The sequence below is a fragment of the Pseudomonas lundensis genome (genome assembly GCF_001042985.1).
Lineage (GTDB): Bacteria > Pseudomonadota > Gammaproteobacteria > Pseudomonadales > Pseudomonadaceae > Aquipseudomonas > Aquipseudomonas lundensis.
The window spans coordinates 343,604-393,880 of sequence record NZ_JYKY01000001.1; the positions used below are offsets into that span (position 1 = coordinate 343,604).

At 58.9% G+C, this 50,277-nt stretch carries 41 protein-coding genes (1 of these 41 running past the window's edge); 23 read left to right on the top strand and 18 right to left on the bottom strand.

Annotation, left to right across the window (positions count from 1 at the left end):
* The 4 genes from TU74_RS01555 to ltrA all read left to right on the top strand — a co-directional run.
* On the top strand, positions 1-170 hold the 3' portion of the coding sequence (locus TU74_RS01555; protein ID WP_048374698.1) for an FxsA family protein. The gene continues 304 nt to the left of window position 1, outside the view; 170 of the gene's 474 nt are visible here — the last part of the coding sequence; its start codon lies beyond the left edge, outside the window; it ends in the stop codon at positions 168-170.
* A 242-nt stretch (positions 171-412) separates the two neighbouring features.
* Positions 413-706 (top strand): co-chaperone GroES, encoded by a 294-nt coding sequence (locus TU74_RS01560; protein WP_016779794.1) that lies wholly within the window; start codon positions 413-415, stop codon positions 704-706.
* Between the two features lie 49 nt (positions 707-755).
* Entirely contained in the window at positions 756-2,399 is a 1,644-nt protein-coding gene (gene groL / locus TU74_RS01565; protein WP_047274181.1) for a chaperonin GroEL, read from the top strand.
* A 1,034-nt stretch (positions 2,400-3,433) separates the two neighbouring features.
* A complete protein-coding gene (ltrA, locus tag TU74_RS01570) occupies positions 3,434-5,125 on the top strand; it encodes a group II intron reverse transcriptase/maturase (RefSeq protein ID WP_082149792.1) in 1,692 nt (563 codons plus the stop codon).
* A 268-nt stretch (positions 5,126-5,393) separates the two neighbouring features.
* On the opposite strand, the gene TU74_RS01575 is transcribed toward ltrA, so the two are convergent.
* Positions 5,394-7,343, bottom strand: coding sequence for an LTA synthase family protein (locus tag TU74_RS01575; protein ID WP_048374700.1), 1,950 nt, complete (start codon positions 7,341-7,343; stop codon positions 5,394-5,396).
* 203 nt (positions 7,344-7,546) lie between these two features.
* Here TU74_RS01575 and colR point away from each other — a divergent pair, with 203 nt between their 5' ends.
* The 5 genes from colR to TU74_RS01600 all read left to right on the top strand — a co-directional run bounded on the left by colR (position 7,547) and on the right by TU74_RS01600 (position 11,324).
* The gene (gene colR, locus TU74_RS01580) at positions 7,547-8,230 is read left to right on the top strand and encodes a two-component system response regulator ColR (protein ID WP_047274185.1); all 684 of its coding nucleotides are present in this window, start codon (positions 7,547-7,549) and stop codon (positions 8,228-8,230) included.
* Entirely contained in the window at positions 8,220-9,497 is a 1,278-nt protein-coding gene (locus TU74_RS01585; RefSeq protein ID WP_047278621.1) for a sensor histidine kinase, read from the top strand. Before colR ends, TU74_RS01585 begins: the two co-directional genes overlap by 11 nt.
* A 202-nt stretch (positions 9,498-9,699) precedes the next feature.
* Positions 9,700-10,380 carry a class I SAM-dependent methyltransferase gene (locus tag TU74_RS01590; RefSeq protein ID WP_047278619.1) on the top strand — a complete coding sequence of 227 codons (681 nt, stop codon included), beginning with the start codon at positions 9,700-9,702 and terminating at the stop codon, positions 10,378-10,380.
* Positions 10,381-10,383: 3 nt separating this feature from the next.
* A complete protein-coding gene (locus TU74_RS01595) occupies positions 10,384-11,097 on the top strand; it encodes a lipopolysaccharide kinase InaA family protein (protein WP_048374702.1) in 714 nt (237 codons plus the stop codon).
* On the top strand, positions 11,097-11,324 hold the full coding sequence (locus tag TU74_RS01600) for a hypothetical protein (RefSeq protein ID WP_047278615.1): 228 nt from the start codon (positions 11,097-11,099) through the stop codon (positions 11,322-11,324). Before TU74_RS01595 ends, TU74_RS01600 begins: the two co-directional genes overlap by 1 nt.
* 85 nt (positions 11,325-11,409) lie before the next feature.
* On the opposite strand, the gene TU74_RS01605 is transcribed toward TU74_RS01600, so the two are convergent.
* The 7 genes from TU74_RS01605 to TU74_RS01635 form a co-directional block, all read right to left on the bottom strand.
* The gene (locus tag TU74_RS01605; RefSeq protein WP_048374705.1) at positions 11,410-12,507 is read right to left on the bottom strand and encodes a DUF1513 domain-containing protein; all 1,098 of its coding nucleotides are present in this window, start codon (positions 12,505-12,507) and stop codon (positions 11,410-11,412) included.
* Positions 12,508-12,521: 14 nt separating this feature from the next.
* Positions 12,522-13,586: an imelysin family protein gene (locus TU74_RS01610; RefSeq protein WP_047274198.1), complete on the bottom strand. Its 1,065-nt coding sequence runs from the start codon at positions 13,584-13,586 to the stop codon at positions 12,522-12,524.
* 26 nt (positions 13,587-13,612) lie between these two features.
* Entirely contained in the window at positions 13,613-15,034 is a 1,422-nt protein-coding gene (locus tag TU74_RS01615) for a di-heme oxidoreductase family protein (protein WP_048374708.1), read from the bottom strand.
* A 166-nt stretch (positions 15,035-15,200) separates the two neighbouring features.
* Positions 15,201-16,547 carry an imelysin family protein gene (locus TU74_RS01620; RefSeq protein ID WP_047274202.1) on the bottom strand — a complete coding sequence of 449 codons (1,347 nt, stop codon included), beginning with the start codon at positions 16,545-16,547 and terminating at the stop codon, positions 15,201-15,203.
* 161 nt (positions 16,548-16,708) lie between these two features.
* Positions 16,709-18,760: a putative bifunctional diguanylate cyclase/phosphodiesterase gene (locus TU74_RS01625; protein WP_048374710.1), complete on the bottom strand. Its 2,052-nt coding sequence runs from the start codon at positions 18,758-18,760 to the stop codon at positions 16,709-16,711.
* 264 nt (positions 18,761-19,024) lie between these two features.
* Entirely contained in the window at positions 19,025-19,621 is a 597-nt protein-coding gene (locus TU74_RS01630; protein WP_047274206.1) for a superoxide dismutase, read from the bottom strand.
* Between the two features lie 218 nt (positions 19,622-19,839).
* A complete protein-coding gene (locus TU74_RS01635) occupies positions 19,840-20,442 on the bottom strand; it encodes a LysE/ArgO family amino acid transporter (protein ID WP_047281151.1) in 603 nt (200 codons plus the stop codon).
* Positions 20,443-20,552: 110 nt separating this feature from the next.
* Between TU74_RS01635 and TU74_RS01640 the strand changes: the two genes are divergently transcribed.
* From TU74_RS01640 to TU74_RS01650, 3 genes are all read left to right on the top strand, one after another.
* On the top strand, positions 20,553-21,446 hold the full coding sequence (locus TU74_RS01640) for a LysR family transcriptional regulator ArgP (protein WP_047274210.1): 894 nt from the start codon (positions 20,553-20,555) through the stop codon (positions 21,444-21,446).
* Between the two features lie 51 nt (positions 21,447-21,497).
* The gene (locus TU74_RS01645) at positions 21,498-22,496 is read left to right on the top strand and encodes an NAD-dependent epimerase/dehydratase family protein (RefSeq protein WP_048374712.1); all 999 of its coding nucleotides are present in this window, start codon (positions 21,498-21,500) and stop codon (positions 22,494-22,496) included.
* A 110-nt stretch (positions 22,497-22,606) separates the two neighbouring features.
* Positions 22,607-23,458, top strand: a complete 852-nt coding sequence (locus TU74_RS01650) for a hypothetical protein (RefSeq protein WP_048374715.1) — start codon at positions 22,607-22,609, stop codon at positions 23,456-23,458.
* Positions 23,459-23,475: 17 nt separating this feature from the next.
* Here TU74_RS01650 and TU74_RS01655 read toward each other — a convergent pair whose 3' ends face one another.
* From TU74_RS01655 to TU74_RS01660, 3 genes are all read right to left on the bottom strand, one after another.
* Complete coding sequence (locus TU74_RS01655) at positions 23,476-24,993, bottom strand: MDR family MFS transporter (RefSeq protein WP_048374717.1); 1,518 nt, start codon at positions 24,991-24,993, stop codon at positions 23,476-23,478.
* A gap of 135 nt (positions 24,994-25,128) precedes the next feature.
* Positions 25,129-25,305, bottom strand: a complete 177-nt coding sequence (locus TU74_RS24060; protein WP_156425770.1) for a hypothetical protein — start codon at positions 25,303-25,305, stop codon at positions 25,129-25,131.
* A 118-nt stretch (positions 25,306-25,423) separates the two neighbouring features.
* Positions 25,424-26,329, bottom strand: coding sequence for a LysR family transcriptional regulator (locus TU74_RS01660; RefSeq protein ID WP_048374719.1), 906 nt, complete (start codon positions 26,327-26,329; stop codon positions 25,424-25,426).
* Positions 26,330-26,443: 114 nt separating this feature from the next.
* Between TU74_RS01660 and TU74_RS01665 the strand changes: the two genes are divergently transcribed.
* Complete coding sequence (locus TU74_RS01665; protein WP_048374721.1) at positions 26,444-27,328, top strand: MBL fold metallo-hydrolase; 885 nt, start codon at positions 26,444-26,446, stop codon at positions 27,326-27,328.
* A 43-nt stretch (positions 27,329-27,371) separates the two neighbouring features.
* A complete protein-coding gene (locus TU74_RS01670; protein ID WP_048374722.1) occupies positions 27,372-27,986 on the top strand; it encodes an NAD(P)-dependent oxidoreductase in 615 nt (204 codons plus the stop codon).
* 41 nt (positions 27,987-28,027) lie between these two features.
* Here the strand turns inward: TU74_RS01670 and TU74_RS01675 are convergent, their stop codons facing one another.
* Positions 28,028-28,957, bottom strand: coding sequence for an AraC family transcriptional regulator (locus TU74_RS01675; protein WP_047292595.1), 930 nt, complete (start codon positions 28,955-28,957; stop codon positions 28,028-28,030).
* A gap of 320 nt (positions 28,958-29,277) precedes the next feature.
* On the opposite strand from TU74_RS01675, the gene TU74_RS01680 reads away from it, so the two are divergent.
* Entirely contained in the window at positions 29,278-29,607 is a 330-nt protein-coding gene (locus tag TU74_RS01680; protein WP_047292598.1) for a putative quinol monooxygenase, read from the top strand.
* A 41-nt stretch (positions 29,608-29,648) separates the two neighbouring features.
* Positions 29,649-29,882: a hypothetical protein gene (locus TU74_RS01685; protein WP_047274225.1), complete on the top strand. Its 234-nt coding sequence runs from the start codon at positions 29,649-29,651 to the stop codon at positions 29,880-29,882.
* Here TU74_RS01685 and TU74_RS01690 read toward each other — a convergent pair whose 3' ends face one another.
* The 5 genes from TU74_RS01690 to TU74_RS01710 form a co-directional block, all read right to left on the bottom strand.
* On the bottom strand, positions 29,883-30,503 hold the full coding sequence (locus tag TU74_RS01690; protein WP_047274227.1) for a flavin reductase family protein: 621 nt from the start codon (positions 30,501-30,503) through the stop codon (positions 29,883-29,885).
* A gap of 230 nt (positions 30,504-30,733) precedes the next feature.
* On the bottom strand, positions 30,734-31,030 hold the full coding sequence (locus TU74_RS01695) for a hypothetical protein (RefSeq protein WP_047282324.1): 297 nt from the start codon (positions 31,028-31,030) through the stop codon (positions 30,734-30,736).
* A gap of 440 nt (positions 31,031-31,470) precedes the next feature.
* Positions 31,471-32,793 carry an MFS transporter gene (locus tag TU74_RS01700; RefSeq protein ID WP_047274233.1) on the bottom strand — a complete coding sequence of 441 codons (1,323 nt, stop codon included), beginning with the start codon at positions 32,791-32,793 and terminating at the stop codon, positions 31,471-31,473.
* Positions 32,794-33,010: 217 nt separating this feature from the next.
* Positions 33,011-34,345, bottom strand: coding sequence for a sigma-54-dependent transcriptional regulator (locus TU74_RS01705; RefSeq protein ID WP_048374726.1), 1,335 nt, complete (start codon positions 34,343-34,345; stop codon positions 33,011-33,013).
* Positions 34,346-34,348: 3 nt separating this feature from the next.
* On the bottom strand, positions 34,349-36,103 hold the full coding sequence (locus tag TU74_RS01710; RefSeq protein ID WP_047292631.1) for an ATP-binding protein: 1,755 nt from the start codon (positions 36,101-36,103) through the stop codon (positions 34,349-34,351).
* Between the two features lie 248 nt (positions 36,104-36,351).
* Here TU74_RS01710 and TU74_RS01715 point away from each other — a divergent pair, with 248 nt between their 5' ends.
* Entirely contained in the window at positions 36,352-42,891 is a 6,540-nt protein-coding gene (locus TU74_RS01715; protein WP_048374727.1) for an NEL-type E3 ubiquitin ligase domain-containing protein, read from the top strand.
* A gap of 76 nt (positions 42,892-42,967) precedes the next feature.
* Here TU74_RS01715 and TU74_RS01720 read toward each other — a convergent pair whose 3' ends face one another.
* Positions 42,968-43,693 (bottom strand): 4'-phosphopantetheinyl transferase family protein, encoded by a 726-nt coding sequence (locus TU74_RS01720; RefSeq protein WP_047292633.1) that lies wholly within the window; start codon positions 43,691-43,693, stop codon positions 42,968-42,970.
* Between the two features lie 144 nt (positions 43,694-43,837).
* On the opposite strand from TU74_RS01720, the gene TU74_RS01725 reads away from it, so the two are divergent.
* The 6 genes from TU74_RS01725 to TU74_RS01745 form a co-directional block, all read left to right on the top strand.
* Positions 43,838-44,515, top strand: coding sequence for a response regulator (locus TU74_RS01725; protein ID WP_047274242.1), 678 nt, complete (start codon positions 43,838-43,840; stop codon positions 44,513-44,515).
* Positions 44,512-45,858, top strand: a complete 1,347-nt coding sequence (locus TU74_RS01730; protein WP_047292608.1) for an ATP-binding protein — start codon at positions 44,512-44,514, stop codon at positions 45,856-45,858. Before TU74_RS01725 ends, TU74_RS01730 begins: the two co-directional genes overlap by 4 nt.
* A gap of 285 nt (positions 45,859-46,143) precedes the next feature.
* Entirely contained in the window at positions 46,144-47,478 is a 1,335-nt protein-coding gene (locus TU74_RS01735) for a dicarboxylate/amino acid:cation symporter (protein WP_048374730.1), read from the top strand.
* A gap of 768 nt (positions 47,479-48,246) precedes the next feature.
* Positions 48,247-48,765 (top strand): Hcp family type VI secretion system effector, encoded by a 519-nt coding sequence (locus TU74_RS01740; RefSeq protein ID WP_048364825.1) that lies wholly within the window; start codon positions 48,247-48,249, stop codon positions 48,763-48,765.
* Positions 48,766-48,891: 126 nt separating this feature from the next.
* Positions 48,892-49,044 carry a hypothetical protein gene (locus tag TU74_RS24065; protein WP_157315129.1) on the top strand — a complete coding sequence of 51 codons (153 nt, stop codon included), beginning with the start codon at positions 48,892-48,894 and terminating at the stop codon, positions 49,042-49,044.
* Positions 49,041-50,277 (top strand): DUF6531 domain-containing protein (locus TU74_RS01745; RefSeq protein WP_048374732.1); only part of this gene is annotated, 1,237 nt, incomplete at its 3' end. The genes TU74_RS24065 and TU74_RS01745, both read left to right, overlap by 4 nt.

Sequence of the window (50,277 nt, forward strand, 5' to 3'; positions counted from 1 at the left end):
CGGTTCGCAGTCTGCTGGTCAATCGCTTGCGCAAACGCGCTGAAGAGCAAGCCATGCGCCAGCGTGCCTTTGCGGATGAATTCGATGCCACGGCGCGTCCCGGTACACACCAGCCCTTGGGGCGTGAACCCAATGTGATCGAAGGTGAGTTTGAGCACCGCGACAAGTAAAACGCTTCAGCTTTTACAGCACGGCACTTCGGTGCCGTGTTCGTTTTTAGCCGCGAGAGCGCGCAAAAAAAATCATGGGTCGACCCTTGTAATCACCACGGTCGCCCTCATGTAACGGACACCGCAGGGTTTTGCTGGCAACAGCAAGCACTTATCCGCGAAACACCCCCGGCAATTCCGGACTTGTAAACCCAGCCGGTATGACACCGGCCGATGAACACCACAATTAGGAGAGATCGACAATGAAGCTTCGTCCTCTGCATGACCGCGTCGTAATCCGTCGCAGCGAAGAAGAAAAGAAAACCGCTGGCGGTATCGTTCTGCCTGGTTCGGCTGCCGAAAAAGCCAACAGCGGTGAAGTGATCGCCGTGGGCACGGGTCGCGTTCTGGACAACGGTGAAGTGCGTGCGCTGGCCGTGAAAGTGGGTGACAAAGTCGTGTTCGGCCCTTACTCCGGCAGCAACACCGTGAAGGTAGACGGCGAAGACCTGTTGGTAATGGCTGAGAACGAGATTCTCGCTGTTATCGAAGGCTGATTTCCCGCTCATTTTCCCGTTACTACACAGTATTTAAGGAAGAACGATCATGGCTGCTAAAGAAGTTAAATTTGGCGATTCCGCCCGTAAGAAAATGCTCGCCGGTGTCAACGTCCTGGCTGACGCAGTAAAAGCGACCTTGGGCCCTAAAGGCCGTAACGTGATCATCGAGAAGAGCTTCGGCGCTCCGACCATCACCAAGGACGGCGTGTCCGTTGCTAAAGAAATCGAGCTCAAAGACCGCTTCGAAAACATGGGCGCGCAACTGGTTAAAGACGTTGCTTCCCGTGCCAACGACGACGCTGGTGACGGTACTACCACTGCAACCGTTCTGGCTCAATCGATCGTCAACGAAGGCCTGAAAGCCGTCGCTGCCGGCATGAACCCGATGGACCTCAAGCGCGGTATCGACAAAGCGACCATCGCTATTGTCAAAGAACTGCGTGAACTGGCCAAGCCTTGCGCTGACAGCAAAGCGATTGCTCAGGTAGGTACTATCTCTGCCAACTCCGACAACTCCATCGGCGACATCATTGCCGAAGCCATGGAAAAAGTCGGCAAAGAAGGCGTGATCACCGTTGAAGAAGGCTCGGGCCTGGAAAACGAACTGTCTGTGGTTGAAGGCATGCAGTTTGACCGCGGTTACCTGTCTCCTTACTTCGTGAACAAGCCAGACACCATGGTGGCTGAGCTTGACGGTCCGCTGATCCTGTTGGTTGACAAAAAGATCTCCAACATCCGCGAAATGCTGCCAGTTCTGGAAGCCGTTGCAAAAGCCGGCCGTCCACTGCTGATCGTGGCCGAAGACGTTGAAGGCGAAGCCCTGGCGACGCTGGTTGTGAACAACATGCGCGGTATCGTGAAAGTCGCTGCCGTAAAAGCACCTGGCTTCGGCGACCGTCGCAAAGCCATGCTGCAGGACATCGCCGTTCTGACGGGCGGTACCGTTATCTCCGAAGAGATCGGCCTGAGCCTGGAAAGCACCACCCTGGAGCACCTGGGTAACGCCAAGCGCGTGATCCTGTCCAAAGAAAACACCACCATCATCGATGGTGCTGGCAACGATGCGGACATCCAGGCACGTGTGACCCAGATCCGTGCACAAGTGGCTGATACCACTTCTGACTACGACCGTGAAAAACTGCAAGAGCGTCTGGCCAAGCTGTCCGGCGGTGTTGCTGTGATCAAGGTAGGTGCCGGTTCTGAAGTTGAAATGAAAGAGAAGAAAGCCCGCGTTGAAGACGCCCTGCACGCTACCCGTGCAGCCGTTGAAGAAGGCGTGGTACCTGGCGGTGGCGTGGCACTGGTTCGCGCTCTGCAGGCCATCTCTGAGCTGAAAGGCGACAACGCTGATCAAAACGTCGGTATCGCGCTGCTGCGTCGTGCAGTAGAAGCGCCTCTGCGTCAGATCGTTGCCAACTCCGGTGACGAGCCAAGCGTAGTGGTCGACAAAGTGAAGCAGGGTTCGGGTAACTACGGTTACAACGCGGCCACTGGCGAATACGGCGACATGATCGAAATGGGTATCCTTGACCCGGCTAAAGTGACCCGTTCGGCTCTGCAAGCGGCTTCGTCGATTGCCAGCCTGATGATCACCACTGAAGCGATGATCGCCGAGATCCAGGAAGACAAACCAGCTGGCGGCGGCATGCCAGACATGGGCGGCATGGGTGGTATGGGCGGCATGATGTAGTGCGACGAGAGTCGCTATAGGTAGAAGCACCTAGCGGGCTACATCTTAGGTGATCACCGGTTGAACCGGTGATCACTTTCCCGCAGAAACAGCTTAAAAAACCCGAAGTCCGGGCGTCAAAACCCGGATTTCCGGCACTCACAAGGTGCTTAGAATTCGGCGTAATGTCGCCTATATATCGTGATTTTCTCTCTGGAAATCATCAGAACGATATGCGTACTGAGCTTGCAGATTTTGAATCACTGCGAGGGAGGTATGGGAAATCGTGTCCAAAGAGCTGGCCTGCTCCTATCTATAGGGCGCAAGCCATAGCTGTCATTGTCTCACCCGGAAACCGCAAGGTAGAGGGGCGCGAGACCTTTTGTTCAGCCAAAAGTAGCCTAGGGATAGTGCGTCGCTGGTAACGGCGGGGTGCGAAGCTTCCTGACAATGTAGTCCCATGATTCTGTGGTGTGTGGTCGCCGCGAGGCACCATGCAGACCCTGCGAGCAACACGCGGGTGAGACGCTAGGCTGGTTGGTATGGCCAACGTAAGTGAACTGCTGATAAACACCGTCAACCGCATGGAGCCAAAGTTGCTGATAGGCTTTGACCAAAATGGTGCATGACTGGTTGTCCCTTTTACATCTGGGGGCACGCTGACATTGAGTCATCGGTGAATAGGCAGGGCCTAACCCATCCTTGTGACGGTTATGGAACTCGGTAAGCCCGTATTTTCGCCATTGGCCTGTATGGCAAGGCAGGTCGACCGTGAGGAAGACTGTTGAAAATGCGGGTAGAGGATGTCGGATAAAGCGAATGCCTCCCTGTAATGGGGTTGGATAAGGGCTCTGCCCTGACTGGAAACGGTGCTGACTTCCGACTGGTCTTTGATCGCGAGAAGGCCTGTAAAGCCATCAAGAACAGACGTTTGTCGGTTTGACCGGCTGCGTCTAACTCATAGAAATCCCTTGCGGGGCAGTGTACTCACTCCCCCACAAAGGCGACGTGCGTCTACTGCCCTCTGGGGAAATCTTCTCTGGAGGAAAAGCAAGATGAGTGCGTCTGAAATAGAAGTACCTGCGTCCTCCCATCTGGCCATCAGTTGGCATTCGATAGACTGGGAAACAGGTCATCGACAGGTGCGAGGGCTACAGGTACGGATCGCGAAGGCAGCCAAGAATCAGCAATGGCGGCAGGTGAAAACCTTGCAGCGTATGCTGGTTCGCTCGTTTGCCGCCAAGGTATTGGCGGTTAAACGGGTCACTGAAAACCGGGGTCGCAGGACTCCCGGCGTCGATGGGGAAACCTGGAGCACGCCTGAAAGCAAATGGAAGGCAGTTTTTCGGTTAGAGCGCAGGGGCTACAAGCCCCGGCCACTGCGGCGGATTTACATTCCCAAAGCAAATGGCCAGCGTAGACCGCTGGGGATTCCGACGATGCTGGATCGAGCGATGCAGGCGTTATACCTGCTGGCACTTGAACCGGTGTCTGAGACCACAGCCGACCGAAATTCCTATGGCTTTCGCCCTCACCGTTCCACGGCAGATGCAATCGAGCAATTGTTCGTCAATCTCGGTCGCAAGCATTCTGCGCAGTGGGTCATGGAGGGCGATATAAAGGGATGTTTCGACAACATCAGTCACGACTGGCTGATCACTAACGTCCCGATGGACAAAGTGGTTCTAAGGAAATGGCTGAAAGCGGGATATTTGGAATCCGGTCGATTGAATCCGACAGGGGCGGGAACTCCGCAAGGAGGGATCATCTCGCCCGTATTGGCCAACCTGGCCCTTGATGGACTGGAAAAGGAGTTCGAATCTCGGTTCGGGCAGCGTAATACCAAAGCCAGCTACAAGACCAAGGTCAACTATGTGCGATACGCAGATGATTTCGTCATCACCGGCATCTCGAAAGAGCTGCTGGAAAACGAGGTGAAGCCACTCGTCGAAGCCTTCATGGCCGAGCGGGGGTTGAGCCTTGCGGTGGAGAAAACGTTGTTCACGCATGTATCGGATGGGTTCGATTTCCTCGGTCAGAATATTCGCAAGTACGGTGACAAGCTGCTGATAAAGCCAGCCCACAAGAACGTGAAAGCATTTCTGGCCAAGGTTAAGGCGTTGGTTGAAGCGAACAAAGCGGCACCGGCCAGCCTGTTGATCAAGCAGCTCAATCCAGTTATTCGGGGTTGGGCCAATTATCATCGGCCGATTGTCGCCAAGCAGACCTTCAACTACGTGGATTACAGGATCTGGAAATTGCTATGGCGATGGTGCAGGCGGCGACATCTGAATCGCTGCAAACGTTGGATCAAGGAAAAATACTTCAAGCGCGTGGGAACACGTAGTTGGGTATTCTCCGGGCTACACCCCAGCGGCAAACTGCTCCACTTGTTGTACGCCAGCGATACGCCGATCAAGCGGCACACCAAGATCAAGGCGGAGGCTAACCCATACGCCCCAGAGGACGAGATGTACTTCGAGCAACGGCTGGAATATGCGTGGCGAAGCTCGGACGAGGGGAAGCGGAAGACGCTGACGCTGTGGCTTGGCCAGAGCAAGCGCTGCCCGATGTGCAAGCAGTTGATTACGTTCGAAAGCGGGTGGAACATTCACCATGTTATCGAGCGGCACAAGGGCGGATGCGACGAGCTGGGCAATCTGGTGTTGTTGCATCCCAACTGTCATCGACAGTTACACAGTGCGGCACCGGCTCTTTCAACTGAGAAAGGGCTTACAAAGGCTTGAGCTGTATGCGGGGAAACTCGCACGTACAGTTCTTAGGGGAGGGACGGTCAGTAATGGCCGTTTCTTACCCGACAGCCAGCCTTACCCCGATACGCAAAAGCCCCGCCTGAGTAATCAGGCGGGGCTTTTTATTGTCTGCGGTTTTAGGGAGGCTCCGTGTTCAGGTCGTTAGCGGCGCAACATGCTCTTGAAGTGGGGAACACCTGCCGCCGTGGCCTGGCGATCTCACGGCTGCGTGCCGTATAAGGCACGCAGCTGCGCTTTCGCTTTAGCGTTTTGTGACCTGTTCGGGCACAGCCTGCTCGGGTTTCCAACTCAATAACTGCTGTTTGTAGCCATAACTGGCGGTCTGGTAATAGGTGATTGCCCGCTCAATCAGCGCATCGGTGGCCGGTACGCGGGATTCAACACTGGCGGTCAGTGCCTGGTCGTGGCGACGCAAGCCTTGGCGCGGGCTCAAAATCGCCAGGTCGTTGCCGTCGAAAAGCCCCAGGTGCTGGTAGTTGCCCACCACCACCCGTGGCGGCAGCGGGTTATCTTGCAGCAGGTTGCGGCCGAAAAACGTGGACTGATAATCCATGTTCAACAGGCCGAGCAGGGTCGGCGCCAAGTCGATCTGGCTGGCCAGTTGTGCGCTTTCCCGGGCCTGGATCAGCTTGGGTGCATAGATGAACAACGGGATCTGGTAATTGGCGATCGGCAGGTCTTCTTTGCCGGCGCTTCCCGCCGTGTGGTCGGCCACGAAGATGAAGATCGTGTTGTCGAACCACGGTTTCTTGCGGGCATCGTTCAGGAACTGGCCGATGGCGTAGTCAGTGTATTTCACTGCGCCGTCACGGCCATTCCCCGACTTGATATCGATCCGGTTGTCCGGGTACGTATAAGGACGGTGGTTTGAGGTGGTCATCAATTGCAACAGAAACGGCCTGTTCTGCGCATAGTCAGCATCGGCCAGTTTCAGGGTTTCGCGGTACAGGTCTTCATCGGCCATGCCCCACGCGTTTTTGAAGTGAATGTCAGCTTCGTTCACGCTGCTTTGGTCCACCACGCGGTAGCCGTTACCGCTGAAAAACGCATTCATGTTGTCGAAGTAACCACGCCCGCCGTACACAAACACACTGTCGTAGCCGACGGCGTTGAGTTGCTGGCCCAGGCTGGCAAAACCGCTTTCCCGGCCAATACGTTTGACGATGGAGCGTCCCGGTGTCGGTGGAATGGCCAGCGTAATGGCTTCCAGGCCGCGATCGGTGCGGGTGCCAGTGGCATAAAAGTTATTGAAATACAGACTTTCTTGGCGCAACCGGTCAAGGTTTGGCGTGAGCTGGCGGTCATCGCCGTTGCTGCCCAGGTACTTGGCGCTCAAGCTTTCGATGGTCACCAGCACAATATTGGGCTGGATGGGCGACCCGGGGTTGTCGATCGTGCGGCGGATATCCAGCGGGTCTTTGCCCACAAACGTCGCGTTGGGCTCTGTCAGCTCGGCGCGCAATTGTTTGGCCACCACCTCAGCGGGGAGGCTGGCGTAGAACTGCGGGTAATCCAGCTCGTTGTTGCGAAAGGCCGCGAAAAATTGATAAGGCCCGTTGCTTGCCAGTTCGTGCTGGTAGGCATTGCCGCCTTGGCCACGGGGGTTATCTTGATCGAGCAGTTGCGCGCTCAGGCCAGCAAGCAGCGCCAGACCGGCGAAGCTGGCCACGCGGGTGCGCACCGTGGGCAGTGGCGCATTCATGGCGGCATTGAAGGGTTTGCGCAGAGCAAAGCACAAGGCAATGGCCGTCGCTGCAATGGCGCTGAGCAAAGCACCTATTGGATAGGACTCCAGCACGTTATTGAGCACTTCATCTGAATACACCAGGTAGTCGACAGCGATGAAATTGAAGCGCACGCCGAACTCGTCCCAGAACAACCACTCCGCCACGGCCGTGAAGAGCATGGCAAATAAGCTGACACCCAGTAACCCTTGCAGAAACCAGCCATGCCCCCGTCGACGCCACAGCGCAGGCGGGCACAACAACAGATAAAGGCCCAGAGGCAACGCGGCGTAAGTCAAAAACCCAAGGTCGTAGACCAGGCCAACGCCCACTACCGGCAGCCATTGGTGTCCCGCTTCCCCCCAATGGGTGACCAGCAACAGGCCTCGGGTCATGAGAAAGGTTGCCAGCCAACAGCCTGTCAACAGAAGGAGATAGCGCATTGGCGCGGTGTGCAGCAGACGCATGGTTGTTTTTCCGTAAACCCGTGGGGTGCGCAAGTCTGCTGAGGGAGCTGTCGGCCACTTGTGAATCGCAGGTGAAAAAAATGTTAAGCCTTGATGACACTCAACTAAATAGCCGGAACGCCTTGTGGCGCTGGCCCTGCGGCGTGGTTCGCACTAAGCTGCGCGGGCCAAGACGGCCGTAACTGCGTACGGAGAAAGTGCCCATGCGAATTCTATTGGTTGAAGACAACCGCGATATCCTCGCCAATCTGGCTGATTACCTGGGGCTTAAAGGCTATACCGTGGATTGCGCGCAAGACGGTTTGTCAGGCTTGCATCTGGCAGCCACCGAGCATTACGACCTGATCGTGCTCGACATCATGTTGCCCGGCATTGATGGCTACACCTTGTGCAAACGCCTGCGTGAAGATGCGCGTCGCGATACGCCGGTCATCATGCTCACCGCGCGGGATCAATTGGACGACCGTTTGCAGGGGTTCAAATCAGGGGCCGATGACTACCTGCTCAAGCCGTTCGCCTTGTCGGAACTCGCGGCCCGCATCGAAGCCGTGCTGCGCCGTGCCCAGGGCGGCGGGCGTCGCGAGTTGCAAGTGGCGGATCTGAAATACGACCTCGACACCCTTGAGGTCACGCGCCAGGGCCGCCTGCTCAAGCTCAACCCGGTGGGCCTCAAGCTGCTGGCGGTGCTGATGCAAAAAAGCCCTCACGTGTTGCGCCGTGAAGTGCTGGAAGAAGCCTTGTGGGGCGATGACTGCCCCGACAGCGACAGCCTGCGCAGCCACGTTCATCAATTGCGTCAAGTGATCGACAAACCGTTCGACAAGCCGCTGCTGCAAACCGTGCATGGCGTGGGCTATCGCCTCGCCGAGGCACGCGATGGAGTTTAAGCAAAGCCTCGCCCAGCGGATCATCATTGCGTTTGCGCTGATGAGCGCGCTGGTCGCGGGGACGTTCGCCATGGGCATCGTGGCCACCGTGCACCTGGTGGAAGAGAAGCTCATTTCGGCGGGCCTGGGCGGCGACTTGCAGCGTCTGCTGCTGATGGACAATGTGGCGGACTGGAACCACCGTCCCGAGCCGGATCAGCTGTTTTATTACAGTGGCGGGCGCGGCGATTTCGCCTTGCCCAAGGATTTGCGACATCTGGAGCCGGGCTTCCACGAAGTATTTCGCGATCAGCTGTCGTATCACGCCATGGTGGAAGTGGTGGACGGGCGTCGCTACGTATTGCTGCAAGACCAGAGTGATTTCGAAGAGCGCGAACGGGTGCTGTTTGCCGTAGTGCTGGTGGGCTTTGTACTGGCGCTGGCGCTGGCTGTGTTTCTGGGGTGGGTGCTGGCACGCCGGGTGATGGCTCCCGTGGTCAGGCTGGCGCGGCAAGTTCGTCACCGCGACCAGCTCCTTGGGCTGGCGCCGCCGCTGGCGCCCGATTATGCCGCTGACGAAGTGGGTGAACTGGCCGTGGCTTTTGACGCCACCCTGGGCCGGTTGCGGGCTACCCTCACGCGTGAACGCCTGTTTACCAGTGACGTCAGCCATGAATTGCGTACGCCCTTGATGGTACTGGCCAGTTCCTGCGAGCTGTTGCTCGAAAGCCCGGCCCTGGATCAGCGCAGTCGTTCGCAGGTTGAGCGGATTTCCCGCGCGTGTGAAGAAATGCGTGAACTGGTGCAGACCTTCCTGATGCTGGCGCGTGCGCAGCATGAGGACGCCAGCATGTCGCCCAAGGTCAACCTCTCGACAGTGGCTGAAGGCCTCATCAGCTTATGGCGCGGGCCTATCGAAGCCAAAGGGCTGGAACTGATCTATCAGCCGGGCGACCCTCTGGATACGCTCTACAACGCGACTTTTCTGCATGCAGTGATGGGCAACTTGCTGCGTAATGCCTTGCATTACACCGACACCGGTTTCATCCGACTGACCCTCGAACCGACCGGTTTTGTGGTGGAAGACAGCGGCGTAGGGATCCCGGAAGAGAAACGTCAGGCGATGTTCCAGCCCTTCGTGCGCGGCAGCGAAAAACGCGGAGAAGGGCTTGGGCTGGGGTTGTCGCTGGTGCAGCGAATCTGTGACAGCCAGGGCTGGCGCGTGACGCTCACCACCATGGAGCCCAATGGCTGCCGATTCCGCGTTGAACTCAACCCTTCGGATTGAGTTTTTTTTGCGACGGCTTGCGCCCTGCAGGCTGTCGCAAAACTAGAGCTTTTAGTCGATAAGTGGCCCTGCGCCACTATTTCTAGCCTGTAAAACCTTGCAACTCTTGCGGGGTTTACAACACGTTTTTTTCACTCGTTGATGACCTGAAGCTCACAGCCGCCTGATTAAGGTGATGGCTACACGCTTCAGGAGAGCCATCATGAGCCCCGCCATCAAACTCAAATTTTCTGAAAAGTACGATCAGCAACACGCCTCGAATTATCTGCTGAAGCACCAGAACGGTTTGGCACGGCGCTTGTCCCATGCCCGGGACGAACAATTGGCCCGCCATGCCCTGGCGTTGGCCGGTGATCCTGGAGTGGTGCTGGATTTGCCCTGCGGCGCGGGGCGTTTTTGGCCGTTGCTGGCGCAAAGACATAATCGTGAAATCATTGGCGCGGACAATTCAGCGTCTATGCTGGATGTGGCTTCAAAGGCGCAACCCGACGAAGTGGTCAAACGGGTACGCCGTTTGCAGACATCTGCTTTCGATATCGACCTGCCCGATAACGCGGTTGACAGTATTTTTTGCATGCGCCTGCTCCACCATATCGGTGATGCCCGTCATCGGATGGCTCTATTGCGTGAGTTTCATCGTGTCAGCCGCGACAGTGTGATTATTTCTCTGTGGGTCGATGGCAATTTCAAGGCGTGGAAACGCAAGCGCCTTGAACGTCGACGCGGTGCCTCACCTGTGCAGGAGGGTTACCAAAATAGATTTGTGTTACCTGTTGTTACAGTTGAGGACGAGTTCAGGAAGGCTGGTTTCACCATTCAGAAGCATCTGGATTTTATTCCGCTGTACGCGATGTGGCGGGTTTACGTATTACGCAAGAGATAGCTCATGACCGTTTTTTTTGTACAGCAACCCCCGATGTCCACTGAAGATTGCTTTGAACATTACTGGCGCCAGGAAGGTGAATGGGTTGAAGAACCCAACCGGCGGCGGGGCGGGGAGAGTGGCGTACAAAGGATTCATGAAGATGGCAAGTTGCTCTATGCCAAGCGTCAAGTGGGTCATATTTACCGCAGCTGGCGCTACCCACAGGGGCGCCCGACGGTGCTGCGCGAACGAGATGCCCTGCTCGGGTTGAGCGAACTGAAGGTGAACGTGCCGGAGTTGGTGTTTTGCGGCGCCAAACAGGCGCAAGACAAACAATGGCGTGCCTTGTTGGTCACATCGGCGCTGAACGGTTATATCGAAATTCAAGACTGGTACGCCGCCGGCGGTCGCGAGCAGTACGGCGAAGCGGTGCACGACCGGGTGCTTCAAGCCGTGGCACAGAACCTGGCGCGCATGCACTTGGGGCGCTGGCAGCACGGATGCCTTTATATCAAACACGTTTTTGTGCGGGTCACGGGCACAGAACAGGCCGTACAGGTCGATGCCGCGCTGCTGGATCTGGAGAAATGCAGGCAACGTCTGACGCCGTATAAAGCGGCTTCGCACGATCTGAAACAGTTACGACGCCATTCGTCGTGGAGCGATACCGACTGGCGCAAACTCATCTACTTTTACGAAACGGTGTTTGGCAGCGCCATCAAAGGTTTACGGTGATGAAGCGAGAAATTGCACGAGGTTTGTTTTTGCTGGCTGCACTGGCCATTGCGTCAGTGGCGCTGGCCGCCTGGGAGCAACCCAAGCCACAGGTATTGAGCGCCACCCTCAGTGGCAATCACTGCCCGTTGCCGAGGGTGGCCAAGGTTGAGAGCGTGGCCAAGCCCGATCACGACTTGCTGCTGTTCATGTTCGGTATGTCCCAGGGGTTACGTCCACAGAGTTGAAAACATGTCAGAGGCGTTCTATAGCAGTCGCCGGACCGACCCCCGGCGACGCGCTCCCACGGCAATTGCTAATCCGGCGTCTGCTTTACATCACGTGTAAATGGTTGTCCCAAAGCCCGGCTGGCAGATCCAGAGGTTGGGCAGTCAATTGCGGTTGTCGGCAATCATAGAACCGGCACCGGCCTTGCCCCGAGGTCACCACAAAACCGTCCTTCACCGCCGCTACACCCGCGCAATCCGCTAATGGCGCATCCAGGCGCACCGCGCCGCTGTCCAGATCCCAGACAAAAAACCGATTGCCCCTCGGCGCCGTCAATGCCACCAGCCGCAGATCACTGTGCACCGCGACGCTGGCCGTGTAATGGCCCATGGCGCGCAGCTGTTGTTCAGCCACAGGGAAAGGCTCGAAAGGCTGGCCCGGCCGTTTGATCGCCAATAACTCCGACAACTCGTGGGCATCGCCCATGAACTGCTGGCAGGCCACCACGGTGCCATCGCTGGCAATGCCCAAGTGCCGCACACTGTTCATCTGCTGGCTCAAGGTCTCTTTGCTCAGCAGGGTGCCGTCGCGTTGCATCAGTACCAGGCTGGGCTCCATGGCGTTGAGGTTCATCTCGACGCGGCTTTCGGCTTCGGTGCGAATGCCGCCGTTGGCCACCACCAGGGTTTCACCGTCCGGCATCCACGACACTTGGTGCGGGCCGACGCCATGGGTCGGGATCTCTCCACTGTGAATCAGGCGATCGCCTTCAAAGCGGTAAACCCCTAACAATCCGCGGCCCGGATCGGTCGTGTCGTTTTCAGTGGCGTAGAGCCATTCGCCGTCCTTGTGAATCACGGCATGGCCATAAAAGTGACGATTGGGCAGCGACGTGAGGGTTTGCAGCAACGCCCCGTCCGTGAGGCTGATGAGGTAGCTTTCGGTGCCTGGACGTCGGGCCACGAACAGCGCAATGGGCTGCGTCGGGTGGTTGATGATGTCGTGGCAGCGTTGCTTGACCTGGGTACTGAACACCTGGGTGCCGTCGAGCGTGTAGCCGACGGCGAAGTGATTGCCGTCGACGTCGTCACGGGCACTGAGCAACAGCGGGCTTTGGCCCTTCTGTTTGAACAGCGACCAGCCGCCCAGCGTGACGGCGCTGAGCAGTAAACCGCCAAGTTTCAAAGCTTGCCTGCGGATCATCGAACCTTCCTTCATTAATCGCCGTCGTTGGCGTTAAAGCCCAACTGGATGCCCAACGCTTTGGCCAGCTCGCCTTCGTGCAGGCGGTGAACCACGTTCAGGCTGTCGTAGATCGCATCCAGTTGAGCGCGGCCGGCGTCGTCAGCCAGCAGCTCATTGAGCGACCGGGTGTTGTCATTGAACAGTTTGAGCGAAGCGTCGTATGCCGCATCGATCTTGTCAGCCAGCGGTTTTTGATCGGCAGGCAGCAGGCCGCGCAGGCCCTTGTTGTCGACACCGACCCACACCGTCCGGGCAGCGGCGAGGCTGGCGGCCAGGCTTTTGAGCGACGACTCGCTGCGCCATGCGTCAGCCTGGAAGGGCTGCGGGATGCCTTTGCTCTGGCGGCCCATCGGCGTGCCGAGTTTTTTCTTCAGGGTGTCCAGTGCAGTGACCTGAACCCGCAGCAAGTCAGCGATGGCTTCGTGGGAGTCGGCATAGCGCTGGTTCGGGAACTTGGTCATTTGCGCCAGCATGCCGTCGGTGCTGTTCCAGCTCGCCAGAATGTCTTCGGCCAGTTGCTTCTGACGTTCGCCAATGGCGCTCAGCAGCGGGCAGTAACGGGCTTTGGTGGCCTCGTCAGCGAGGTCGATTTTGCTGTCGAACAGGATGTACTCATAAGCAGACAACCCCTGGACCACGACGCTCGATTTGGCCAGTGCGGCGGCATCAATTTGCGGTTGGGCGATGACCAGTTGCTCGACCTGACGGCCGACCAGATTTTTTTTGTCCGGCCAGAACTGGACTTGCCACGAACGGTTGCCTTCAGCCAGTGGCCCGATCAGCAAGGGTTGCAGTTCGGCCCAGGCTTTCTGTGCGTGCAGGTAATCGGCCCGCGCGGTGTCGAGCGTTTCCTTGCCCTGGCAATAGGCCAATGCACTGACGGCCAGTTGACGGTCGGCGTCTACCCAGCGGCTGTAGGTGGGCAGGATTACCTGTTTGGCGATCGCAGCCGAGGTAACCGCTTGCGGGTCCTGGGGGGCGCACGCGCCCAGGGCTAGCGCGGCAAGGCTGGTGAACAACAACTTGGGTCGAAACATGTCGGGGTCCCCGATCGTGTAGGCGTTTAAAGAGAATTCAGGAACGCCAGCAACGCAGCGCGCTGCTCGGCATTGAACTGTAAAACGTGCTGGCGCGCCGGCTCGGCTTCGCCGCCATGCCACAGCACGGCTTCGAGCAGATTGCGGGCGCGACCGTCATGCAAAAACTGGGTATGGCCGCTAACGTTTTGGGTCAAGCCGATCCCCCACAGCGGCGGCGTACGCCACTCGCGACCACTGGCGGCAAACTCGGTCCGGTGGTCGGCCAGGCCCTCGCCCATGTCGTGGAGCAGCAAGTCGCTGTAGGGGTGAATCACCTGATTGGCCAGTTCGGGCTCGGCGGCGTCGGGTGCGGTGGTGAAGGTGGGCGTATGGCACGCCACGCACTCGGCCTTGTAGAACAGGTTTTTCCCGGCCAGTACCTCGGGCGCCCCGACATCACGGCGTGCCGGCACGGCGAGGTTGCGGGTATAGAACTCCACGAGGCGCAAAATGTTGTCGCTGACTTCGGGTTCGCCGTCCGCGCCGTTGCCATTGGGCGCTTCAAGGCATGCCGTTTGGGCTTGGGTGCAATCATCGAAGGGTCTCAAAGACGTGGTGAGCCCCATATCACCAGAAAAGGCGTGAACATTTTGTTGATTGAGGTTCGGTTGACCGGCTTTCCAGCCAAATCGGCCCAACACCGTTTTTTGTTTCGCGTCATCCCAGACCCAATTGGGGCGCCCGGACACCCCGCCTGCGTTGTCGTCTTTGGCGTTGGCCAGGATCGCGGCTTCGGGGATGGCTTCGAGCAGCCCGAGGCCGATCATGGGCGGGGCAATGCGTGCCGAAAAACGGGTGTCCGGGTGCATCGGGCCATAGCCCAACTGGGTGATCTGCAAGGCTGGTTTGCGCAGCTCGACTTCGGTGCCGTCCTTGAACCGGACGGAAACCGGCTTGTAGTCGACGCGCACTTTGCCTTCCGGGACGACGCCGGGCACCGACATGTCCTGCAACTGGCCGCCATAGGTAGGCTCGGGAACAATACCGGCTTGCTCGATCAGGGTGGCAAACGTCGGGTCATCCGGGATCGACAGGCGTACCAGCATCGACACCGAGTTTTTCGCAGTGGGAGCGGGCGGATGGCCGCGACCGTCCTTGATATGGCAGTTCTGGCAGGCATTGGTATTGAACAGCGGGCCCAGGCCGTCGCGCGCGGTGGTGGTCGAGGGCGCGATCACCCATGGGCTGCGGAAGAAGCTGTTACCGACACTGAAATCCAGACGCCGGCTGGGTGCCAGATTGGCAGACGGTAAAGAAAAGGCGTTCTGGTCGGTTTTGCGCACCGTGGTGGCTCCCCCGGAGCGGGCTTCGCCAGGCTCGGGTTTGGTAAAGCGCGGGGCATCGTCACAACCGCCCAGGCCCAAGGCCACGAGCAGCAGCGACAGGCGAAGAAGCAACGAAGGCATCAGCGTCCAGTTCTACGAGCAAAATCGAGGGCACAAAGTCTAGCAGGGAAGGAGAATTGAAATAAGAGGAATTAGCGTTTGGTTTGACTTACGGCAGTCAAGGCGTCTCATCACGTGAAAAGGCGACCCGCAGGTCGCCTTTTGTCATGCGCACAGACGCAACGAATCAGAAATCGTGATCGGCGTTGTCCGGGTTCAGGTCGCTGATGCCCAGCTTGCCGGCGGCCTGTTCGATGGCGCCGGTCTGCTTGACCAGTGCGGCGATGGCATCACGCACCACCTGATTGCCCGATTCGTTACCTGCGGCGATCAGTTGGTCGTAGTGCTCGCCCTTGGCAGCGCGATCCACCATGACCTGAATCTTGGCTTCGGTGTCGGCCAGGTCGGATTTCAGCGTCGCGTCAGCCGCCGGGTCAACCACCACCACCAGCGAGGACAGGCTAGGGCCGGTCATCTTGGTGCCGTCGGCACGCAGGTACTCACCCAGGTAGACGTTACGGATGCCTTTGGCGTCGTAGAAGTGCGAGTAGTGGGTGTTGTCGCTGAAGCAGTCTTGCTCGTCTTCAGGGGAGTTGGCTTCCAGCGACACTTTCATGCGCTCGCCCGCCAGTTCGCCCAACGACAGGCTGCCCATGCCGAACAGCATTTTGCGCAGACCGTTTTGTACCGGCTCGGCTTCCAGCGAGGCGCGGTAGTTGTCCGGCACGTTGGGCGCCCAGTTGCCGACCATTTCGTCCAGGTCGTTGACCAGCAGTTGGGTCACGGCTTTGAGGTACGCGCGACGACGGTCGTTGTGGCCGCCGGTGGCGCCTTGGCCTTCCAGGTAGTCAGAGGCCGGACGGTTGCCCGCGCCAGGGCCGGTGCCGTTCAGGTCCTGACCCCACAGCAGGAATTCAATGGCGTGGTAGCCGGTGGCCACGTTGGCTTCCGAGCCGCCCAGTTCATTCAGGCTGGCCAGGACTTCAGGGGTGATTTCGGTGACGTCGACTTTGTCTTCGCCCACCTGGATCTGGGTATTGGCGATGATGTTGGCGTTGGCGCCCGGGTTGCCCAGTGCGTGAGCGTAGCTGGCGTCAACGTAGTCGATCAAGCCTTCGTCCAGTGGCCAGGCGTTCACCTGACCTTCCCAGTCGTCAATGATGGTGTTACCGAAGCGGAATACTTCGCTCTGCAGGTACGGCACACGCGCTTCAACCCACGCGGCCTTGGCGGCTTTCAGGGTGTCGTCATTGGGGTTGGCGAGGAAGGCATCGATGGCGGTTTGCAGTTTTTTCGCGGTGCTTTGCGCGTCGCTGTACACGGCGTGAACCATGTCGGCGTAATGGGCTACCACGGCTTTGGCGGCGGCTTCGTCGATTTTCACCGCGCTGATGTCAGCCGCCGGCGTTGCCTGAGTCGTTGCGGCGGCAGGGGCTGGAGCTGCTGTGTTTTTTTCTTGGTCTTTGTCGCCACAACCGGCGAGTGAAATAGCAATGGCCAGCAAACTGGCGGAGGCCAGAGGCAAACGAATCATGGCGAACATCCTGCTTCGAGAGGTGGGACACGTGTGCGAGTGCACAAAACGATGGCGACATGATGCGAAAGATTTGCATTTTGTGTAAAGGGTTAGCGTTGTAAATATTTCCTATTTACGTCTCTTTCACCCGGATACACCGCAAACCTTGAAACACGGATTTACATAATGGCGACATTGTTGCGCTGGCCCTGCTTCAGAAAAACGCTCAACTCGCGCGCTGGCAACGGTTTGCTGTACAGGTAACCCTGGCCTTCGTGGCAGCCTTCGTTGATGACATACGTTTCCTGCTCAAGGGTTTCGACACCTTCGGCAATCACCTGCATGCCCAGGCTTCTGCCGAGCTGAATGATGGCCCGCACGATGGTGGCATCGTCGTCGTCGTCGATCAGGTCTTGCACAAAGCTCTTGTCGATCTTGATCTTGTCCAGCGGCAGGCTCTTGAGGTAGCTGAGCGATGAATACCCGGTACCGAAGTCATCAATGGCGATCAGGGCACCGGAGCGGCGCAGGCTGAGCAGGTGTTGCGCGGCCGTGCTGATGTCTTCCATCAGGCCGGTTTCAGTGACTTCCAGTTCAAGGCTGCGGGGTGGCAAACGGTAGATTTGCAACAGGTTGTTGACCATTCGCGGCAAGTCCGCGTGGTGCAATTGCACGGTCGACAGATTGACCGCCATGCGCAGTTCGGTGAAACCCTGATCGTGCCATTCGCGCAATTGGCGGCAGGACTGATCCAGTACCCATTCCCCGATAGCAATAATGCTGCCGTTTTGCTCGGCCAGCGGGATAAACAAATCAGGCGGCACCATGCCGTGAACGGGGTGCTGCCAACGCAAGAGCGCCTCGACACCCACCACCTCATGGTCGCTGTAGCGGATCTGCGGCTGGTACACCATGTACAACTGATTGCTCAGCAGGGCGTCGCGCAAGTCTTTTTCCAGCTCACGCCGACGGCGCATCTCGGTGTCGACACTGGCGATGTAGAACTGATAACGGCTGCGCGAGCGTGACTTGGCCAAGGTCATGGTCTGTTCGGCTTTTTGCAGCAGTTTTTCGCTGGTGTCACCGTCTTCCGGGAACAGGGTAATGCCGACGGTGGCCCTCAGCCGGATGGATTGTTCGGCCAGCAGGAACGGGGTTTCCAGGTCGTCGAGAATGCACTGCGCCAACTCCGCGACCTGATAAGGCTGATCGATATCGGCCTGCACCAGCGCAAACTGATCACCCCCCAGGCGGGCAAGTGCCCCCAGCCGACCGCTGTGCGAGCGCAGGCGGTCAGCCAGGGCCATCAGCAGTTGGTCGCCGGTTTGATAACCGTGCTGTTCGTTGATGCTTTTGAAATCGTCCAGCCCCACGCACAACACCCCCACCCGGCGCTGCAAGCGACCGGCATCGAACAGGATCTTGGCGAGCTGGGTTTGCAATTGCTGGCGATTGGGCAGCCCGGTCAGAAAGTCGTACTGGGCCATGCGCAGCAAGGTGTTTTCAGCCTCATGGCGCAGGTGGGTATTGCGCTCGATGGAGGTCAGTAACTGGTTGGCCGTGTTGATCCAGATGCCCAGCTCGTTTTTCTCGTGGCCCTTGAGTAAAGGCAGCAAATGCTGGCTGGGGCGGTCCGGGTTGATGGTGCTCAGGTGCTCGATCATGCGTGACAGGGGCTTGGTCAGCAGCCAGTGGTAGATCAGGTACAGCACCAGCCCCATCAACAAGGCGCGCAAGACGCCTGAGATGAAAATAATCCCCGAATTGATCAAAAAACCGTCGCCATAGTTGGCGGTATCAAGGGTGATGGTCAGGTCGCCGTAGTACTCGCTATAAGGCCCGCGGCCCACCAGCGGGGTGACGAATGTCCGTTCCTTGTCCAGAAATACATCCGTCAGCCAGCGATTGGTGGCTTCTCGCAATGGCCTGGATTTTTCAGCCAGCGTGGTTTCTTTGGGATGGCCGATGGAGGCCTGACGCACCGCATCGTCCTGAAACAGGCCCTCGATGACCTGCATCGCCATCTCTCGGTCCAGGCTGTAGACGGCCTGAGTGGAGGGGTCGCGGAACATGTCGAGAATACGCTCGGCGTCGCTGTTGATCGACTGCCGGGTCTTGTAGGCGTCGAACACAATCTGCGCGCAGCTCAACACCACCCCGACGATCAGTGCCGACAGCAGCACGATCCGGAGCAACTTGACTGACAAGCTGTTTTTGAGTTCCAGCTTCAAAGAGCGCTTCCTTGTTTCTGGCGGATGATATCAAGTAGCCATGACTGTGGGTAATCCCTCGCGGACACTCTTCGCCTTTAAAACTTTAATACGGTAACGCTGTGCACACTGTGTCGGTCTGGCCTGTGCTGAACTTGAGCACCAAGCGAAGAAAATTTCTGTGGTGTGAGTCTAGCTCGCGTGAGCTTCGGGGCCAGCGACGTCGCAACTTTCGCGTGGCCAAAAAAAACCCGGCAATGCCGGGTTTTTTGTCTGGCGCCGTACTTAAGCGGTGAAGGTTTTGCCTTCGAACTGCTCAGCCACGAATGTCCAGTTAACGAGGTTCCAGAACGCTTCAACATACTTTGGACGTACGTTGCGGTAGTCGATGTAGTAAGCGTGTTCCCAAACGTCGCAGGTCAGCAGCGGGGTGTCGCCGCTGGTCAGCGGGTTGCCGGCGCCGATGGTGCTGGCCAGGGCCAGGGAACCGTCTGCTTTTTTCACCAGCCAGCCCCAGCCGGAACCGAAGGTGCCGATGGAGGTTTTGCTGAATTCTTCTTTGAACTTGTCGAACGAGCCGAACGAAGCGTTGATCGCGTCAGCCAGTGCGCCGGTTGGCTGGCCGCCACCGTTTGGCGTCATGCAGTTCCAGTAGAACGTGTGGTTCCACACTTGAGCTGCGTTGTTGAAGATGCCGCCCGAAGAGGTCTTGACGATCTCTTCCAGGGTTTTACCTTCGAATTCTGTACCTGGTACCAGGTTGTTCAGGTTCACGACGTAGGTGTTGTGGTGCTTGTCGTGGTGATATTCCAGGGTTTCTTTGGAGATGTGCGGCTGCAGGGCATCGTGTGCGTACGGCAGTGGCGGCAATTCGAAAGCCATGGTGATTCTCCTAATCAGGTCAGTTGCGATGAGCGCAAGGCCGATCACGGGCGGCCAAACACGCGCCGATGAGTTTTTTACTCTTTGCGGCGCAGGGGCAAGATCATAGCACCGGGGTGGCGGCTTAACCACGCAACAACTGTGTGGAATAGAGGTTCCAGCGCGATTGATGGAAAAAGTCGATGCGTTTCGTCTGGCAAGTATTTCCCGGTATTTAATCACCCGGCGACGATCAATTGCACCGCCACGGTGTACATCATCACCGCCACCAGCAAATCGAGCAGGCGCCAGGTGCCGGGACGTGCGAGCCACGGCGCCAGCCATGCAGCGCCGAGGGCCAGGGTGAAGAACCACAGCAGCGAAGCACTGGCGGCCCCGATCACATAAGCGCCCGGCACACTTTGTTGCGCGCCCAGCGAACCGATCAGCAGCACGGTATCGAGGTAGACGTGGGGGTTGAGCAGCGTAACCGCCAGTGCGCTGAGCATCACGGCTTTTAGCGAACGGGCGGTCTGGCCTGCCGATTGTTCAAGGCTTGAGTTGGCGAACGCACGGCGCAAGGCCTGCGTGCCGTACCACAGCAAAAACACCGCGCCCCCCCAGCGGGCAACGCTGAGCAGCACCGGGTTCTGCGCCAGGATCGTGGCCAGCCCAAACACCCCGGCCGCTACCAGCAGGGCATCACAGACCACACAAAAGGCGGCCACCGGTAAGTGATGTTCACGGCGCAGGCTTTGCGCCAGCACGAATGCATTTTGGGTGCCGATGGCCATAATCAGGCCGAACGCGACCAACAGACCGTTCAGGTAGCTTTGCCACATAAGAAGTACTCGTTGAACTACAGCGGGAGGAGAGGTGTGCTGCTGGCTATTCTCGGGGTATTAGCGGTATAAGAAAAACCAATATTGCTGATCGCTCATTAGGAAAACTGATGTTCGACTATAAATTACTCTCCGCCCTGGCGGCCGTGGTGGAACAAGCGGGATTTGAGCGTGCGGCGCAGGTGCTCGGGCTGTCACAATCGGCGATTTCGCAACGCATCAAATTGCTGGAGGCGCGCATCGGCCAGCCTGTGCTGGTGCGTGCCACGCCGCCCAGCCCGACCGAGATCGGTCGCCGCCTGCTGAACCATGTTCAACAGGTGCGTTTGCTGGAGCGCGATCTGCAAAGCGCAGTGCCTGCACTGGACGACGAGGGGCTGCCGGAACGTCTGCGCATCGCCTTGAATGCCGACAGCCTGGCGACCTGGTGGGCACCGGCCGTGGGGGATTTTTGCGCGGAGCACCATCTGCTGCTGGACTTGGTGGTAGAGGATCAGACCGTGGGCCTCAAACGCATGCGCGCCGGTGAAGTGGCCGCCTGTTTATGTGCCAGCGAACGGCCGGTGGCGGGGGCGCGCAGCGTGTTGCTGGGCGCCATGCGCTACCGGGCGCTGGCCAGCCCGGCATTCATTGCCCGGCACTTTGCCAGCGGTGTGAGCGCGGCGTTATTGCCCAAGGCCCCGGCGCTGGTGTTTGGCCCGGACGATTTCCTGCAGCATCGCTACCTGGCTTCGCTGGGAGTAGACGGTGTTTTTGAACACCACTTGTGCCCGTCTTCCGAAGGTTTTATCCGCCTGACCGAAGCAGGGCTGGGTTGGGGACTGGTGCCTGAATTGCAGGTACGCGAGCAACTTGAAAACGCAACACTGGTGGAGCTTGTGCCAGATAAACCCATCGACGTGCCACTGTACTGGCATCATTGGCGTAACGGTGGACAACTGCTGGGGCAACTGACCGAGCATTTATCGCGGTCAGCGTCACGCTGGTTAGTGCCTTTGGCCTGACATCAGACGTTTAAACAGCAGGCAGCACGCATAGAGTATTTGGAGCGATTGATGAAGATTCTGGTCACCGGCGCAAGCGGTTTCATTGGCGGACGCTTTGCGCGTTTTGCCCTGGAGCAGGGCTTTGACGTACGGGTCAGCGGGCGTCGTGCCGACGGTGTTGAACACCTTGTACGACGCGGGGCTGAGTTTATCCCGGGTGATTTGACCGATGGCTTGCTGGTGCGTGACCTGTGCGTCGATATCGACGCCGTGGTGCATTGCGCGGGCGCTGTCAGTGCCTGGGCGCGCGCGCAAGAGTTACAGCGCGACAATGTGCTGGTCACGGAAAACGTGGTCGAAGCCTGTTTGAAACAGCGGGTGCGCCGCTTGGTGCTCCTGTCCTCGGGGTCGCTGTATTTTGACGGCCGTTCACACGTGGGCCTGACAGAAGAACAGGTGCCCAAGCGCTTTAGCCACACGTATGCCGCGACCAAACACCTGGCCGAGCAAAAAGTCTTTGGTGCGCAGGAGTTCGGACTGGAAGTGATTGCCCTGCGCGCGCGCATGGTCACCGGCGCTGGCGACATGAGCCTGTTCCCGCGTCTGCTGCAACAACAGCGTAAAGGGCGTCTGGCGATCATAGGCAACGGCCTGAACAAAGTTGACTTCACCAGCGTGCAAAACCTCAACGAAGCGTTGCTCAGTGGTTTGTTGGCCACCGGCTCGGCCTTGGGCAAGGCCTACAACATCAGTAACGGCACGCCGATACCCTTCTGGGACGTGGTCAATTACGTGATGCGGCAAATGAACGTGGCTCAGGTCACGCGTTATCGGGGCTACGCCTCGGCCTACAGCATGAGTGCGCTCAGTGAAGTGGCCTGTACACTGTGGCCCGGTCAGCCCGAGCCAACTCGCACGCGCCTGCGCACCCAGGAAATGAGCAAAGACTTCACCCTCGACATCAGCCGCGCCCGGCATTATCTGGACTACGACCCCAAAGTCTCGCTATGGGCGGCGCTCGATGAATTCTGCGGCTGGTGGAAAGCCCAGGAGTCGCCTTACCGTTAACCCCCGTAATACCGATGAGCCTGACGAAGGTTCAAGGACGATCAGGGTGCGAGTCCGAGGTTTATACTCGCGCCATACAGCTTTCACTCAGGTTTTAAATAAGGTTTGCCATGCGTAACGATGCCCGCGACGACTTCGATGATGTCCCGACCCTACGAGCCACGGTCGATGACCATGATGAACAGCCCCTGGGCGCAGCAGCCCGCGAGCGCACCACGGTGTATTCGCGCGCCACGCCTGTGATCAAGGTCAAAGCACCCACCACCGGCCCGTTATGGGCCTTGCTCGGCGCCGTGCTGTTGGCGTTTGCCGGGTTGGCGTGGTGGAGCTTCCAGCAGCTGTCGATGATGGAACAGCAACTGGTGGCGACCCAGGAAAGTTTTGCCCGCATCAGCGAAGAAGCGGCAGGCCGGTTGCAGGCTATTTCCGGCAAGGTGGTGGCCAGCGAGTCCACGATCAACAGCGGCAGCGAAGCCTTGAAGTTGCAGATCAAGCAACTGGAAGAAAAACTCCTTGAACAACACCAGCAACAGCAAGGCGCGGTGGCCGGTCAGCAAGGTGAGCTGGACAAGCGCTTCGAGCAGATAAACGCGGCCCTGGTGGCCCAGGTCTCGGCGCAGCAGGCGAGCAACACCCAGTTAAGTACTGAGGTGAAAGCGTTGGGTACGGAACTGGCGACCCTCAAAGCCAGCGTGGCCGAGCAGGGCAAACTGGACGCGCAGCTCAAAAGCGTGAGCGCCGACGTGGCCACGCTGAAAAAGCAGGGCAATCCGGCCGCCGCCCTCCAGCGTCTGGAGCAGGATTTACTGGTGCTTAAAAGTGAACTGGAAACCCGCCCCGCAGCCGCCCCGGCCCAAGGCAGCACCGTGGAGTTTGACCTGTTCCGCGGGCAGGTGACGCGCAACATCAACACGTTGCAAAGTCAGATCCAGAACCTGCAAAAGCAGATCAGCGCCAAATAACCCAAAGTCTGGCGGTGCTACGTGGCCTTGTCTTCACGCCCGCGCAGCACCTGATTGGGCATTGCCAGCGCCGCGCCGAGCCCCAGCAACGAAAACGCGGCGCTGATGCTCAGCAGGTGGCGGAAGGTGATTTGCAGCTCGGCCCGCAGGTTATCCAGTGCCGGGCCTTGCACCGCGTTCAGGCCATCGAGCAGCACATTCCCCGTACTGCCTTCACCCAGCAACGGGCGGCCCATGACCGGGGTGCTCAGCGAGTCGTGCAGTAACGCCAACAGCAGCGCCGACATCAAGGCCACGCCCACGGCGCCCCCCAGCGAACGAAACAGGTTGGTGGTGCTGGTGGCCACGCCGATATCGCGTTGCGCCACCGAATTTTGCGCGCCCACCAATGACGTGGGAAATTGCATGCCCGAAGCGATTCCGCTCAACAGCATGAACACCCCGCTCAAGAGTTCCGCGCCCGGCGGGCTGTAGGCCATGCCCAAAATGGCGAACGGCATCAGCGCGGCGCCGCCCAGAATCATCGGCTTGTAATACCCGGTCACCGACGTCATGCGCCCGGCCACATACGCGCCGATGGGCAAGCCCATTGCCAGCGGCAACAAGTGCAGGGCCGCGCTGTCTGCCCCGGCACCGGTGATGCTTTGGTAACGCAATGGCATCAACACCACCAGCGAGATGGCCTGAAAGCTGGTGAAAAATACCGTGCACCAGCACAACACGGCATTGCGATTGGCAAACAAGTGCATCGGCAGCAGTGGCTCGCGCGCCCGATGCTCGTGCCACACAAACAGCAGCAGGGCGAACACTGCCGCGCCCAGCAGCATCAGCACCTGATCGCTGCGCCAGCTGTGGCCCTGACCGATAAAGGTGATGCCCAGCAGCAGCGAGGTCAGGCCGACGATCATCAAGACCGTGCCCAGGTAATCAATGATCGGCGTGCACTGCGCAATCGGCAGGCCCACCAGCGTGCGACTGGCAATCCACCATGACACCAGCCCCAGCGGCAGGTTGATCCAAAACACCCAGCGCCACGACAGGTATTGCGTCATGAAACCGCCCAACACGGGCCCGGCGACACTGGCCAACGCGTACATGCCGCTGAAGTAGCCCTGATAACGGCCGCGTTCGCGTGGTGGCACGATGTCGCCGATGATCGCCTGACTCACCGAGATCATGCCGCCAGCGCCAATGCCCTGAATGATCCGCGCCAGCACCAGTTGCTCCATGTTTTGCGCCACCCCGCAAAACAACGACGCCAGGGTGAACAGGCCCATGCCAAACAGCATCAAGCGGCGCCTGCCGTACAAATCACCGAGCTTGCCGTAAATCGGCACGGCCACGGTCATGGCCACCATGTAGCCGGAAATCACCCACGCCAGTTGGCTGACATCCTTGAACTGTGCCGAAATGGCAGGCATGGACACGGCAACGATGGTTTGATCCAGCGCACCCAGGAAAATGGCCAGCATCAAGGCCACGAGGATACTGCGAATGGCGGGTTTGGACGGGGCGGATTGATTCAGGCTGGTCATCAGTACACCTGTAGGCGCAAAGGCACAGGCGCGGTGGCCTGTGGCGGAATGCCGCCCAGTGTACTGGATAGCTCGCTAACGAACAGGCGCAAAAAAAGGCGCAGTCGTCACTCCATCAACGGCTGCACCAATTGTTTATCTCAACGCGCTGAATGCGGCATTCAACGAATTGCAATGCTCGCCCTGGCAACTGGCGGTAAATCGAGGGGAGAGGCGCGTTTGCTCGGCGCGGTAACACGCGCTGGCAAACAGTACAGCGGCAGCAAACACAACAAACGCGGTCATGCATCTGGTTTTTGTTTTCGTGGTCATGGCAGTCATCTCCTGATACCTAGACGTCACACTTTTGAGGCTAGTTCAGACCCTCGGACTTGCCACGCCAGTTGTACGACTGCTCCTGTAAGCCTTCATCCCTCAAATGGACTAGGCCTTACAAACCTTTGTCCCACGCAGGCTCCGGGGTGAAGCGTTGCGCCAGAAAGTCCAGCATGCTGCGCAACGCGGCGGGCATGTGTTTGCGCGAGGCGTAGACCGCATAAATATTCATGACCCGGGGTTCGGCGTCGGGCAACAAACGCACCAGGTCCCCGCGCTGCACATGCACCCCGGCCTGGTAGCTGGGCAGGAGAGAAACCCCCGCGCCAGACAGCGTGGCGCTGAGCAGCGTGCTGGCTTCGTTGGCGCTGATATTGCCCTGCACCGGCACCGACAGTTCTTCGCCCTCACAGGTGAAATGCCACAGGCTTTTGCCGAAATAGGAGTGGGTCAGGCAGTTGTGCTGGCTCAAGTCATCCACTTGTTGAGGGGCCGGGTGCTCGCGCAGATACGCGGGCGAGGCACACAGCACCGAGCGACAAACGGTCAGTTGGCGTGCAATCAGGCTGGGGTCAAGCTCCCGGCTGGTGCGAATAGCAAGGTCAATGCGTTCATCCACCAAATTCACCGTGCGGTCGAGCATTTGCAGGTCAATGGTCACGCCGGGGTTGAGGCGCACATAGTCGGTCACGGCTGCTGCCAGTTGCGATTGCCCGAATGACGTACTGACGCTGATGCGCAGCAGGCCCCGTGGCGTATCCCCGGCCGAGCCCACGGCGGCCTGCATGTCCTCGGACAGCTCCAGCATCTGCCGACAACGCGGCAGCGTTTCATTGCCGGCGGCAGTCAGGCTCAGTTTGCGCGTGGTGCGATGCAGCAGCCGCGCGCCCACCCACGCTTCAAGCTCGGCCAGGTAGCGCGACACCACCGGCCGCGACAGGTCCAGATGATCGGCCGCCGCTGACTGGCTGCCGAGATCGACGACGGTGACGAATACCCGCATTGCATTAAGACGGTCCATGATCTGCCCGATTTCTGAAACAAACTATGTCGCAGCATCGCATTTTTTAACGCTGATCGGGCTACTAAGCTGTGTTCATCGCCACTCACGGCCTTTTGATTCAGGACACCGCCCATGACCGTATTTTCAACCTTGCGTCGTTTGTTCCTCGGTGCCGTTGCGCTGGGCTTTGCCGCACAGGCTGGCGCCGCGCCCGCGCCCCTCACGCTGGACGTGTACAACCCCGGCGCTGCGGCGATTTTCCCGGTGTCGTCGGTGCTGGTGAGCGGTGACAAGGACGCCATTCTGATCGATGCCCAATTTGGCAAAGCTCAGGCCCAACACGTCGTGGACAAGATCCGCGCCAGCGGTAAGCACCTGACCACCATCTACATCAGCCACGGCGACCCGGATTACTACTTCGGCCTGCAAACCCTGACCGACGCGTTCCCCGACGCCCAGGTGCTGGCCTCCGCGCCGACGGTTGAGCACATCACTAAGACCAAGGACGCCAAGCTGGCATTCTGGGGCCCGCAAATGGGCGTGGATGTTCCGAGCACACTGATTGTGCCGGACGTGCTCAAAGGCAACAGCTTGCAACTCGAAGGCCGCGATCTGGAAGTGATCGGGCTCAACGGCAAACAGCCGGACCGCAGTTTTGTGTGGATTCCTTCGCTCAAAGCCGTGGTGGGCGGGGTGGTCGTGGCCGATAACATTCACGTGTGGATGGCCGACACGCAAACGCCTCAGTCACACAAGCAATGGTTGTCTACGCTCAAGCGCATCGACAGCCTGCAACCCGAAGTGGTGGTGCCCGGGCATTACGTGGGTGAGAACGACCGCTCAGTCAGCGCGGTGCACTTTACCCGCGATTACATCAAGGCGTTCGATGAAGAAACCCTCAAGGCCAAGGATTCGTCCGAGCTGATTGCCGCGATGAAAAAACGCTACCCGGATCTGGGCGAAGCCTCTTCGCTGGAACTGAGCGCCAAAGTGGCCAAAGGCGAAATGAAGTGGTGATTCAAGCGTTTAGTGAAAACTGTCCATTCAACAGGAGACCCTCATGAGCACGATTGCAATTATCGGTGCCACCGGACGTGCAGGCAGCCAACTGCTGGAAGAAGCCCTGCGCCGCGGTCATAGCGTGATCGCCATTGCGCGTCACGCCTCAAAAATCGGCCACCGTGAGCACGTGGTCACCAAGGACGTGGACGTCCACGATGCCCAGGCACTGCAAGAGGCCGTGGCAGGCAGCGACGTGGTGTTGAGTGCCGCGCATTTCTCGACGTTGCCCGTGGAAGCCATTATCGAACCGGTGAAAAAAGCAGGAGTGAAACGCTTGCTGTTTGTCGGCGGCGCCGGTTCGTTGTTGCTGCCCGATGGCACCAAAGTCATCGACAGCGAGGGTTTCCCGGAGGAGTACAAGCCAGAAGCTACAGCGGGAGGGCGGTACCTGGAGACATTGCGCAAAGAACAGGACCTGGACTGGACCTTCCTGTCGCCATCGGCCGAATTTGTCGAAGGCGAGCGCACCGGTAAGTTCCGTCTGGGCAAGGACCACCTGCTGTTTGGCGCCGACGGCAAAAGCTGGATCACCTTCGCTGACTTCGCCATCGCTCTGCTGGATGAAGTCGAGCACCCGGCGCATTCACGCCAGCGCTTTACCGTCGGCTACTGATCCTGAACCCTGACCAGGCCCCGGCGCAGCAGTCGCCGGGCCTATAAACCCATCCGCAGGCGCGCCAGGTCCCGCACCGGAGGCGCGCCAAACTGGCGGCTGTACTCACGGCTGAACTGCGACGGGCTTTCGTACCCCACCCGATACCCTGCCGCCGACGCATCTAGCCCTTCGCTGAGCATCAGGCGCCGCGCCTCGTTGAGGCGCAGTTGTTTCTGGTATTGCAGCGGGCTCATGGCGGTCATGGCCTTGAAACGATGGTGCAGGGTCGACACGCTCAGGTTGGCTTCGCGGGCCAAGTCATCAATGCGCAACGGTTGTTGGAAATGGCCGTTGAGCCACGAGATCGCACGACTCACACGGTGGGTTTGACTGTTCTCGGTCGCGATTTCATACAGCCGGTAGCCCAAGGGGCTGCGCAGCAAGCGGTACAAAATCTCGCGTCGAATCAGTGGGGCGAGCATGGCGATGTCCCGTGGCGTGTCCAACAGGCGGGTCAGGCGCAGAAGGGCATCGAGCATGACCTGATCGATGGGTTCGACATACACCCCGCGCCCCGCAGGCCGCGACGGTACGCCAATCGGCCCGGCCTCGCTGATCAGGGTGGTGATGTCCATCGGATCAATATCCAGGCGCAACGCCAGTACCGGGTGTTGCGGGGAGATTTCCACCACCCGGCCACTGATCGGCATCGACACCGACACCACCAGATAATTAAGCGGATCGTAGGCGAAGTACTCATCGGCCAGGCGCACTTCCTTACGGCCCTGGGCGAGGATGCACAGCGCCGGTTGCGGCAAGCTGGGGGAAAAGTCGCTGGATTGGCTGTAACGCGACATGAACAGCGCGTCGACCCCGGTGGCGCAGGTGCCGTCTTCGTGGGTGTGGCGATAAATGAGGTCGGCCAGTTCGATGCGTTTTTCTTCCAGCGCGGCATCAAGCTCGGTCATGGGCGGTTGTAGCGTTGACATGGGAGGCGCGTCCTCATGGGTGCGACGAAGTCTTCATAGCTTAGGTTTGTGCAAGCCCGAGGGGTAGCCGATTTCTGCCGCAGCCTTGCCTGATCCTGTCAGGGTGCCTGCGTGAAACGTTCAACTTCGCGTCTTACCGGCGCCTGCTTGCTTGAAATCGCGCTTTTGGGGACCGTGGGGCGGCTGGTGGCGTGGTGGGTTGTTGCGAGACGGTATGCAGGATTGTGCAAGGGAAGGGCAGGAATCGACTAACGGCTGTGCGCGGCTGCGCCTTACGCTTTGAACCTCCCCTCACGCCCCCAAGATTTGTGGAGGTCTTCATGCCCCAGTCCACTGTTGCCATTCATACGACCCGGGTGCTTGCCCGCGCCGGCTGTTCGGGCCAGGTCGAGGCCTGCCTGAGCCCACTGATTGAACCGACGTTACAGATGCAAGGCTGCCTGCACTTCGTGTTGCAGCAATCGCGCAATGAGCCACTGCTGTGGCATGTCGTGGGGTATTGGCAGGATCAGGCGTCGATGCTGGCGTACTTTGAGTCCCCGCTGATGCAGGTCTACAGCGTGCTCATGCACAGCCACGTGGTCGATCATCTGGATTTTCAGAGCGACTGCGACGCGGCCGTTAGCGGCTTGCAGAAACGCGCCGGGTAAGCGGGTAGAATGCCGCCTTTTCACAGGCCGGAATCAGAACCATGGCGCGCAAAGAATTCGAGAAGTTTGAAGCGGTATCGGCAGTCGTCCCTGTAAAACCTGGGACTTACCACGCAGCGATTGCCGTCAAAGCGTTGTATGAAGGCGGAGCACCGCGTTTTCACACGATCTTGCCGGAGCAGACCTTTGCCACAGCGACAGCGGCCGATGCTGCTGCCGAGCAACAACTGGCCGCCCTGCAAGGCGTCAATGCAGACGCCGAGCTGGTCTGGTAATCAGGTTGGGCGGTGCATTTTGAACAGGGCTTCGGGCCCTAACTGGAAGTAATCCGCCGGGCCGCCACCGCGCAAAATCGGTTCGGCGGCCGCCGTGTCGTACACCCCGTCTTTAAGCAGGTGTTTGGCGATATGCACCGCCACCACCTCGCCGAGAATCAGCCAGCTCGGCACTAACTGCTGGTCGGCGCGTTGCAGTTGCACGATCTGCGTCACTTTGCATTCAAACGACACTGGCGTCTGCGCCACGCGCGGCACACTCACCACCCTCGAAGGTGCGGTGGTCAGGCCTGCCAATTCAAACTCATTGACCTCGGGGCCGACCATGGCACAGCTCTGATTCATGGCTTCAGCCAGCGGGCGCGTGGCCAGGTTCCAGACGAATTCGCCGGTTTGCTCAATGTTGTTGAGGCTGTCTTTGCGCCCCACGCTGCAAAACCCAATGATCGGCGGAATGTAATTGAACGCATTGAAAAAGCTGTAAGGCGCCAGGTTGAGGCGGCCTTGGGCATCCTGCGATGAAATCCAGCCGATCGGACGCGGCCCGACAATGGCATTGAACGGATCGTGGGGCAGGCCATGGCCTTGGGAAGGTTCGTAGAAATGGATATCGTCAGGCATCACAAGCATCCGCAAACGGCTGATTTAGAAGGGCCCTATAGTGCAAGGCATTGCCCTGAAAGACAAAGTTTGTCTCCTGGTTCTGCAATCCCTGTCGCAGCCTGAGCCTGCGTTCGCCCAGCCCTGAAACGTTGTTGCACGTCAATACACTCACCCGCCCATCGCTCACAGCCTTGCCGCCGAACGCAGCCTTGCGAGGCTCGTCAGCGGCGGGAGTGGGCTGCGGTCAATTAGCTGAAGCGTGCGCCTTGTGTGCGGTCGTAGCCATTTTCGGCAAATGTGGCGGAGTGAGTGCGGTCGTAGCCATCTTCGGCGAATGTGGCGGAATGCGTATGGTCGAAGCCATCTTCAGCAAACGTGGCCGAGTGAGTGCGGTCATAGCCATCCGCGGCAAAGGTGGCCGACCCGGTGCGGCTGTAGCCGTCTTCAGCAAAGCTCGAAGAATGGGTGCGGTCATAACCGTCTGCTGCAAACGCATTCAAAGCCAGTACAGAGAGGGCGGTGGCGAGGATCATTCGGGTTTTCATGGTGGTGCTCCTTGTTGCGTGTTGGGGATGTTGTGTCTCGATGGGTTCAGATTACGCCGATCAAATAGATTAAAAAGCGCAAAAAATGGCGCTTAAATATCGTTTTATTCGATATATAGAGGCAAGACTCTCTAAAGGCCGCACGCAACATCTGGGCGATTAACCCTGAAGGCTTCGGTCATCGGAATAGCGCTGAATGTGAAGCAGAGTGTGCAGGAGGCGAATTAACTGACAATTAATTCAGGTAATTCTTGCGGGGTAGGCGGGCTCGACTGACTCGCCGTCTTTGCGACGGGCACCCCGGGCGACAGTCAGGGAAAAAGCGAGGCGGGATGATGCCTGGAAAACCGACAACCGGCCGCCGGTGGCCGGTGGCCGAGTTGTCGTGAACTGAACCCTCCGTGCAGGCGCTCACGGGCGCCTGCACGGGGTAACAGCGGTTAGTCGGTCTCGATGCGCGAGTGTTTACGGGTGTCTTTCATGGTGGCGTAAACGAACAGCGAGCAAGCGATACAGGCGGTTACGTACCAGTAATAGCCGGTTTCCATGCCCGCACTTTTGAACCACAGCGCGATGTATTCAGCGGTGCCGCCAAAGATCGACACGGTCAGTGCGTACGGCAGGCCGACGCCCAGTGCACGAATTTCAGTCGGGAACAGTTCGGCTTTGACCACGGCGTTGATCGAGGTGTAGCCACTGACGATGATCAGCGCTGCCATGATCAGGAAGAACGCGCCCCACCACGTGGTGATGGTGTGCAGCGTGGTCAGGATCGGCACGGTAAACAGGGTGCCGAGCACGCCAAAGGCAATCAGGATCGGACGCCGCCCGACCTTATCCGACAGCCCGCCCACCAGCGGTTGCAGGCACATGAACAGGAACAGCGTCGCGGCCGAGATGGTGGTGGAATCGGAGATGCTCATGCCCACCGTGTTCACCAGGTATTTCTGCATGTACGTGGTGTAGGTGTAGAACGCCAGCGTGCCGCCCATGGTCAGGCCGACCACGGTCATCAGCTCTTTGGGATGACGCAGCAAAGTGCGCATGGCGCTTTCTTTTGGCTTGACCTTGACCTTGTTGAACGACTCGGTCTCTTCCATGCCGCGACGCAAAAACAGCGCCACCACCGCGCACAAGGCGCCGATCACAAACGGGATGCGCCAGCCCCAGCTGTACAGCTGCTCTTCGGTGAGGGTCTGTTGCAGCACGATCAACACGCCGAGCGCGATGAGCTGGCCCGAGATCAGGGTCACGTACTGGAAGCTGGAGAAGAAGCCGCGACGCTCCTTGGTGGCCATTTCGCTGAGGTAGGTGGCCGAGGTGCCGTATTCGCCACCCACGGACAACCCTTGCAGCAAGCGGGCGAACACCAACAGGATCGGCGCGCCGACGCCGATGGTTTCATACCCCGGCGACAGGGCGATGATCAGCGAGCCGAAACACATCAGCAGCACCGAGGCCATCAACGCAGCTTTACGGCCTTTGCGGTCAGCGTACAGGCCCATCAGCCAGCCGCCGATGGGGCGCATCAGGAAGCCCACGGCGAAAATCGCGGCGGTGTTGAGCAATTGAGCCGTGGTGTCGCCCTTCGGGAAAAAGGCCTTGGCGAAATACAGCGAGAAAGCGGCGTAGACGTACCAGTCGTACCACTCGACCATGTTGCCGACGGAACCGCTGAAAATGGATTTGATACGGCTGGAGGTGGTCTTTTCTTTCGGGGTCGCAGGGACCGACCCGGCAGGCAGGGTGCTGGAGTTATCCATTAACTGGATCCTTCTTTTTTTGGTTTTGTTATAGCGCGTTAAAACGCGTGCTTACCGGGACATAGCAGGAGTTGTGCCAAGACGTAAATGCCCGTTTTACAAGGCCGTAACGTAAGAGGGTGAGCGGAATCTCGCTCAAACCCCTTAAGTGATAAGCGGAAATCCGCCTATCGCTGCGGGGTGGGGCGCTGGCGGTGGGGTCGGCAGGTGTCGCGTTCTAGTCAGTGTTCAAGAACGCTTCGCGCACCAGCCCGTGACGCTGCATTTTTTCGTTCAGGGTGCGGCGTGGCAGTTGCAGCTCGGCCATCACCGCTTTGATATCGCCTTTGTGGCGGCTCAGGGCGGCGCGCAGGCATTGCGCTTCAAAGGCTTCCTGCTGGGCCACCAAGGACTGACCGATGTCGGGGTCATCCCATTGCGGTTCGCCCAGCCCCAATACCCGTCGTTCCGCCACGTTGGCCAGCTCGCGCACGTTCCCCGGCCAGTCGTGGCTCAGCAGGCGGGTTAACTGTGCGCCACTGAGTGGCTGCACACTGCGGCCCAGACGCTCGCCAGCGCTGTGGGAAAAGAACTCGTACAACAGCGGGATGTCCTCACGGCGTTCGCGCAAGGGAGGCAGGCGCAACTCGGCCACCGTTAGGCGATAGGCCAAATCCTCGCGAAAGCGCCCGGCGCGGGCTTCGTCCAGCAGGTCAGGTTTGGTGGCGGCGATGATGCGCAAATCCACCGCGATGCTGAGGTTGGAACCCAGGCGTTCCAGTTTTTGCTCTTGCAGCACCCGCAGCAATTTGGCTTGTTGGGCCAGCGGCATGCTTTCGATTTCATCCAGGAACAGGGTGCCGCCGTCGGCGTATTCCAGCTTGCCGATGCGTTTGCCCTGAGCACCGGTAAAGGCACCGCTTTCGTGGCCAAACAACTCGGCTTCAAACAGGTGTTCGGGGATGGCGGCACAGTTGAGCGCCACGAAGGGCCGGTCGGCACGCGGCCCGAAATCATGCAGGCAGCGCGCCACCAGCTCTTTACCGCTACCGGTTTCTCCACGGATCAGTACGTTGACCGGCAACGGTGCCAAGTCGATCACCTGCCGGCGCAACGTCTGCAAGCTGCGCGATACACCCAGCAACCGGCCGTCGAGCTGTTCGCGCACATCGACCTGTTCATGCAGGCGGCGGTTTTCCAGGACCAGCCTACGTTTCTCCAGCGCGCGGCGCAGGCTGCTGAGCAGGGCCTCGGGGCTGAAGGGTTTTTCCAGGAAGTCATAAGCGCCTTCGCGCATGGCCTCCACCGCCATGGGCACATCGCCATGCCCGGTCAGCAGGATCACCGGCAAGTCCGGGTCCAGTTGTTGCAAACGGGTCAGCAGGGCCAGACCGCCCATGCCGGGCATGCGCACGTCACTTACAATCACCCCGGCAAAATGCGCGGGCAGGTGGCTGAGGCAGTCTTCGGCGCAACTGTACAGCTGCACGTCAAAGCCGCTGAGGCTCAACCATTGCTCAACGGCGGTTCGAATGCTGGCCTCGTCATCGACCACGATTACCGAATCAAGCATGTTTCAAGCGTCCTGTGCGATGGGCAGCGTCAATGTGAACAGTGCGCCATCGGCGTGGTTACAGGCAGTCAGGCGACCGCCGAGTTCATGAACGATTGCATACGACACCGCCAGCCCCAAGCCCAAACCGTCGCCCACCGGTTTGGTGGTGAAAAAGGGGTCGAAGACCTTGCCCAAGTGTTCATCACTGATGCCGCCACCGCTGTCGCTGACGGTCAAATGCCAAAGCTGCTGATCGGCTTCGATGCAAATTTCCAACTGCTTGCGCGGTGTGTCGTGCATGGCGTCCAGGGCATTGCGCAGCAGGTTGATCATGACCTGCTCCAGACGAATCGCATCGCCGCGCACCCAGGCCGGGCGCACCAGCCGGGTGTGCAGCTCAACCCCTTCTTCCTTGAGCCGCGGCTCCACCAACTGTAAGGCCTGGTCCACCACACTGGCCAGATCCAGGCGCTCGCGCAGGCCGCTGGGGCTTTGCCGGGCGTAGGTTTTCAGATGCCCGGTGAGTGCCGCCATGCGCGTCAACATATGTTCCAGCGGCGTAAGGGCTTTATAGGCGTCTTCGATGCGACCGTGGTCAAGCAACAGGCGCAGGGTGGCCAGTTGCATGCGCTGGGCGGTGAGCGGCTGATTGATTTCGTGGGCCAGCGCCGCCGACATCTGCCCCAGTGCCGCGAGTTTGGCCGATTGCACCAGGCCATCTTGCGCGGTGCGCAGGTCACGGGTGCGGGCTTCGACCAGTTGTTCAAGTTCTTCACGGTTGCGTTGGCGCATGCGGCCAATGCGCCAGCGTTGAAACAAAAACAGCCCCAGAAACACCAGCGTCAGCCATAAACCAACGGCTGCCAGCGCGGCATTGCGACCGTCTTCACTGGCGGTGGGCGGTTTGCGCAGCAAGTGCAGGGTCCAGCCTTCGGCTTTGAGTGGCAACGACCCCCACAAATAATCCGTCGGGCCGTCCGGGCCATCCACCTGGGTCAGGAAGCTCTGGTCATCAAACACGCGCAGGGTGCGAGTCGGCATCAGGGTCAACGGCTGTTTGTCGTATTGGCGGGTCACCGTGATGTTGTCGCGGTCGCTGTCATTGAGCGGGCGCAGGTGGCGATAGCGCCAGCCGGGTTGATTGGCGATAAACACGATATCGCGCGCATCGCTGACCAGCAGGGTGTCGCTGCCCTGGCTCCATTCGCGCTCCAGCTCCGGGAACTCAAGCTTGACCACAATGGCGCCCAGAAAGCGCCCGGCGCTATCGTGGACGGCGCTGGACAAAAAGTAGCCCGGGATCCCGCTGGTCACGCCCACGGCATAAAACCGCCCGGTGCCCTGACTGCGGGTCTGGCTGAAATATGGGCGAAACCCGTAGTTATGGCCCACGTAACTGTTGGAGGTGTTCCAGTTACTGGCGGCCACGGCCAGCCCGGTGCTGTCGAGCAGCTCCAGCGTGGACGATTGCGCGGCCCCGTTGATGCGCTCCAGTTTGCGATTGAGCTGGGCCTGAACCTCGGGGGTGACGTGCCCGGCCAGCGCAGCGATCAGTTCCGGGTCTTGTGCCAGCACGGCGGGCAGGGCGCGGTAGCGTTCGATCAGCGTGTGCAGCGAATTGGCATACAGGCTCAGTTGCTCGGGCCCGCGCCGGGCGCTTTCTTCCAGCGCATGGTGTTTGGCCTGTTGCATGGCCCAGCCGCCAGCAATCACAGCCCCGACCAAAATCAACACGGTGTACAGCGTCAAACGCAGATAGCGGGACGTCACGGGCATAGTGGCAATACGCTCGATTATGGGGCGCAAACCATAGCATGCGGGGCTGTCGGGCCAATAACGGCGTTTGCGCCACGCGCTATAAAGCATGACGCAGATCTATGTCATGGGCTGGTGAAGCGTTTGCGCACATCAAGGGAGCGGCCAGGCGTACGCTCCGGGCGGGGTTTTGACCGGTATAGCTATCTACCGCTTGGCGCGGTTGGTTCCTGTTTAGGGTGTTGCCTTTAGCCTCAGGAACATGGCCCATGACCGATTTTTCTCTCAACCACCCAGATCGTGCGCCCGTGCTGTTATCAGCCAGGCAATGGGCGCAGCACGACGCTTTCACGTTTATGACCGCCAACATGAAGGCTAACTTTTCGGGTTTTGATGATGCCCTGATAAAAAAATACGTCGATTTACAGCGCCAGGCACTGGCAAGCGTGCAAGCCCTTGAGAACGAAAGCCTGCGCTTTCGAGAAACCTTTAAAACCACTCACCTGTCGTTACTCAAGCGCGAGCTGAAAGACCTGACCGGGGATGATATTGACCCTGAACGCGCCTGGCTCTACACCCGTTATCGTGAATTCAAGGAGCAGCGCACACCGCTGGATGTACTGAGCGGATGGATCAATCCAGAACCTGTCGCTGCGGGGCAAACAGTTAGAGCCGACCGTGCGCTGGATGAGTCCAAGTACGTTGACCACGTGTATTCCATCAGCCTGTGGGACGCTGCGTGTGCGAACTTCGGTTTCACCACTGACTCGATCTTCCTCAAGCCTTTCAGTTTTGTGGAGGCGAGCTTTATCCGATATGGGCAGACGAACAAGGCGGTGGATGTCAGGGCGTTCATTTCTATCGTTCGACGTCTGGATTTTGGGACCTCCCTTTCGCGCAGTCTCTTGCAGGCCATGGCCCCTGATGGCCCCTTGAAAACCATGATTTCGGCCTCCGCCAAGGCTTGTTTTGCATTTGACCTGTTGGAGGCTTATCGAAACTCGGCGGTCAGCGGTGTCACCCAAGCGGGGTATGAGCAGGTTCTCAAGGCTTTTAATGGCGAGGGCAAATACCACACGCACTCGCTGACGATGGCCCGTTCTGTTCACCCAATCGCCGATCACATACCGATCCCTCTGTTGTTCCTGCATTTTCCGGGTTCGCAGGGCGGGTACACCTACTGCCCGAACAGGCCGGGAAGTGCGCTTCAGTATCACGCGCAAGTCCAGGACTACGCTGATCATTTTCGTGCGCAGCTCAAGCAGTCTCATCGAGATGGCCAGTTAGGATGGTTTGCTTCGCAATTACCCTTGTCGCGGCTTCGTCACTTTCAAAACGTGCTTAACGGTCAACCCCGACCGCGCGGTCTGAGCTGGATGGCAGGTGTGTTGTATGACGGTTTTCATGCCGCGTTTCCCGAGTCGTCTCTGGACAACATGACCATTTATGAAGAGCCAGCGCCGTACAAAGATCCTTCCTTGACCGACATGCTGAGCCTTTACCCCGAGTACCGCTTCAATTCAGACCTGAGTCTGTTGGCCACAACCCGTTCCGAAAGCGATTGGCAGGCGTTGAAGGAAGCGATGCTGGCCATCGGGCAAGAAATCTTGAGCTTGCTGACGACGCCGGTGCCTGGAGGGGTGACAGGCCTGATCCGGGTGATGCAGTTCGCAGTCTTCGGTTCCTTGGGTTATGGCATTGCCAAAGGCTTTTTGGAGGCCAGCAAAGGTGTGACCAATGAGTTCGCCGCTGCATTGGCCGATACGGCCGATATGCTGCTCAGCGGTTGGTTGATCGGCGTAGGCAGCAAGATTCATCGTGCGCGCATGAGTACGCTCTGGAATCAACTGGGGCGTCCGCGCAAGGTCGTGTTTGCCGATGGCAAGACCCATTTGTGGCGGCCAGGTCTGAATCAGTATTCGCAGCTCGATGCCAGCATGCTCGACAGTTTGACGCCCACCGTGCAAGGCATTTATGAAATCAATGACGCGTTATACGCCAAGGTCTACGACGGCGAAGTGCATCGCGCTGTCGAAATCATGTACGACGTCGAGAGCAAGCACTATGTCATGAACACCCAGAGTGCTACTGCCTATCGGCCTGTGGTGAAGTTTGATGTGGCGTATCAGGTGTGGCGACTGGCGCTGGATGATATCGACCACTTGAGTGACCCGCAGTTGGTACAACGCATGCTGCCTTTCGATGCCTCACGCGTGGCACTGAACGACATCGCGTTGATGTTGCGCATTACAGCGACAACACGCGGGCAACTGGAACATACATGGCAGGGGCATCCCATACCGGGGGCGCTGGCTGACGGGGTTCGGCGGTTGCGGGTAGAGCAGATGATCAAGCAGATCATTGCTGACGTACCCTTGCGTGGAGAAATGCCCGCCAATGCCGATTCCGCTGTGTTCGCCTTGCTCACGCAGTTGCCCAACTGGCCCGCCGATACCGTACTGGATGTCTACGACCAGTCTGCAGTGAAGGTGGAGTCATACGGGAAGGATCCCCAACCTGGAGTGGATCAACGACCGATTGAAATCAAACGGCTGGACTATGGCCGCTATGTCGCCAGGGACGATGTGACCCAAGGCGCTGCGGGCGTTGAGCAGTTGTTTACCTTGATTGTCGATCAGCTACCCGAGTCGTCCGTGCTGGGGCGTGAAGGACGACCCGCAGCGAGCAAGACGAGCCGAATTGCCTCGATTCGCGAGCAAATTGCAGGGTTGGCAAAAACCGACAGCACGCTGTTGTTTCAGGCCTTAACGGCCCTGGAAGGCCGTCAACGGGTTGACGCGCTGGCCAATCGCAGCCCGGCCCGCAAGTTCCTCCCGTTGGTGTATCCGCCCTTGTCCGCCACCACAACGCCCTTGATTGCCAAGTTGCATGCACTCAACCCGCCGTTATCCGTCGAGTGCCTGGAGCAATTGCTGGTGGAATTTCCTTTCACGGCCCATCAGGTATCGCAAGCACTGGAACATGACCGTCAACCCATTGCTTTTTCGCAGGCGGCCGATCGCCTGAACATTCAGTTGCGCATTGATCTCACGCTGGATGGCATCTATCACACGCGCAGTTTCAGCCCCGATACCGATCAGTGGACACGTGAGTTTGCCCGAGGGTTGCTGAGCGAGAAGCTGGATCGTGCGCTGGTCGTCACTGAATATGCTGATCCCCTCAACATAACGCCTTATGTCCCCAGCGGCCCTGACGACAGTGCTGTGGTGTTACGTCATTACGGAAACGGCATTTATCAGGCTTACGATTTCCGTACCGATATCGTGGTGCCGGTTGCGCGTTCCGCTGACAGCTTTTATCTGGCGATTGGCTCGATCCTGCAAATCCATGAGCGTATTCCCTTGGGCATGCAGACGGCGACCGATGCCGCGGGCCTGCGTAAAACCTTGGGGGACATGATGTCGGCCATGCGTCAGCCCAATGGCGAGGTCAGGCTCTGGGAAAACGCCCCCGGCCAATTCGTCCAGGACGTTCGTCTGCCGCAGGGTGCCATGCCGGATGAGTTGGGCTTGTATGAATTGAACGGGGGAAAATACGTGCCACTGCACGGCGCCGTTTTCCAGGTTGAATGGGTGAGGGACCGTCACCAGTGGCGCTTGAAACACCCCCGCAACGTCGGTGTCGATGGGCCGGCTCTGGAGCATAACCATGAGGGGGCGTGGCGGCTCACCACCGAAAACCCATTGGAGTGGGACAGCCTTACCTTGCTGCGTCGACTGCGAACGGTGCCTGTTTCGTTTGACGATGAGGCAGGCAAACAGGTCATGCAGATCAGCCAGACGGACGCCGCTGTGTTACGTCAGGTGCACCTGAATAACCGGCCTGCACCTGCCGTGCTAATGGACACCTGGAAACGCTTTGATATCGAGGCGGAGATTCACCGTTTTGTGAACGCCATGCAGGAGCATTACTCCCTGCGTACGGCCCGCGCCGACATCCAGTTGCTGTTGCTGCAAAGTCTGCCGGGTTGGCCCCGAGATAAAGTGCTGCAAGTGGTGGACGAGCAGGGCAATACCTTGGCCGAATACGGGGCTGACTTGAGCAGTGCAACTCCCAGGGTCAAGTTGTCACGAGAGGACGCCAGCAATGGCAGCTTGTTACGTGCCGTGCTCATGCGTCTGGATAAGGCCGATACGCTGCAACTGTTGGGCGACTACGAGCCGGTGATTGAACTGCGCATGCTGGCACTTGGCAAAAAGCTGGGCGAGCACGCCCTTGCGCGCATGCCGGACGTGTTCAAGTCGCTTTACGAAAAAGAAGAGAAAAGCTCAGATCCGCACGTGCAATTGATCCAGCGTGATTCGACTGAACTGCCTCTGAGTGTTATCCACCATCTGCTGCACCAGACCACGGCGCATGAAAAGTCCGAGTACCTGGACAACGGCGATATAGCGCCTCGACTGGCAGAACAGATGGCGCGCACCGCGAGAGAAGTGCGCCTGACCCGCGCCTACGAAGGGTTGTACCTGAAGGCCACGGCCACCGCTGACAGTGAAACACTCATGCTGCATCTGTTGCAGGCTCTGCCGGGCTGGCCGGGGCAGGTGGCGATTGAAGTGCGTAGCCAGACGCTGGACGGACCTGTGCTCGACAGTATCGGTACAGCCGAACCTGGCCATTACCGGCGGTTGGTCAAGCAGGAGCATCAGTACCTGGCGTATTCGAGCGATGGCTCGGCCCTGAATACACTGCCCGAAGCGGGCAATAACTTGCTGTCGTCCATCTTGCATGTGCTCAGTGAAGATGAACGCGCGGCCATCGGCCTGCAGGGCGTGGAGGATAGCCAGACCCTGGGGGCGAAAATCAGCGACCTGGCCTTGGCCCACCGGACGAATATCCGCACCTTGCTGGGGCTGGAGACTGAAAAGCCCTGGATCGAACCGGTAATCAGGATGGATACCTCGATTATTGCTTACCCCTTGTACCCGCCAACGGGGGCGGGGGCGCACCCCAATGACCTGATACGCAAAGCCGTTCTCCTGTACCCGAGCCTGACGGGCGAGCAGATCAACCATTGGCTCAATCGCCTGGGCAATGACGAAGCCTCCCGTTACAGAGCCGTGGAGCAGCGGCGGGTGGAGTTTGAAAGCCACAAACAACAGTTGGAGGCATGGGCGGCCCGGGACGTGGTGTCGGCCGGCTCCGATCAAGCAGCGCCTAATCCCGCCAGGCACGAGGCTGTGCAGCGGATGTTGAGTGCCTGGCGTACAGAAACCGAGGCCCTGTATTCACCCGACGGCCAGTTCATCGGGTACACCTTGGACCTGTCCAATCTGGCTGTTGGAGACCTACCGGCGCTCACCTCGAATTTCAGTCACATCGGATCATTGGTTATGGAGGGTATGGGGCTGTATAACGACCCCAGCCATTTCCTGAGCCGTTTCACGGGCTTGCGCCACCTTGCGATCACTAACAATCGGCTGGCAGCCGTACCGCAGCACGTCTCCCAAATGACGGGGCTGACACGCCTCGACTTGAGCGGTAATCGTATCGTGCTCACGCCTGAAAGTGCTCAAGGCTTGAGCGCATTGACGTCACTGCGTGTATTGAATCTCAACTTCAACCTCATCGGTTCTGACAGGTGGCGTCAGGGAGCGTCTGCCGTGCCCGATGTCACCCACATGACAGAACTGCGAGAGCTGCATTTACGTGGCAACCAGCTCCTGCAATGGCCATCCGGGCTGGTTGGCCTGACGCACCTCGAAACGGTGCGCATGGACTTCAATCATCTGTTCAACATTCCACAGGCCATTTTGGAGCTGCCTGCCGACAGCACGGTGGCGCGCAGTATCCGCTTGTCTGGCAATCCACTACTTCCTGAGGTTATGGAGCAACTGGAGGTGTATCACCAGCGCACGGGGTGGAGTTTTGGCATCATCCTGCCCGACAGGACGGTGCCGGAGCATGACCATAAACGGCTGGTGGCCATGTGGTTCCCGCCGGGCCTGGCAAGAGGCGAGAAAGCCCGCAGAACCCGTCAATGGGATTTGCTCAGGCGAGAGGGACGGGTGGCGGAAGACTTTTTCCGGGTCCTCCGGGACATGACCGGTTCCAGGGAGTACGAAACGTCGTCCACCCGCCAGCCGCTTCAGGAACGGGTGTGGGAGTTGATTGACCTGATGCTGGAATCCACCGTGCTGCGCCAGACGGTCTTTCATGAGATCAATTTTGTGGCGACCTGCGCTGACGGTGTCATGGTGATATTCGGCAACCTTGAAGTGACTGCGCAGGTGCATAAAATCGAGCGCATGAGCACTGAGCAAACCATCGCCGCGGACTTGTTGACGTTCGCAAAAAGCCTGTTCAGGCTGCGTCAGGTGGATGACATTGCGAACAGGGACATCCGGGAGCGCTATCAGGCTGGCACCCATCCCGACGACGCTGAAATTCAGCTGTATTACCGGGTTTATCTGGCCGAAGAGCTGGGTCTGCCCCTTAAAACCCGCAGCATGCAGCATGAACAAATAGCCGGGGTTACCCCGCAGAAGCTTAACGATGCCAAGGCCCACGTGTTGAGTCTGGACAGAAGCCCGGCGCTGCACTACTCGATCACCCGTGAAAAGTTCTGGCGCCGGTTCCTCAAGCGCAAATACGAGGCGCGCTTCAAGGCGGTCAGGGAGGATTACGATAAAAAGCGCGAGCAACTCGCCAGCCACAGCGAAACCCTGGAGGAGGCCCTCTATATCCAGCAGGGCGAGGAAGCGGCTGCCAGCCACAAACAGGCCAGAGAGGCGCTGTTTGATGAGCTGACCCGTTTTGAGCAAGCAGCGGCGGGCCTTGCAGGATAAACCGGGGCGGTGCAGGCAACCTGGCATTTGCCCAATGATGAGGTGAGCCCTGAAGCGATGGCTTCAGGGCTTTTTATCAGGCAGCGATGGCCACCAGGCTCAAGAGCTGCCCTTCATGCACCGCAAATTGCCCTTCGATTTCCTTGCCGTGGTGCCACTCGGTCGACAGGTCGGTAAGCAGACGCAGGCGCACGTGGCCGTCTTTCGACCAGCTCAGCACTTCGGCGTGTTCAAAGTAGAAGCGTTGGCCTACGAGAGGGAACAACGCCTTGAACAGGCTCTCCTTGATTGAAAAGGTCAGGGTGACGACCAACGCCACATCCTCAGGGCAGCCATCGGCCATGCGCGATTGCTCAGCCGGCGTGAGGATTTCTTTGACCAGACGCCGGGCGCGCTCGTCGCTGAGGAGGTTTTCGAGGTCGATGCCCAGCCCTTGCCACTCACTTTTGAGCGCTACCACGGCGCCCGCCCGGCCGTTGCTGTGGGTGATGGCACCCGCGATGTGGGCGGGCCATACGGGGGCGCGGTCTTCACCGATGGCGGGCGTGGCGCAGGTGCCATCCAGGTGCAGCAAGGCGGCGCGCGCGCACAGGCGTCCGGCCAGAAATTCGGCTTGGCGTTTGGCCACTGAGCGTTGAATACTGGCGGGCATTTCGATTGCGCTGCGGGCAAAGTCGTCAGCCAGCAAGTGCGCAGGCGTGAAGTCGGTACTGCGCCAGACGCTGCCCGGCAGCGGTTGAGGCAAAGGCCAGTCGGCACGCAACGGGGTACAGCAGGCGGGCAAGGCAGGGAATCGAGTCATGCCGCGCATTTTGCCGGGTCCGCGCCGCGCTGGGTAGTCGCTTGCGGCGGTTGGGCTATCGTTCAGAGTGCGTTCAGGGCCGTAACGTTACAGTGGCCACGTGTTTTACGCCTATGGAGGCGCGATCAGGCTTGGGAGAGCGCGATGAAACTGCTGGTGGTAGAAGACGAGGCGCTGTTGCGCCATCACTTGCAAACCCGCCTCAGGGAAGGGGGGCATGTGGTCGAGGCCGTGGCCAATGCTGAAGAAGCGCTGTACCAGGCCGGGCAGTTCAACTACGACCTGGCGATGATTGACTTGGGCCTGCCCGGGCTTGGCGGGCTTGAGCTCATTGGTGAGTTGCGCCAGCGTGGCAAGACGTTCCCGATCCTGATTCTGACCGCGCGCGGCAACTGGCAAGACAAGGTCGAAGGGCTGGCAGCGGGCGCTGACGACTATGTGGTCAAGCCGTTCCAGTTCGAAGAACTTGAAGCGCGTTTGAATGCCTTGTTGCGCCGCTCCAGCGGTTTTACCCAGCCCACCATTGTGGCTGGCGAACTGGTGCTCGACATCAATCGCAAGCAGGCGGTGCTGGAGGGTGAGCCGCTGGCGCTGACGGCCTATGAATACCGGATTCTGGAATACCTGATGCGTCATCACCAGCAGGTGGTGGCCAAGGACCGACTGATGGAACAGCTGTACCCGGATGACGAGGAACGTGATCCGAATGTGATCGAGGTGCTGGTCGGGCGCTTGCGACGCAAGTTGGAGGGGGCAAACGGCTTTAAGCCAATCGATACGGTGCGCGGCATGGGGTATTTGTTTACTGAGCGCTGCCGATGATCCGTTCGCTGCGCGTTCGACTGATGCTTGCGGCCACCTTGCTGGCCGTGCTGTTCATGCTGGCGCTGTTACCGGCCATGCAAGGGGCATTCAGTCTGGCGCTCAAGGGCGCCATCGAGCAGCGTTTGGCATCGGATGTAAACACCCTGATTTCCGCGGCACGGGTCGAAAAGAATCACCTGAAAATGCCGGTCCTGTTGCCGGATGAACAATTCAACCTGCCGGACAGTCGCCTGCTCGGCTACATCTATGACCGCGAGGGCCATTTGGTCTGGCGCTCGCGGGCCACGCAAGAAGAATCCATCAACTACAAGCCGCGCTATGACGGGCGCGGCAACGAGTTCGCAAGTATTCGTGAGGACAGCGGCGAAGAGTTCTTCGTCTATGACGTGGAGGTCAAGCTGCTGGGCGGCAAAAGCGCGGCCTTCAGCTTCGTGGCGTTGCAGCCCATGCGCGAATACAACATGACCCTCGCCGGGCTGCGTGAAAATCTTTACCTGGGATTTGGCGCTGCATTGTGTGTGTTGCTGGCGCTGCTATGGATTGGATTGACGTGGGGGTTGCGTGCCTTGCGACGTTTAAGTCAGGAACTGGACCAGATCGAAACCGGCGAACGCGACAGCCTCAGCGAGCAGCACCCGCGTGAATTGCTGCGCTTGACCGGCTCCTTGAACCGCTTGCTGCAAAGCGAGCGTGAACAGCGCACCCGCTACCGCGACTCGCTGGATGACCTGGCCCACAGCCTGAAAACCCCGCTGGCGGTGTTGCAGGGCGTCAGCGAAAGCATGGCCCAGCGCCCGGAAGACCGCGAACAGGCGTGGGTACTGCAAACCCAGATCGAACGCATGAACCAGCAAATCAGCTACCAGTTGCAACGCGCCAGCCTGCGCAAAAGTGGCCTGGTGCGCCATCAGGTCGAGCTGATCCCGGTGGTTGAAAGCCTGTGTAACACCCTGGAGAAGGTCTACCGCGACAAGCGGGTCAAGGTCAGTTTGGACATTGCGCCCCTCAGCCATGTGCCGATCGAGCAAAACGCGTTGCTGGAGCTGCTCGGCAACCTGCTCGAAAACGCCTACCGCCTGTGTTTGAGCCAGGTGCGCATCAGCCTGCATCGTACGGCGGCCGGGATTGACGTGTGCGTGGAAGACGACGGGCCCGGCGTGCCCGCCGATCAGCGGGCGCGCATTCTGCAACGTGGCGAACGTCTTGATCGCCAGCATCCGGGGCAGGGGATCGGCCTGGCGGTGGTCAAGGACATCATCGAAAGCTACGACGCGCAGTTGACTCTCGATGATTCCTCCTTGGGCGGCGCGGCATTTCGCATACGCTTCGCGGTGGTGTGAAGCAGGCGGAAATCCGCCATTTCCTCCTCTCGTTCACAGTCAATGGGCGGAAACCCGCCAAAGTTGTCCTACAAGAATTGTCTGCAATTTCCTACAAGGCTAGGTGCCGTCGGGCTTTGGGCGTGTTTTGCCAACGTTGGCCCGTGGCTTGCAATAAGTGCGAGAGGTCTGCCGACAGAGCAGCTCGACACAACAAATCCCTCCAAGTACAGGAGGGTTCGCGCTTTAGGCGTTGCCGGTCTCAGATGGAATGATGGCCGAGTGATGCACTTGAGGAACTTTGCAATGACGACTCGTCAGCCACTGTACAAATCCCTGTATGTGCAAGTAATCGTAGCGATCACGATCGGCATTTTGCTGGGCCACTACTACCCGGAAACCGGTGTAGCGCTCAAACCCTTGGGTGATGGCTTTATCAAACTGATCAAGATGGTCATTGCCCCGATCATTTTCTGTACGGTGGTGAGCGGTATCGCCGGGATGCAGAGCATGAAATCGGTCGGCAAGACCGGCGGTTATGCACTGCTCTACTTCGAAATCGTATCGACCATTGCCCTGTTGATCGGTCTAGTCGTGGTTAACGTGGTGCAGCCGGGCGCCGGCATGCACATTGACGTCTCCACGCTGGATGCCTCCAAAGTCGCGGCCTATGTGACCGCTGGCGCAGACCAAAGCATCGTGGGCTTCATCCTCAACGTGATCCCCTCCACCATCGTCGGCGCCTTCGCCAACGGTGACATCCTGCAAGTGCTGATGTTCTCGGTGCTGTTCGGTTTTGCCCTGCATCGCCTGGGGGCTTACGGCAAGCCGATCCTGGACTTCATCGACCGTTTCGCCCACGTGATGTTCAACATCATCAACATGATCATGAAGCTTGCCCCGCTGGGCGCGCTGGGTGCCATGGCGTTCACCATCGGCGCCTACGGCGTGGGTTCGCTGGTGCAGTTGGGCCAATTGATGCTGTGCTTCTACATCACCTGCGTGCTGTTCGTGCTGGTGGTATTGGGCGGTATCGCGCGCGCTCATGGTTTCAGCGTGATCAAGCTGATTCGCTACATCCGTGAAGAGCTGCTGATCGTACTGGGCACGTCCTCGTCCGAGTCCGCGCTGCCACGCATGCTGGTGAAAATGGAACGTCTGGGCGCCAAGAAGTCGGTGGTTGGCCTGGTGATCCCGACCGGTTACTCGTTCAACCTCGACGGCACGTCGATCTACCTGACCATGGCCGCCGTGTTTATCGCGCAAGCCACCGACACGCACATGGACATCACGCACCAGATCACCCTGTTGCTGGTGCTGCTGCTGTCGTCCAAAGGCGCTGCGGGCGTGACCGGTAGCGGCTTTATCGTACTGGCCGCGACATTATCGGCGGTGGGCCACCTGCCGGTTGCCGGCCTGGCGCTGATTCTGGGTATCGACCGCTTCATGTCCGAAGCCCGCGCCCTCACCAACCTCGTAGGTAACGCGGTGGCCACTTTGGTGGTTGCCAAGTGGGTCAAAGAGCTGGACGAAGACAAGCTGCAGGTTGAACTGGCCTCCGGCGGTCGCCCGCTGGAAGAAACCCGGCCGCAAGACGATCTGGGTGTGGCTGAAGGCCCGACGCCTTCGCTGATGAAGTAAACCGCAAACGATTAAAAAACCCATCTTCGGATGGGTTTTTTTATGGTTGTCTGCGATGTGTAAAACCCCCACCTCAAGGTACTCGATACCTTTCTCAGCGTGTCCCTCCTGATCGTGTTTGGTCATCTTCACGTACGCGTGGTCCACCAGCGCCTGGATGTATTGCTGCGGGAAACTTAGCTGTTCGTACAGCCATGCCCACCAAAGCGCAGATGTCGTAAAGACCGAATGCTCGCCGTTCGCAATAGGTTCGTACGCATTGACCTCACCTCAGTTGATCTGAGGTTGTTGGTCCATGATTTCGCGAAGGCTGAGGTGCAGTGCGCTTTGCTTGATTTCTGCTCGCGTTTTCGCGCCTTAAGTTAACAACGCAGTAGTAAGGAATGGCGAGGGTAACAACCTTTTAAAACAGGGCAAATTTGCGCTCTGACGGACGTTCGAAATGGCCTCAAGTCCAACTTCAAAAAAACACCAACTGCGCAAGAAGTTGCGCACTCAAATGTGGATAACTGTGTGGATACATGGCCACAGTACATATAAACCGTGAGCTGTAGACGAGTGCGCAAGAAGTTGCACAGTACTGCGCAACTTCTTGCGCACTTTTTAAAGGTTTTTGTTTAAAAAATAACCAGAAAAATTCCTTACTTCGCGTAACGCCTTGTTTTTAAATGACTTGATAAAAGCTGGCACGATCTTTGGTTACTCCATTCAGCACTTGAGTGGCATTTGCGCCTTTCAAGTCCTCATTTTTGAGCAAGGAGAGCATCAATGGCGACGCCAGCTTACATGTCCATCACCGGCACCAAACAGGGTCTGATTACAGCCGGTGCATTCACCGCGGATTCGGTGGGCAACACCTATCAGGAAGGTCATGAAGACCAGGTCATGGTGCAGGGTTTTAGCCACGAAGTGATCATCCCTCGCGACCCGCAATCAGGCCAACCGACCGGCCAGCGCGTTCACAAGCCGGTGAAGATCACCAAGGTGTTCGACAAGTCCTCGCCGCTGCTGCTGGCCGCACTGACCTCGGGCGAGCGCCTGACCGAAATCGAAATCCAGTGGTTCCGCACCTCGGCTGCCGGCACGCAAGAGCATTACTTCACCACCAAACTTGAAGACGCCATCATCGTCGACATCAAGGACTACATGCACAACTGCCAGGACCCGTCGAACTCGCACTTCACGCACCTGGAAGACGTGGAATTCACCTACCGAAAAATCACCTGGACCCACGAAGTGTCGGGCACTTCCGGTTCCGATGACTGGCGTACGCCGGTGGCTGGCTAAGGCTGGCTGAGTGTTTCTGCGCACGGGCGCCTTGTGGGTCAGTGCGCAGGTTTAACCCCGGAATGATGTGTTTTCGTCGCCTCTTTTTTCGCGACGCACGCCTGCAGCACTGCATGAGGAGTCAGGATGTTTTCACCGGCGGATCAGCCCCATTTCACGCTCACCCTTGCGGGTGCGGACGTTCAGGTCGTGGCCTTCAAGGGCCGCGAGGCCTTGAGCAGGCCGTTTGTTTTTGATCTGGAGCTGGTCAGCCTGCTGACGGGTGAGATGCTTCCATGACCACTGAAAATACGGCTGTAGAAAAACGCGGCCCACAGGTCGCCATCGTTCCGCTTAGTGCCATCGACGTCAAAGACGTGGCCAGTGGCGCCGCCGTGTTCGATGCCTGGTTACAGGAGATGAGTGGCGGGATCGTCACCCTCGAACGGATTCAGGGGGTGGCCGGGGCTTTGCCCGTGGTCGGTAACATCATGGCGCTGGTAGACGCGTTGGGCGACGTCGTCACGCTGAGCAAGACTGAAAAACGCGACCTGCTGCTGTGGGCGAGCCTGGCGATTAACCTGATCGGCGTCTTGCCCTTGCCACCGACCATGGCCGCTGCGCGCATGACCCTGCGCCCGACCTTGCACCTGGTGCGTCAGGAGATGCGCTCTACCACCAAACTGATGCTCAGTGCCTCGGTCATCGAGATTCTGGTGGGCCACCTGAACGCGTCCATCGTCGGCAGTCTCGATGACTTCGTCGAGCAAGCCCGGGCCAAGCTGCCGCAGATCCTCGCCGACGCCGGCAAGCTCGGCGAAGACATGCTCAACGAAATCGCCAAGGGGCTGGAAGCCGCCGTCAACGGCACCCTCGATGCCGGTGGGGATCTGGAGGCAGCAAGTGCGCAGATCAGTGCGGCGGGCGATCAGTTGCTGCATGACCCCAAAGCGGCCATCAGCAACATCTTCGGCGGCTTGTTCAGCGCCTACAAAGCCGCTGGCAAAGGCATGGCCAACAGCGCCTCGCAGCACCTGCTGCCCGACGACATCAAACGTTCCGTCACCGCCCACGCGGCTCAACTGCGGGCGATGGGGCCAGAGCTGCGCACGCAACTGAGCGCGCTCACCGCCGAAGACGTTGAGTACTCGATTGGCTGGTTGTTGTTGATCCTGTCCAGCGCCACGGCCTTGTGGCGCAAGCGCAATGTCCATGGGCAAAGCACCAACGTCAAACCCACGGAAACCAACAAGGCCAAGCAAACGGCGGCTGAGGGACAGATCGACTCCACCGGTAAACAAGCGTCTGCAACAGGGATGGCCAATCCCGCAAAAAACTGCGCCTGTGACCGTACACCGCGCAGCATAAATTTCGCGCTGGGCTCCGAATCCCTGAGCCACACCGACTTCAGCTTGCCCGGCCCGTTCCCGATTGACTGGACACGCACCTACTACTCACGCCTGAGTGCCTATGATCAAGGCGCCCTGGGCGCGCGCTGGATCACCGAATTCACCACCCGCTTTGACCTGCACG

What these genes read in the sequence shown, in the direction of transcription:
- TU74_RS01560 (WP_016779794.1), top strand. Translation starts at nt 413, where the DNA reads ATGAAGCTTCGTCCTCTGCATGACCGCGTCGTAATCCGTCGCAGCGAA.
- groL (WP_047274181.1), top strand. Translation starts at nt 756, where the DNA reads ATGGCTGCTAAAGAAGTTAAATTTGGCGATTCCGCCCGTAAGAAAATG.
- ltrA (WP_082149792.1), top strand. Translation starts at nt 3,434, where the DNA reads ATGAGTGCGTCTGAAATAGAAGTACCTGCGTCCTCCCATCTGGCCATC.
- TU74_RS01575 (WP_048374700.1), bottom strand. Translation starts at nt 7,343, where the DNA reads ATGCGTCTGCTGCACACCGCGCCAATGCGCTATCTCCTTCTGTTGACA.
- colR (WP_047274185.1), top strand. Translation starts at nt 7,547, where the DNA reads ATGCGAATTCTATTGGTTGAAGACAACCGCGATATCCTCGCCAATCTG.
- TU74_RS01585 (WP_047278621.1), top strand. Translation starts at nt 8,220, where the DNA reads ATGGAGTTTAAGCAAAGCCTCGCCCAGCGGATCATCATTGCGTTTGCG.
- TU74_RS01590 (WP_047278619.1), top strand. Translation starts at nt 9,700, where the DNA reads ATGAGCCCCGCCATCAAACTCAAATTTTCTGAAAAGTACGATCAGCAA.
- TU74_RS01595 (WP_048374702.1), top strand. Translation starts at nt 10,384, where the DNA reads ATGACCGTTTTTTTTGTACAGCAACCCCCGATGTCCACTGAAGATTGC.
- TU74_RS01600 (WP_047278615.1), top strand. Translation starts at nt 11,097, where the DNA reads ATGAAGCGAGAAATTGCACGAGGTTTGTTTTTGCTGGCTGCACTGGCC.
- TU74_RS01605 (WP_048374705.1), bottom strand. Translation starts at nt 12,507, where the DNA reads ATGATCCGCAGGCAAGCTTTGAAACTTGGCGGTTTACTGCTCAGCGCC.
- TU74_RS01610 (WP_047274198.1), bottom strand. Translation starts at nt 13,586, where the DNA reads ATGTTTCGACCCAAGTTGTTGTTCACCAGCCTTGCCGCGCTAGCCCTG.
- TU74_RS01615 (WP_048374708.1), bottom strand. Translation starts at nt 15,034, where the DNA reads ATGCCTTCGTTGCTTCTTCGCCTGTCGCTGCTGCTCGTGGCCTTGGGC.
- TU74_RS01620 (WP_047274202.1), bottom strand. Translation starts at nt 16,547, where the DNA reads ATGATTCGTTTGCCTCTGGCCTCCGCCAGTTTGCTGGCCATTGCTATT.
- TU74_RS01630 (WP_047274206.1), bottom strand. Translation starts at nt 19,621, where the DNA reads ATGGCTTTCGAATTGCCGCCACTGCCGTACGCACACGATGCCCTGCAG.
- TU74_RS01635 (WP_047281151.1), bottom strand. Translation starts at nt 20,442, where the DNA reads ATGTGGCAAAGCTACCTGAACGGTCTGTTGGTCGCGTTCGGCCTGATT.
- TU74_RS01640 (WP_047274210.1), top strand. Translation starts at nt 20,553, where the DNA reads ATGTTCGACTATAAATTACTCTCCGCCCTGGCGGCCGTGGTGGAACAA.
- TU74_RS01645 (WP_048374712.1), top strand. Translation starts at nt 21,498, where the DNA reads ATGAAGATTCTGGTCACCGGCGCAAGCGGTTTCATTGGCGGACGCTTT.
- TU74_RS01650 (WP_048374715.1), top strand. Translation starts at nt 22,607, where the DNA reads ATGCGTAACGATGCCCGCGACGACTTCGATGATGTCCCGACCCTACGA.
- TU74_RS01655 (WP_048374717.1), bottom strand. Translation starts at nt 24,993, where the DNA reads ATGACCAGCCTGAATCAATCCGCCCCGTCCAAACCCGCCATTCGCAGT.
- TU74_RS24060 (WP_156425770.1), bottom strand. Translation starts at nt 25,305, where the DNA reads ATGACCACGAAAACAAAAACCAGATGCATGACCGCGTTTGTTGTGTTT.
- TU74_RS01660 (WP_048374719.1), bottom strand. Translation starts at nt 26,329, where the DNA reads ATGGACCGTCTTAATGCAATGCGGGTATTCGTCACCGTCGTCGATCTC.
- TU74_RS01665 (WP_048374721.1), top strand. Translation starts at nt 26,444, where the DNA reads ATGACCGTATTTTCAACCTTGCGTCGTTTGTTCCTCGGTGCCGTTGCG.
- TU74_RS01670 (WP_048374722.1), top strand. Translation starts at nt 27,372, where the DNA reads ATGAGCACGATTGCAATTATCGGTGCCACCGGACGTGCAGGCAGCCAA.
- TU74_RS01675 (WP_047292595.1), bottom strand. Translation starts at nt 28,957, where the DNA reads ATGTCAACGCTACAACCGCCCATGACCGAGCTTGATGCCGCGCTGGAA.
- TU74_RS01680 (WP_047292598.1), top strand. Translation starts at nt 29,278, where the DNA reads ATGCCCCAGTCCACTGTTGCCATTCATACGACCCGGGTGCTTGCCCGC.
- TU74_RS01685 (WP_047274225.1), top strand. Translation starts at nt 29,649, where the DNA reads ATGGCGCGCAAAGAATTCGAGAAGTTTGAAGCGGTATCGGCAGTCGTC.
- TU74_RS01690 (WP_047274227.1), bottom strand. Translation starts at nt 30,503, where the DNA reads ATGCCTGACGATATCCATTTCTACGAACCTTCCCAAGGCCATGGCCTG.
- TU74_RS01695 (WP_047282324.1), bottom strand. Translation starts at nt 31,030, where the DNA reads ATGAAAACCCGAATGATCCTCGCCACCGCCCTCTCTGTACTGGCTTTG.
- TU74_RS01700 (WP_047274233.1), bottom strand. Translation starts at nt 32,793, where the DNA reads ATGGATAACTCCAGCACCCTGCCTGCCGGGTCGGTCCCTGCGACCCCG.
- TU74_RS01705 (WP_048374726.1), bottom strand. Translation starts at nt 34,345, where the DNA reads ATGCTTGATTCGGTAATCGTGGTCGATGACGAGGCCAGCATTCGAACC.
- TU74_RS01710 (WP_047292631.1), bottom strand. Translation starts at nt 36,103, where the DNA reads ATGCCCGTGACGTCCCGCTATCTGCGTTTGACGCTGTACACCGTGTTG.
- TU74_RS01715 (WP_048374727.1), top strand. Translation starts at nt 36,352, where the DNA reads ATGACCGATTTTTCTCTCAACCACCCAGATCGTGCGCCCGTGCTGTTA.
- TU74_RS01720 (WP_047292633.1), bottom strand. Translation starts at nt 43,693, where the DNA reads ATGACTCGATTCCCTGCCTTGCCCGCCTGCTGTACCCCGTTGCGTGCC.
- TU74_RS01725 (WP_047274242.1), top strand. Translation starts at nt 43,838, where the DNA reads ATGAAACTGCTGGTGGTAGAAGACGAGGCGCTGTTGCGCCATCACTTG.
- TU74_RS01730 (WP_047292608.1), top strand. Translation starts at nt 44,512, where the DNA reads ATGATCCGTTCGCTGCGCGTTCGACTGATGCTTGCGGCCACCTTGCTG.
- TU74_RS01735 (WP_048374730.1), top strand. Translation starts at nt 46,144, where the DNA reads ATGACGACTCGTCAGCCACTGTACAAATCCCTGTATGTGCAAGTAATC.
- TU74_RS01740 (WP_048364825.1), top strand. Translation starts at nt 48,247, where the DNA reads ATGGCGACGCCAGCTTACATGTCCATCACCGGCACCAAACAGGGTCTG.
- TU74_RS24065 (WP_157315129.1), top strand. Translation starts at nt 48,892, where the DNA reads ATGTTTTCACCGGCGGATCAGCCCCATTTCACGCTCACCCTTGCGGGT.